This is a genomic window from Rhodococcus sp. As11 (genome assembly GCF_048957735.1).
In the GTDB taxonomy this organism is placed as follows: domain Bacteria; phylum Actinomycetota; class Actinomycetes; order Mycobacteriales; family Mycobacteriaceae; genus Rhodococcus; species Rhodococcus gordoniae.
In genome coordinates, this window is record NZ_JARDJE010000025.1 from 1 (window position 1) to 57,422 (window position 57,422).

The following is a 57,422-nucleotide window of genomic DNA, read 5'->3' on the forward strand; positions in this document are numbered from 1 at the left end:
CGAAGGGACACGAGCTGCGCAGCAGCAAGCTGTGATCCGCACCCGACAGAACTACCTCACGATCGATCCCGGGCGGGGGGGGGGGGGGGGGGCCCCCCCCGCCCCCCCCCCCCACCACAGGGGGCGGACAGGCGTCGACGGTCAGGCGCGACCGAAAGCGAGCGCCACGTTGTGCCCACCGAAACCGAACGAGTTGTTCAGCGCGAAATCGATCCGGCCGGAACGCGGTTCGCCCTTGACCACGTCGAGATCGATCCCTGGATCCTGGTTCTCGAGATTCAGCGTGGGAGGGATGACCCCGTCACGCAGCGTCAGGACCGTGAGTACTGCTTCGAGTGCACCCACCGCACCGATCGAGTGACCGAGCGCGGACTTGGGGGCGTAGATCGCGGCATGGTTGCCCACGGCCGCGTTGATGGCCTTGGCTTCGGCCACGTCGCCGATCGGGGTGGCCGTCGCGTGCGCGTTGACGTGTCCGATATCGGCCTTGGTGAGCCCGGCGGTCTCGATCGCCCGCCGCATGGCTCGTGCCGCACCCGTGCCTTCCGGATCGGGGGCGACGATGTGGTACCCGTCGGAGGTGATGCCGGCGCCGAGGATGCGACCGTGGATGGTCGCTCCGCGTGCCTTGGCATGCTCCTCGCTCTCGAGCACCATCAGCGCGCCGGCCTCGCCGAAGACGAAACCGTCGCGGTCCTTGTCGAACGGGCGCGACGCACCGCGCGGGTCGTCGTTGCGGGTGCTCAGCGCCCGCATCATCGCGAAGCCCGCGGTGGCGACCGCGTCCAGCTGACCTTCGACACCACCGGTGACGACGATGTCGGCGTCGCCGAAGGCGATCATCCGGTACGCGTTGGCGATCGCCTCGGATCCGGACGAGCACGCCGAGACCGGGGTGATGACCCCCGCGCGGGCACCGAGTTCGAGCCCGACGGTGGCCGACGGCCCGTTCGGCATGATCATCTGCACCGCGAACGGCGAGACCTTGCGGTACCCGCCCTGACGGAGCTTGTCGACGGCGTCGATGAGCGATTCGCCACCACCGAGGCCCGTACCGATGACCACACCGAGACGGTCCTTGTCGACCTCGGGGCTGCCGGCGTTCTGCCAGACGGTGCGCCCGAGGGTGAGCGCGAGGCGCTCGACGAAGCTCATCCGACGGAGCTCCACGCGGGACAGGCCCTCGTCGGGGCTGACCTTCAGAGTTCCGCCGATGCGCACCGGCAGGTCGTACTCGTCGACGAATCCGCCGTCGATGGTGCCGATCCCGCTCTCACCGGCCAGCAGTGCCTTCCAGGTGGAGTCCACGTCGCCGGCGATCGACGTCGTGGCCGCGAGGCTGGTGACGACGACGTTGCGGAGTGCCCGAGGAGAAGGGGAGGTCACAGCAGAACTCATTCGTTGTCGTTCGTGGCCTGAACGCCTGCGGCCTCGAGCTTCTGGATGTAGTTCACGGCGTCGCCGACGGTGCGGAGACCGGCGAGATCCTCGTCGGGGATCTTCACGCCGTACTTGTCCTCGGTCTGGACGGCGATCTCGACCATGGACAGCGAGTCGATGTCGAGGTCGTCGACGAAGGACTTCTCGACGGTCACCTCGGAGGGCTCGATGCCGGTGACCTCTTCGATGATCTCGGCGAGACCGGCGATGATTTCTTCCTGGGTGGCGGCCACGATGTGGCTCCCTTCTCGATCTGTCGACTATGTCGTTCGAAACCGGCCGGATGTTTCCGACCGGGGCTCCGGGGATGTCCCGGTGAGGTGCCCGTGCTGTGCGACGGCGCGCGCAGCAACCTAACCGAGTTGAAGACTTTCGGCCAGAGCGGAAATTTCCGCGGGGGTCTTGAGGGCGAGGGTGGGCGTGCCGCGCATGTCGCGCTTGGCGATGCCCACCAGCGTGCCGGCGGGGGGAAGCTCGACGATCCGGCTCACCTGCGCCTCGCGCAGGGAAGCGGTGCACAGATCCCACCGGACGGGCCGGGTGACCTGGGCTGCGAGACGTTCGAGGGCGTCGGCTCCGGAGGTGACGGGCTTGCCGTCGTAGTTCGACAGCAGCGTGTGCGTCGGGTCCGAAGGGGTGATCTTCGCCGCGGCGGCGGCCACGGCGTCCTGGGCGGGTGCCATGAATCGGGTGTGGAAGGCACCGGCGACCGGCAGTGCGCGGACGCGGGCCTTCTCGGGCGGGTTCGCAGCGAGTTCCTCGAGCGCGGTCAGGCGCCCTGCTGCGACGATCTGGCCTGCCGCGTTCATGTTGGCGGGGGTCAGATCCAGCTCGGCGAGGCGCGCGAGCACCTCGTCCTCCGCGCCGCCGAGGACGGCGGACATTCCGGTGGGTTCGATCGCGCACGCACGGGCCATCTCGGCCCCGCGGATCGCGGCCAGGGCGACGGCGTCGTCGGCGCTGATGACACCCGCGATGGCGGCTGCGGCGAGTTCGCCGACGGAGTGGCCGGCGACGATCGTGTCGGCAGGCACGAGGCCGCGACGGTCGAGATCCTCGAAGGCCAGGAGTGCGGAGGCCACCACGAGCGGCTGGGTCACCGCGGTGTCGGTGATCTCGTCTGCGGTGGCGGTGGTGCCCAGTCGCGCGAGGTCGAGTCCCGCCGTCTGCGACCACAGATCGATGCGGTCGCGCGCTCCGGACTGCTCGAGCCACGGGGCGAGCATTCCGGGTGTCTGAGACCCCTGACCGGGGGCAAGCAGCGAAATCACGATCACCAGGGAACACCGGAAGTGCGCCCCCGCGAGATGTCGGTAGCGATGAAAGCTGGCGCCTCGATTTGTAGGGTTCCCACAAATCTGCACGTCGGTGGTCGCTATCGGGTGAAAGGCCCGAGACGTTACGTGTCCGATTCGCGAATTGTGAATCGAGTGACAGGTGGTGCAGGTGATCTCAATTCGTTATGGCTTCGTGCCAGGCGGCCCACCGTCGCCGCGATCCGGAGCACGTACGCGTCGCGAGGATTTGTGGGATCGCGACCCGTTACCTCTGTGATCCGCTTCAATCGATACCGCACGGTATTTGGATGAACAAACAGCTTTCGGGCACAAGTCTCGACAGCGCCCCCACTGTCGAGGTATGCGTCCAGCGTGTCCGCGAGGGACGGTCCCGCAGCCGCCAGCGGGGCGACGACGAAGTCCTCGAGCGCGGCGATCGCACCCGGATCACCGAGCAGCGCACGCTCGGGCAGCAACTCCGCGGCATGCACCGGCCGGGGAGCGCCCGGCCAGCCCACCACGGCCTCCATCCCGGCGAGCGCTTCGACCGCGGAGACGTGCGCGGTCGTCAGCGTGGGCGTCGTCGGGCCGATCACCACCGGGTCGTCCGAGAACGCGCGCATCAACTCGGTACGGAAGGTCGCCGCATCCGCCGAACCGTGCAGATCGCCGCTGACCACCATCACCAGACGTTCGCCCTGCACCACGGCCAGAGCTGCGCGCCCGTGCTCCTGAGCGACGGTGTGCACGGTGGTGATCACCGAGACCCCTTGATCCGGCGGGGGAGTACCGACGATCACCGTCGCCGGGGCCGTGGCATCCCAGTTGAGGGTCGCGGCCCGCGACTGCATGTCGGGACCGGTGTCCCCGCGCACCACGGCGTCGACGACGAGGGCCTCGAGCCGCGTGTCCCACGCACCCCGGGACTCGGCGGCCCCCGCATATACCGCGGCCGCGGCGAAGCCGAGTTCGCGTCCGTACCGGAGGATCGCCTCGGTGAGCGCGACCAGCTGTTCCTCGTTGCGGGCGAGGGCCGGCAGCCACTGCTCGAAGAACTCCATCGCCGCGCGGACCATGTCCACCGTCTGACGCAGCGTCAGCCGCCGCGCGAGATCCTGCGGGATCATCTGGAAAGCGTCGAGACTGAACCGCAGGTCGCTGTCGGGATTGCGCACCCATTCGAGAAAATCGACCACCGACGTCTGGATGACCAGTTGCACCGTCGAACGCTGCGACGCGTCGAGGTCGGCGAAGAACGGCAACTGCTCCTGCATGACGTGCACGGCCTCGGTGGACAGTCGCCCCGAGAACTGCTTGACCCGACGGAGCAGAGCGTCGGGCAGCGGCGCCCGCTCGGGACGCGAAGGCGGCACCGGGCGCTCCCTGTGAGCACCCGGTACCTGCCCGATCCGGCGGGGTTGCGGCTCGTCGACCATGGGACGAAAGTACCCGCCGGTCGCGAGCCGGCCGTCACGCCACGACGGACGTGACGTCGAGGTGGGTCAGGCGACGCCCGGATCCGCCATCGACACCGGGGCGGCCGTCACGTCGTCGATCTTGTAGGTGCGGGCCGCCTCGACGGCCTTCTCACGGTCGACGGCACCTTCGCGGCCCAGCGCTGCGAGCACCGCGACCACCGTGGACTCCGCGTCGATGTTGAAGACGCGACGCGCGGCACCACGGGTGTCGGAGAAGCCGAAGCCGTCGGCCCCGAGCACCGTGTAGTCGCCGGGCACCCACTTGCGGATCTGGTCGGGCACCGCACGCATCCAGTCGGACACCGCGACGAACGGACCTGCCGCGTCGTTGAGCACCGACGCGACGTAGGGCACCGGAGCTTCCTCACCGGGGTTGAGCAGTGCCTGGCGGTCGCACTCGACGCCGTCGCGGCGCAGCTCGCCCCACGAGGTGACGGACCAGACGTCGGCGGACACGCCCCACTCGTCGGCGAGCATCTGCTGCGCGCGCAGCGCCTCGGGCATCATCACGCCCGAGACCAGGATCTGCGCCTTCGGGCCGGATTCCGCACCCCGCTTGTACAGGTAGATACCGCGGAGCAGACCGTCGACGTCGAGATCCTCCGGCTCGGCCGGCTGCGAGTACGGCTCGTTGTACACGGTGATGTAGTAGAAGACGTCCTCGCCGCCGAAGCCGTCGACACCCTCGGTACCGCCGTACATCCGCCGCAGACCGTCACGGAAGATGTGGGCGATCTCGTAGGAGAACGCCGGATCGTAGGTGACCGCGGCGGGGTTGGTCGACGCGAGCAGCAGCGAATGCCCGTCGGCGTGCTGCAGGCCCTCACCGGTCAGCGTCGTGCGACCGGCGGTGGCGCCGAGCACGAAACCGCGTGCCATCTGGTCGGCCGCCGCCCACAGACCGTCGCCGGTGCGCTGGAAACCGAACATCGAGTAGAAGATGTACACCGGGATCATCGGCTCGCCCTGCGTCGCGTAGGACGTACCGACCGCCGTGAACGACGCCGTCGAACCGGCCTCGTTGATGCCCTCGTGCAGGATCTGCCCGACCTCGCTCTCCTTGTAGGCGAGCATCAGGTCGGCGTCCACCGAGGTGTAGAGCTGACCGTTGCGGTTGTAGATCTTCAGCGACGGGAACCACGAGTCCATACCGAAGGTGCGGGCCTCGTCCGGGATGATCGGCACGATGCGCTTGCCGATCTCCTTGTCGCGCAACAGTTCCTTGAGCACACGCACGGTCGCCATCGTGGTGGCGACCTCCTGCTTGCCCGAACCCTTGCGGACCACGTCGTAGGTCTTCTCCGCGGGTAGCTGCAGCGGCTTCGTGTTCGTGCGGCGCTCCGGCAGGAAGCCGCCGAGGGACCGTCGCCGCTCGAGCATGTACTGGATCTCGGGTGCCTCGGAACCGGGGTGGTAGTACGGCGGCATCTTCGGATCCTTCTCGAGCTCGGCATCCGAGATCGGGATCCGCTGAAGGTCGCGGAAGTACTTGAGGTCCTCGAGGGTGAGCTTCTTCATCTGGTGGGTCGCGTTGCGGCCCTCGAAGTGCTTACCGAGCGTGTAGCCCTTGATGGTGTGCGCGAGGATCACCGTCGGCTGACCCTTGTGCTCCATGGCGGCCTTGTACGCCGCGTAGATCTTGCGGTAGTCGTGACCGCCGCGCTTGAGATTCCAGATGTCCTGGTCGGACAGATCCTTGACCAGTTCCTTCGTCCGCGGGTCGCGGCCGAAGAAGTGCTCGCGCACGAACGCGCCGTCGTTCGCCTTGTACGTCTGGTAGTCGCCGTCGGGCGTGACGTTCATGAGGTTGACCAGCGCGCCGTCCTTGTCGGCGTGCAGCAGGGCATCCCACTCGCGGCCCCACACGACCTTGATGACGTTCCAGCCGGCGCCGCGGAAGAACGACTCCAGCTCCTGGATGATCTTGCCGTTACCGCGCACCGGGCCGTCGAGTCGCTGCAGGTTGCAGTTGACGACGAAGGTCAGGTTGTCGAGACCCTCGGTGGCTGCGACGTGCGCCAGGCCGCGCGATTCCGGCTCGTCCATCTCGCCGTCGCCCAGGAACGCCCAGACGTGCTGGTCGGAGGTGTCCTTGATGCCGCGGTCGTGCAGGTAGTGGTTGAACCGTGCCTGGTAGATCGCGTTCATCGGGCCCAGGCCCATGGACACCGTGGGGAACTCCCAGAAGTTCGGGAGCAGACGCGGGTGCGGGTACGACGGCAGGCCGCCGCCGAGCGAGGCGTGGCTGTGTTCCTGACGGAAGCCGTCGAGTTGCTCGGTGCCGATGCGTCCCTCGAGGAAGGCGCGCGCGTAGATGCCGGGGGAGGCGTGGCCCTGGATGAAGACCTGGTCGCCACCGCCGGGATGATCCTTGCCGCGGAAGAAGTGGTTGAAGCCGACCTCGTACAGCGCGGCCGACGAGGCATAGGTGGAGATGTGGCCACCGACGCCGACACCCGGACGCTGCGCGCGGGTGACCATGATTGCCGCGTTCCACCGGATGTACGCGCGGTAGCGGCGCTCGACCTCCTCGTCACCGGGGAACCACGGCTCGCTCTCGGTGGGGATGGTGTTGACGTAGTCGGTGGAAGTCAGGGCGGGAAGGGAGACCTTGCGTTCGTTGGCGCGCTCGAGCATGCGCAGCAGCAGGTAGCGTGCGCGGGTGGGGCCTGCGGCCTCGAGCATTCCGTCGAACGACTCGAGCCACTCGTCGGTCTCCGCCGGATCGATGTCCGGCAGGTAGGAGGCCACACCTTCGCGGATCACCCGGACTCGATTGTCCTTGGTCGATGCCGGCTTGGCCGAGGAATCCGGTCCCGATGCGCCCGGTGCGGCGCCTTGTCGGGAATCGGATCCGTGGATCAGGTCTGTCAACGTCTGCTCCTCATCGTGGTGGGCGCGTCGGTGGAGCGCCCTCTCCGTCGGCCGGCTCTTGTGGGAGCCGACGCAATCGACATCTGAACATGATGCAACCCTCATCTTCCCCCATCCGGAACGAAGGATCACGTCGTGGTCCGGCCAACCGGACGGATCGGGCACGGTGTGAGGTGGTGCAAAAGGTCTCTTCCGAAAGATTCTCCCGCTTTTCCCAGCGATTCGGGTTGCGTTGAGGCTTCCGACGATGTTCGCTTTGACCTATTGATCGTCACGTCGGTGCGCGGAGCCCGCTTCGCGCGCCACAACCCTGAGGAGGAACCACCGTGGTCGCCGCGGCGGATGCCAAGAACTATGTTTCCAAGCTCGGTATCACTCACGACCACGTGGTGCAGGAACTCGGTTGGGACGAGGACACCGACGACGAGTTGAGGGCTGCGATCGAAGAGGTCACCGGTACCGAGCTGCTCGACGAGGACTCCGACGAGGTCGTCGACGTCGTACTGCTGTGGTGGCGCGACAGCGACGGCGACCTGGTCGACACCCTCATGGACGCGATCGGTCCCCTCGCGGACGAGGGCGTCGTGTGGGTCCTGACCCCCAAGACCGGGCGTCCCGATCACGTCGAGCCCAGCGAGATCGCCGAATCGGCCACCACGGCCGGTCTCACCCAGACCACGGCCACCAACCTCGGAGACTGGATCGGCAGCCGCCTCGTCCAGCCCAAGGCCGGCCGTCCCCGCCGCTGACCCGACTCCCAGAACGTAAGGATCCACACGCATGCCGATCGCCGTGGGCACCGAAGCCCCCGATTTCACCCTCAAGGACCAGAACAACCAGGAAGTGACGCTGTCGAGCTTCCGGGGCAGCAAGAACGTGCTCCTGGTGTTCTACCCGCTCGCCTTCACCGGCGTCTGCCAGGGCGAGCTGTGCGCCGTCCGCGACGACCTGCCCACCTTCGAGAACGACGACACCGCCATCCTTGCGGTCTCCGTCGGTCCGTCGCCCAGCCACAAGATCTGGGCGGCCGAGCAGGGCTACACCTTCCCGCTGCTGTCCGACTTCTGGCCGCACGGCGAGGTCGCGCAGGCCTACGGAGTGTTCAACGACAAGTTCGGTTTCGCGAACCGCGGCACGTTCGTCATCGACAAGGACGGCATCGTGCAGTTCGCGGAGGAGAACCAGCCCGGAGAGGCCCGTGACCAGGGAGCTTGGGCCAGAGCGCTCGCCGCGCTAAAGTCCTGATGCGAAGTCGGCGGCATCTGCCGCCGTCTTTCGGGCGTGTAGCTCAGTGGTAGAGCTCTGGTTTTACACACCAGCGGTCGGGGGTTCGAAACCCTCCGCGCCCACAATCCCATTTCGCGATCTATGTGGATCCGGCCCCGCTCAGCGGGGTCGAATCCACCCGAATCGGATGTGTTGTCAGTCGCGCGGTTCCGCCGCGGTGCGGTAGGCGACGTCCAGCAGCTCCACGAAGTGGTCGTCGAGTTCGTCGACGGACGAAACGCTCAGCCGGTGCGTCGTCACCGGTCCCTTCTTCGGGAACGCCTCGCGCAGCGTCGCGTGGTGGATGCGCCGGGGGAGATCCAGGGCCACCTCGAGACGTGAGGCGTAGACGAACGCCGCCGCGAAGGGCAGACCCCGTGACCAAGAGATCTCCGACGCGTGCACACGCTCGGTGACGTCGTCGCCGAGGCCGAGGATCATGGCGCGCACGTGCCGGAACACGTCGACGGCGGCCGGATCCTTGTCGGCCAGATAGTCGTCGACGGTCGTGTACATCGGGAGCTCCTCGGATCGGGGCAGGGTGGTCGGCTCGGTCACCGCGGCCGGCCGTATCGATCGGCGAGCTTCTCGCTCGCGGTGCGTGGCGCCGCTTCCGCCGGAGCCCCGGCAGCGTCACCACCGGCTTCCGGATTCTTCGCCTTCTTGCGCTCCCGCATCTCGGCCCACACGAAGTAGCCCAGACCGAGCGGAGCCATGATCCCGAACGCCAGCCACTGCAGGCCGTACGACAGGTACGGGCCGGAGTCGAGCTGGGGGAGGGGAATCACACCGAGGCCGCCGGCCTGGTCGGCGTCGAGTTGCAGATAGACGTCCTCGAGGTCGAGACCCGTGACGGATGCGACCTGCGGGGCGTCGATGAAGTAGACCTGCTGGTAGCCCGCGTCGAAGAAGGGGTCCTTGCCGTCGACCGTTCCCTCGGACATCCGGATGCGGGCGTCGAGCGTGACGGGGCCGGACGGCGCGGGCGGGATCTCGGGGATCTCGGTGCCGCGGACCGGCCGCACGTACCCGCGGTTGACGAGGATCGTTCCGCCGGAATCGAGTGCGAACGGAGTCAGCACCTCGTAGGCCGGCTGCGACTCGACGCTGCGCAACCGCACGAGCACATCCGACTCGGGGAGGTAGGAGCCCTGCGCGAGCACACGGCGCCACTCGTCCTCGACCGTCGGGCCGTCGCCGCCCAGCAGATCGGCGACGGGAACCGGATCCTGCGCCATCGACGCAGCGATGCGGCCGTTGCGGTCCTCGGTGCTCGTGTTCTTGCCGAGCTGCCACGGCGCGAGGACCGTGAAGCACGCGTAGGCGAAGCCGACGACGACCAGCGCCAGGACCAACCAGCTGGGGCGTAGGAGAAATGTCAATCGGCGCACAGACCCACGGTAGCCGGTGAGGAGCGTCTCACCACTGTCGCACCCGCTCGAGCAGGCCGGGAACCGCGGCTTCGATCTGCTCGCGGACCTGCTCGAACTCGTTCAGGGAGCCGTAGTACGGATCGGGCACGGAATCGTCGTCGGCGTCGGGATCGAACGATCGCAGCAACACACGGCGATCGGAGGGGACACCGAGCCGCGCCAGCGCCCGCTCGTGTGTGGTGGTCATGGCGACGACGAGGTCGGCGGACAGGTGTTCGGTCCCGAGCTTCGCGGCTCGGTGACCGGTGGGATAGCCGTGCCGCTGCAAGACCGCGTCGGTCCGCGGATCCGCCTCGGACCCGACGTGCCAGCCGTGGGTACCGGCGCTGCTGACGCGGATCCGGTCGTCGAGTCCTTCGCGGCGCAGGTGTTCGGCGAAGATCTTCTCGGCCATGGGCGACCGGCAGATGTTGCCGGTGCACACGAAGGTGACGTGGAAGCGGCTGTCAGCGTCCACCCGTGAGCACCTCCCGCAGTTCTTCGACCGAGGCGGTCGTCCGCGCCGCCGCACGGCCCTCGGTCTCGGTCCCGTAACCCCACTCGACGAAGACCGTGGGGATACCGAAGCGTCCCGCACCGTGGATGTCGTGTTCGCGGTCGCCCACCATCACCACGCCGGTCGTGCCGCCGGCCGCGGTTTCCTGCGGATCGATCCCGAGGGCGGCGAGACTGTGCGCGACGACCTCCCATTTGTGCCGCCGGGAGCCGTCGTCGCTGGCACCGCCGATGAACTCGAAGTATCCGGTCAGACCGAAATGGTCGAGGATCCGTTCGGCGAACGCCTGGGACTTCGACGTCGCGACGGCCAGTCGGCTACCGGCGCCGCGTACGGCCTCGAGCACCGATTCGATGCCGTCGAAGACCGCGTTCTCCGCCCATCCGGTGGCGGAGTAGTAGTCCTTGTACGCTGCGAGCCCCGCAGCGATCTGCTCGTCGTCGAGTCCGAGGCCCTGCAGCGTGTCGCGCATCGGAGGTCCGAGCAACCACTGCAGGTCGCCCTCGGGTGCTTCGAAGCCGGTCGTTTCGGCGGCGTGGAGGAATCCGTTGATCACCCCGGTCGCGGAATCGGTGAGCGTCCCGTCCAGATCGAACAGGACGACGGGGGCGGGGAGCACGAGCGGTCGGGTGGTGGCGAGAGCGGTCACCGGCCCATTCTCCCCGTTCGTCCGGTGTCCTGCCGCGTAGGGTCGTGCGCGTAGGAGAGAGCGGATCAGCTGGAGGTGGACGTGACGGCGGCGACGCTGCGTGAGGTGATCGACGTTCTGGAGACGGCCTACCCGCCGTCCCTGGCGGAGAGCTGGGACTCGGTGGGACTGGTCGCCGGCGACCCCGACGAGCCGGTGCGCAAGGTGCTGCTGGCGGTGGATGCCACCGGGGCCGTCGTCGACGAGGCACTCGAATGGGGTGCGCAACTGCTGCTCGTACATCATCCGTTGCTGCTGCGGGGGGTGGACACCGTGGGTGCACATACCCCCAAGGGAGCGTTGATCCACCGTCTCATCCGCGGTGGTTGTGCTCTGTTCACCGCGCACACCAACGCCGACCGGGCGAATCCCGGTGTCTCGGACGCGCTGGCCGCGGCACTGGGCCTGACCGGGCTGCGACCGCTCGAGGCCAAGCCCGAACCCGCAACCGACAAGTGGGTCGTCATGGTGCCGGCCGACGCCGCCGACACCGTGCGCGCGGGTCTGTTCGCGGCGGGTGCGGGCGCCCTGGGCAACTACCGCGAATGCTGCTGGACCACCTCGGGCACCGGTCAGTTCCGTCCGGTCGACGGCGCCGACCCGGCCATCGGTTCGGTCGGCGACCTCGAACGCGTCCCCGAGGACCGGATCGAGGTGATCGCACCGCGCCGGTCGCGGGCGGCGGTGCTCGCGGCTCTGCGCGAGGCGCACCCCTACGAGGAACCGGCCTTCGACATCCTCGAACTCGCCGACCTGCCGAGCGATCGTGGCCTGGGGCGGGTGGGAGAGCTGCCGCAGACACGCACGCTGCGCGAGTTCACCGAGGATGTCGCCGCCGCGCTGCCGGCCACCGAGTGGGGTGTCCGCGGCGCGGGCGATCCCGACCGGCCCGTGCGGACCGTGGCGGTGTGCGGCGGCTCCGGTGATTCCTTCCTCGGTCTCGCCACTGCGCGCGGTGTCGACGTCTACGTCACCGCCGACCTGCGGCATCATCCCGCCGACGAGCACCTGCGTGCGGGAGGTCCCGCGCTGGTGGACGTCGCTCACTGGGCGAGCGAGTACCCGTGGTGCGCGCAGGCCCGCGACGTTCTGGACGAGGCGTTCGCCGGCCGGGACGGCTGGCAGGCGCGGGTCAGCGAGTTGCGCACCGATCCCTGGACGACCGCGGCGGGCGCGGTACGGTAATCAGCTACGACACGTCCCGCGTGGCAGCCGACTCCCGGCCCGCCGACACACCACCGAAAGCAGGAACCACCCGAGTGAACGTCGAACCCACCGTGCAGGCCAAGCTGCTGTCCCTCGCCGCCGTGGACACAGAACTGAACCGCCTCGCGCATCGCCGTCGGACACTGCCCGAACAGCAGGAGGTGGATCGCCTGCAGACCGAGCGCAACGCGCGCAAGGATGCCGCGGTGGCCGTCGAGATCATCCTCGACGACCTCGACCGGGACATCCGGAAGCTCGAGGGGGAGATCGAGGCCGTACGTCTGCGTGCCGACCGCGACCGGTCGTTGCTCGAGGGCGGCTCGGTGGGATCGAAGCAGCTCACCGAACTGCAGCACGAACTCACCAGCCTCGAACGTCGCCAGGCGGCACTCGAGGACGACCTGCTCGACGTGATGGAGCGGCGGGAGGCGTCGAAGGCCGACCACGACCATGCCGGTGCGCAGGTGTCGCAGGTCGACGACCGGCTCGGCGACGCCGTCCGGGCCCGCGACGAGGCCATCGCCGACATCGAGGTGGCCGAGCAGCGGTGCCGCAGTGATCGTGAGGCGCTGCTCGCGGTGTTCCCGGCGGAATTGGTGACGGTCTACGAGAAGCAGCGTGAGAAGTCCGGTATCGGCGCCGCGCTGTTGCAGGGCCGCCGTTGCGGCGCGTGCCGCCTCGAGATCGACCGCGGTGAGATCGCCCGGATCGCGGCCGCACCCGCGGATCTGCTGGTCCGGTGCCCGGAGTGCGACGCGATCATGGTCCGCACCAAGGAATCCGGCCTGTGACGACGGTCGTCGTCGAAGCGGACGGTGGTTCGCGCGGGAATCCCGGACCGGCCGGCTACGGTGCCGTCGTCTTCGATGCCGACCATCGGACAGTCCTCGCCGAACGGCAGGCGAGCATCGGGCGCGCGACCAACAACGTCGCCGAGTACAAGGGTCTGATCGCCGGTCTCACCGCCGCCGCCGAACTCGGCGCCGACGAGGTGCAGGTCCGCATGGATTCGAAGCTCGTCGTCGAGCAGATGAGCGGGCGGTGGCAGGTCAAGCATCCCGACATGATCCCGTTGGCCGCGCAGGCGCGTGAGCTGGCAGGTCGGTTCCGCAGCGTCGACTTCACGTGGATCCCGCGCGCGGAGAACGCGTACGCCGACCGGTTGGCCAATGCCGCGATGGACGCGGCCGCGGAAGCACTGATGGATGTCGCATCCGACACCGTGGCACGGCCGCTGCCGCCGTCGGCGACGACCGAGAACGTCACGACCCCGCCGGTCGTGCCCGTGCCCGATCCGGCTGTTCCGGCCTCACCCGGCTGGACCGGTGCGATCGGCTCGCCGACCCGGCTGTTGTTGCTGCGCCACGGGCAGACCACGCTGTCGGTCGAGCGGCGCTATTCGGGGCGCGGCAACCCTGCGCTGACCGAACTCGGTCGCGACCAGGCGGTCGCCGCGGCCCGGCGCCTCGGTGCCCGTGGGGGCATCACCGCCGTCCTGTCGTCGCCGCTGGGGCGGGCGCGGGAGACGGCCGCCGCGGCCGCCGACGCTCTCGACCTGCCGGTGACGGTGCACGACGGGCTCATCGAGACGGATTTCGGCGACTGGGAAGGTCTCACCTTCGGCGAGGCCGCGCGTCGCGATCCCGAACTGCATCGGCGGTGGCTCGGCGACACCTCCGTGCGGCCCCCGAACGGCGAGAGTTTCGACGAGGTGGCCGAGCGGATCGCCTCCGTGCGCGACGACCTGCTCACCGACTACGCCGGCTCGACCGTGCTGGTCGTCTCCCATGTCACGCCCATCAAGACGGTCCTGCAGATGGCGCTCGACTCGGGCCCGTCGCTGCTGTACCGCCTGCATCTGGATCTCGCATCGCTCAGCATCGCCGAGTTCTATCCGGACGGCGGTTCGTCGGTGCGGCTCGTGAACGACACCTCGCACCTCTGAACCGGGAGCGGTCGCGAAACCGAAAGTGGCCGCGCAGACATGTCGGGGGGTTGTCTGCGCGGCCACTCGCTCGGATTATCTGTCGGCCGACAGCATGCGTTACACGGCCGCCGGGAAATTCTCTCCGGTGGGATGTCAGGGCGTGTGCGCATCCGGGGATCGTCCGGCGGGCCCGCGACCTGCCCCGTCAGATCAGCCGCCGCAGCGTGTTGAGGTTCCGGACGGTCGTCGTCGCCTTGTACCGCGCCGCACCCGACTGCTTCCCCACGGCACTGTCGAGCGTCGAACCCTTCTCCACCTGCCAGTAGAGGACGGCCTCGCCCTGCTCGATGCACTCCACCTTCGGATCGAGATCGCCCGACCGGGCGGCGAACTCTTCGAGCACTGCGGGATCGGACACGAACACCACGTACGAATGCCGGTCCGTACGGGTGGCGTCGAAAGGATAGGCCTCGACGACCCGCGTGAGAAACGACTGCTCGAGGACGAACGTGTAGGCCTCGTAACCGAACCGCTCGGTCAGCGCGGCCTCGATCCCGGCCTTCGCGGTGGCGGGGTCGTCGTCGGCGTCGAAGAGCACGTTGCCGGAGGCGAGCACGGTGCGGACGTTCTCGAAGCCGAGAGCGTCGAAGACCTCCTTCAGATCGGCCATCCGGATCCGGATGCCGCCGACGTTGATTCCGCGCAGCAGAGCCACGAGTCGCGTCATACGGGCACCGTAGTTGGCGGCGCCGACACACTGCGGGATAGTCTGTTCGAGCGAACGAGTCGGCCGGGCGGCCGCGGCGCGGGGAACCGGCACCGGACGGTGCCAGGCCCCGAATCGAGGAAAGTCCGGACTCCACAGAGCAGGGCGGTTGCTAACGGCAACCCGAGGTGACTCGCGGGACAGTGCCACAGAAAGCAAACCGCCTGCCGTACGGCAGGTAAGGGTGAAAGGGTGCGGTAAGAGCGCACCAGCGCCCCGGGTGACCGGGGCGGCTAGGTAAACCCCGCCCGGAGCAAGGTTGAAGGTCGCATCGCGTGCGGTGCGACTGCGCAGGTGTTCGAGGGCTGCTCGCCCGAGCCTGCGGGTGAACCGCTCGAGGTACCCGGCGACGGTGTGCCCAGATGGATGGTCGCCACCCCGTTTCGGCGGGGGACAGGATCCGGCTTACAGGCCGGCTCGTTCGCCCGGCGTCTCCCGATCCCCCCGCGTAGCCACCGGTCGGATCAGATCGGATCGATGACCAGCAGGTGCGCCCAGTACGAGGCCGCATCCGGACCCAGCCAGGGCAGCAACGCGTCGTAGAGGATGTAGGACATGGCGTGCTCCTTCGTTCGGACATCGAGCACATGCGCGTTCGGACATCGAGCACATGTGTGCGGCCCGACAGTACCGCGCCACGCCCCCCGACGGGTTGCCCGTACACGAGGACGTCGTTCGGGCACACTGAGACCATGAGCGACGACGGCTGGTACTACGACGTGCGTACGGGGAAGGTCTCCCAGGGCAAGGATCCGCACGCCCTCAACCGCATGGGGCCCTACCCGGATCGGGAGACCGCTCAGCGGGCGCTGGAGATCGCGGCAGAGCGGAACAAGGCGGCCGACGCCGCCGACGACGACTGGAAGAACGGTTGAGTTCGACGACGAGCACCCGGAACCGCAGGAGTTCCCGAGCATCGTGGTGACCACTCCCATCGTCGTCGCGCCGGCGATCGACTTCGCCGACGTGCGCGCCGAATTCGACCTCGTCGACGGCTTCCCGTCTGATGCCCTCGACGAGGCACGGCAGGCGGCCGACCGCTACGCGGACGTCCGCGAGGACCGCACCGACATGCCGCTCGTGACCATCGACCCACCCGGATCGATGGATCTCGATCAGGCGCTGCACCTCGAACGCACCGACGACGGTTTCGTGCTGCACTACGCGATCGCCGACGTGTACGCACTCGTCGAACCGGGCGGCGCTCTCGACGCCGAGACACATCGTCGCGGGCAGACCTTCTACCTGCCCGACGGCTCGGTTCCGCTGCATCCACGCGAAGTGTCCGAGGGCACGGCGAGCCTGCTGCCGGACGTCGTCCGCCCCGCGGCGCTGTGGCGGATCGAGACCGACCACGGCGGGGAGCCCGTCGCGGTGAGCGTGCGGCGCGCGCTCGTCCGGTCGGTCGCGCGCATGGACTACGCCGGAGTGCAGCGCGACGCCGACGCGGACAGGTTGCATCCGTCCGTCGAGGCGTTGCCCGACTTCGGCCGGTTGCGCGCGGCCGCGGCGCTCGCGCGCGGCGCGATCGAACTGCGTCTGCCCACGCAGGACGTCGTGCCGCACGGCGACGGCTGGAGGCTGCAGATCGAACCGCGGACCGAGGCCGACGAGTGGAACTCCGAGATCTCGCTGCTCACCGGAATGTGCGCCGCGCAGATGATGATCGACGCCGGGGTCGGTCTGCTGCGCACCCTTCCCGCCGCCGACCCCGCGGCGGTCGACGGGCTGCGTCGCACCGCTCGGTCGTTGGACGTGCCGTGGCCGCCGGAGATGGGAGTCGGGTCCTTCCTCGCCGGACTCGACGCCCACGATCCGCGCACGCTCGTGTTGATGAGCGAAGCGCCGACGCTACTGCGCGGGGCGTCCTACGCCGCCTTCGACGGTGAACTGCCCGAGACGATCCTGCACGGAGCGATCGGCGCGCCCTACGCGCATGTCACCGCGCCGTTGCGCCGGTTGTCCGACCGATACGCCACCGAGGTGTGCCTCGCGGTGTCGTCGGGCGTGCCCGTCCCGGAGGCGGTGCGCGCCGAACTGTCCGCGATGCCGAAGATCATGTCGTCGACCGATTCGCTCGCCGGCAAGGTGAACCGGGCGTGCATCGACCTGGCCGAGGCCGTCGTGCTCGCGCCGCGAGTGGGGGAGACCTTCGAGGCGACGGTGCTGAAGGAAGCCACCGACCGGCATGACGCCGAGGTGTTCGTCGCCTCCGAGACCGTCATCGGCCCGTGCGGCGGGGCACCCGAGGAGGGCAGCACCGTGCGGGTGCGGCTCACCCTCGCCGACCCGCAGGCCCGCAAGATCCGCTTCGACCATGACCGGTGAGACCACGCGGCGGCGACGTCCGGTCGCTGCCGTCCTCGCCGTCGCGGTCGCGTTGTGCGCGGCGCTCGCGGTGCTCGTGTGGTGGATCCTGCCGAACCGGCTGTTCCCCTGGGACAGTGCGTCGTTCCCCGAGATCGACACGTCGGCGTTGTCGCCGGCGCAGGTGCGGATCGTCGAACTGCTCGAGGAACAGCACGAGGCGCAACCGCCCGGCACGTTCTACTCGGAGGGCGTCCGCGAAGCGTGGTGCGCCGACTTCGTCAGCTGGATCATGCGGGAAGCCGGTGTGCCGCTGTCCAATCCGCACTCGGGTCATTGGCGGATCCCGGGCGTGTACACACTCCAGGAGTACTACGAGCAGACGGGCCGCTACGAACCGGCAGGAACGGGTTACCGGCCGGAGGTCGGCGACGTAGTGCTGTACCACAACAGGATCGGCGTCGGCCAGCGCGAGCACACGAACATCGTCGTCGCCGTCGACGGTGATTCGGCGATCACCGTCGGCGGCAACGAGATGGGCCGGATCCGCGTTCACGAACTCGACCCGGCCGGTGACGACGCCGTGATCGGCTTCGGGCGGTTGCCCGCCTGATCCGCTGTCAGCGGAAGGAGTCGGTGGCCTCGACGAGCCGGTGGACGATCCCCGGTTCGGTCGCCGCGTGTCCCGCATCGTCGACGAGGTGCAGCCGGGAGGACGGCCACGCCTCGTGCAGGTCGTGGGCACTGCGCGCCGGGCACACCACGTCGTAGCGGCCCTGCACGATCACACCCGGGATGTCGCGCAGCAGGTGCGCGTCGCGCAGGAGCGCCCCCTCGTCGAAGAAGCCGCGGTGGTGGAAGTAGTGGTTCTCGATGCGGGCGAAGGCCAACGCGAACCGGGGTTCGGCGGTTTCCGCGACCCGGTCCGGGTTCGGCAACAGCGAGCTCGTGGCGCCCTCCCAGGTGGACCACGCGATGGCCGCGTTCAGGGCGACGTCCGGATCGGTCGAGTGCAGCAGACGGTGGTAGACGTCCACGGGATGCTCGCCCGCCCCGGCCCCGGCGAGCGGGGCGCAGAAGCCCTCCCATGCCTCGGGGAACAGCCGGCCGGCGCCGCCGTTGTAGTACCAGTCGATCTCGCTGCGGCGCAGCAGGAAGATCCCACGAAGGACGAGTTCGGTGACACGCTCGGGGTACCGCTGGGCGTACGCGAGGGCGAGAGTCGATCCCCACGACCCGCCGAACACCATCCACCTGTCCACCTCGAGGAAGGCACGCAGGCGTTCGATGTCGGCGGCGAGGTGGTCGGTGGTGTTGACCGACAGATCCGCACCATCGGCAACGTGGGGCCGCGACCGGCCGCAGCCGCGCTGGTCGAACAACACGATCCTGTAGGCGGCCGGGTCGAAGAAGCGGCGGTGCAGGGGTGCGGTGCCGCCACCGGGACCGCCGTGGAGGAAGACCACGGGCTTGCCCTGCGGGTTACCGCTGACCTCCCAATACAGCTGCTGGCCGTCGCCGGCGTCGAGCATGCCCGTCGCGTGCGGCTCGATCGGCGGATACAGTTCGCGTCGCTCCACGGGTCAGAACCCGACGAGACCCGACGCGAGATCGGGAATGTCGAGGCCGCGCAGGGCCTCCTCGCGCACCTGCGGGCACTGCGCGGAGGTCGCCGCGTCGATGCGGCCCCGGTCGCCCGCGAGCACGACGAGATCGACACCGTTCGCCGCACCCCATTCACCGACGAGGATGTTGAGGCCGCCGCGACCCACCGACGGGGTGTAGGTGCGCCAGTTCGACAACTGGCCTTCGAGACGAGCACACAGGTCGGCGGTCTGCGCTTCGGTGAAGCCCCCGGCTCCGGCTTCCGAGGGTGAGCCTGCCGCGGACGGCGAACGCGTGGGCTCCGTCGACCGCGACGTCTCGACCGTGGCGTCGGTCGACGTTCCGCTGGGTGCCGGATCCTGAGCCGGTGCGCAGCCGACGAGAACACCGGCCAGTGCGGCGGTGACGGCGGGGACGAGACTGAAGCGGAGCTGCATGGACACCTCGTGGTTTCGTACGGTCGGGTCGTCGTCGAGTCTGCCACCGATCCGGAAGGTGCCCGAAAAATGCGACGGGCACCACCGAACTCGTCGATGGTGCCCGTCGTCGCAGATCCTCAGAAGGAGTGCTCGGGCCCCGGGAAGGTGCCCTGCGCCACTTCTGCTGCGTACTGCGTTGCGGCGTGGCGCAGTTCGTCGCCCACCTGCCCGAACTTCTTGACGAACTTCGCGGTCTTCCCGCTCGTGTAGCCGGCCATGTCCTGCCAGACGAGGACCTGGGCGTCGCACTCGTTGCCGGCGCCGATGCCGACGGTCGGGATGCTCAGCTTGCGGGTGACCTGCCCGGCCAGATCGGCCGGCACCATCTCCATCACGACGGAGAAGGCGCCCGCCTCCTGGACGGCGATCGCATCGGCGACGAGCTGCTCGGCGCCGTCGCCGCGTCCCTGCACCCGGAACCCGCCGAGCGTGTTCACGGACTGCGGGGTGAAGCCGATATGTGCCTGCACGGGGATGCCGGCGGCGGTGATCGCGGCGATCTGCGGAGCCATCCGCTCGCCGCCCTCGAGCTTCACCGCGTGGGCGCCGCCCTCCTTCATGAACCGCACGGCCGTCGCAAGGGCCTGTTCGGGCGAGGACTCGTAGGAACCGAACGGCAGGTCGGCGACGACGAGCGCGTGCGGAGCACCGCGCACGACGCCGCGGACGAGAGGGAGGAGCTCGTCGACGGTCACGGGCACCGTGGTGTCGTAGCCGTACACGACGTTGGCTGCCGAATCGCCCACGAGCAGGACGGGGATGCCCGCCTCCTCGAAGATGCGGGCGGAGGAGTAGTCGTAGGCCGTCAACTCTGCCCAGCGGCGGCCTTCGGCCTTCATCGCCTGCAGGTGATGGACTCGTGTCTTGCGCTTGGGGGTGTCGGCAGAGGCTGCAGCGGAAGCCGCGCCACCGTATACGGACGTCACGTTGTCGGACATCACTGTCCCTTTCTTCCTCGAGGCCCTCGGGGTCCCCGGGTCGGGTGATGACCGTCTCAGTCTGCCACTCGGGCCGGAACCCGCGAAGATCCCGGGGCGGTGCGATTCGTCACACCACTGCGCCGCCGGTGGTGAACAGCGCCGGTGGCGAGGGCGGTGCGCAGCTCTGTCCGTGGCACGATCGGATCGTGCCCCACCCTGTTCGTGCGCGTATCCGTCGTCTGTCCGTCCTGGCGCTCGTGGCCGCTGCGGCGGCGACCGCGTGCGGTGACGCCGTCGAGGAGGCACGGCAGCCCTCGGCGGTCGGAGTGGTTCCCGGACTCGAACGGTTCTACCAACAGGACCCGGAGTGGGGGTCGTGCGGGCCGTACGGCGCCGAGGGGCCGATGCTGGAGCGGCAGGGCCTGGAATGCGCGCGGCTCGAGGTTCCGCTCGACTACGCGGATCCGAGCGGTGAGGTGATCACCCTCGCGGTGTCGCGCCTGGCCGCCACGGGCGACCGGATCGGTTCCCTGCTGGTCAATCCCGGCGGACCGGGCGCCTCGGGGCTGTCGACGGCGCTCGCCGCCGACAGCACCGTCCTTGCCGACCGCTTCGACGTGATCGGCTTCGACCCTCGCGGTGTCGGGTCGTCCGAACCGGCGGTCCGCTGCCTCACCGACGCCGAGTTCGACGCCGACCGCGCCCTCGACGACGGGGACACGAGCCCCGAGGGCATCGCCGAGGCGGAGAAGCGCAATCGCGAGTACGCGCAGTTGTGCGCCGAACGCAACGGTACGGACCTGCTCGCCCACGTCGGCACTCGTGAGGTCGTGCAGGACATGGACGTGCTTCGCGGCGTTCTGGGCGACGACGCGCTGACCTATCTCGGCTACTCGTACGGAACCCGGCTCGGCACCCTCTACGCCGAGGCCTTCCCCGGTCGGGTGCGGGCCATGGTGCTCGACGGTGCGATCGACCCCGAGCAGGACCCGGTCGAGGAGATCGTTCTGCAGGCCGACGGCTTCCGGAAAGCCTTCGACGAATTCGCGGCGTACTGCGCGCAGTACGCCGGATGCCCCCTCGGAGCCGATCCCGGCCGGGCCGCCGAGCGGTTCCGGGCGCTCGTCGACCCGCTGCTCGACGCTCCCGCACCCACGACCGACCCGCGCGGACTGAGTCACCGCGACGCGATCACCGGCGTGCAGCAGGGGTTGTACTCGCCGACGCTGTGGGGGTCGTTGCGCGGCGGGCTGGAGTCGCTCGCGAGCACCGGCACCGGCGACACCCTGTTGCGGCTCGCCGATCTCTACGAAGGGCGCGGCGAGGACGGCACCTACAGCAACATCACCGACGCTTTCAACGCGATCCGGTGCGTGGACGACCCACCGGTGACCGACCGGGCGCTCGCGGGCGAACTCGACACGCGGTTCCGCGCGGCCGCACCCTTCCTCGACGACGGCCGCGGCACCGGATCGGCGGCCCTCGACGTCTGTGCCTTCTGGCCGGTGCCGGCCACCGGGGAACCGCACACTCCCGACGTTCGCGATCTGCCGCCCGTGCTCGTGGTCTCGACGACCGGGGATCCCGCGACCCCCTACGACGCGGGGGTCGAACTCGCCGCCCGGCTCGGTGGTGTCCTGGTGACCTTCGAGGGAACGCAGCACACCGTCGCCCTGGACGGCAACGAGTGCGTGGACACCGCTGTGACCAGCTATCTGGTGGATCTCGAGGTGCCCGCGCGGGATCCTCGCTGTTGACCGGAGGGGCGTGTGAGCGACACGCCATCCGGATGCGCCTGCCGATGTAACACGGAATTAACGGATTGTGCCTAGTCTCGCGGGTATGGATCGCCAGAAGGAGTTCGTGCTCCGCACCCTCGAAGAGCGCGACATTCGGTTCGTGCGTCTGTGGTTCACCGACGTCGTCGGCACTCTCAAGTCGGTGGCGATCGCGCCTGCCGAACTCGAAGGGGCCTTCGAGGAGGGCATCGGCTTCGACGGCTCGGCCGTCGAGGGCTTCTCCCGCATCTCCGAAGCCGACATGGTTGCGCGTCCCGACGCCACCACCTTCCAGGTGCTGCCCTGGAGCGACGACCGGGGCCACCAGTACTCGGCCCGGATGTTCTGCGACATCACCATGCCCGGCGGCACCCCGAGCTGGGCCGATCCCCGCCACGTGCTGAGGCGTCAGCTCAACAAGGCTTCCGATCTCGGGTTCAGCTGCTACGTGCACCCCGAGATCGAGTTCTTCCTCGTCGAGGACGGCCCCGAGGGCAGTGCACCCGTGCCGGCCGACATCGGCGGCTACTTCGACCAGTCGGTGCACCGTTCCGCCCCGCACTTCCGGCGCCATGCCATCGACGCGCTCGAATCCATGGGTATCTCGGTGGAGTTCAGCCACCACGAAACCGCACCGGGCCAGCAGGAGATCGACCTGCGCTACGCCGATGCGCTGTCCATGGCCGACAACGTCATGACCTTCCGCTACGTGGTCAAGGAGATCGCGATGCAGGAGGGCGTGCGGGCCACCTTCATGCCCAAGCCCTTCCGCGACCACGCCGGTTCGGCGATGCACACCCACATGTCGCTGTTCGAAGGTGAGACCAACGCCTTCCACGACCCGGACGACCCGCTGCAGCTCTCGGCGACCGGCAAGGCGTTCATCGCCGGCATCCTCGAACACTCCAACGAGATCAGCGCCGTCACCAACCAGTGGGTCAACTCGTACAAGCGTCTCGTGCACGGAGGAGAGGCACCGACGGCCGCCTGCTGGGGTCCGTCCAACCGCTCCGCGCTCGTGCGTGTCCCGATGTACACCCCGAACAAGGCGTCGTCGCGGCGCGTCGAGATCCGCACCCCCGACTCGGCGTGCAATCCCTACCTCACCTTCGCGGTGTTGCTCGCGGCCGGTCTGCGCGGCATCGAGAAGGGTTACGAGCTCGCACCCGAGGCCGAGGACGACGTGTGGTCGCTGACCTCCGCCGAGCGTCGCGCCATGGGCTACCGCGAACTGCCCACCGATCTCGACATCGCGCTGCGCGAGATGGAGAAGTCCGAACTCGTCGCCGAGACCCTCGGTGAGCACGTCTTCGACTACTTCCTGCGCAACAAGTGGCGGGAGTGGGAGAACTACCGCAGCCAGGTCACCCCGTTCGAACTCGAGCAGTACCTGGGGTTGTAAGCGACGATGGAAAAGTGGTGAGACCGCCCAGCGCGCGTTCGGTAGTTCCCGGCCCCGGTCGGCTCGGCCTCGTCGAGCCGACCGCCCCTGCCGAACTCGCTCGACTCGGATGGAACGACGCCGACAGCGTCGAACTGCTGTGGTCGCTGTCCCGTGCCCCGAACGCGGATCTGGCGTTGCGCACTCTCGTGCGACTGGCCGACGCGCTCGGTGACGACTGGACGGACCTCGACTCGGCGCTCCGCTCGGACACAGGCCTGCGCGGCCGGCTGTTCGGGCTGTTCGGTGCGTCGTCGGCGCTCGGCGACCACGTCGTCGCCAATCCGGATCGCTGGACGATGCTCGCGGGCAGCGCGGCGCTGCCCGACAAGCACACCTTCACGGCGCGGATGCTCGACAGCGTCGACGCCGAGCCCGAGCCCGACGGGCGGCCCGGCCGGTTGATCCACCGGGCCGGACTCGTCGGCCCACACGCGGTCGCGGCGCTGCGGACCACCTACCGCGACCAGCTCATGCTGATCGCCGCCGCCGATCTCGCCGCGGTGGTCGAGAACGAACCGGTGGTGCCCTATCTCGAGGTCGGTGCGCTGCTCGCCGACCTCGCCGATGCGGCGCTGACCGCGGCGCTCGCGGTGGCCGTGTCCACGGTGATCCCGGACGGCCCGTGCCCGATCGACCTCGCCGTCATCGCGATGGGCAAGTGCGGTGCGCGCGAACTGAACTACGTCAGCGACGTCGACGTCGTGTTCGTCGCCGAACCCGCCGATGCCCGGGCGAGCCGGATCGCCGGCGAGATGATGCGCATCGGCACGTCGGCGTTCTTCGAGGTCGATGGCGCGCTGCGCCCGGAGGGCAAGCGCGGCGAACTCGTCCGCACCCTCGAATCCCATGTCGCGTACTACAACCGGTGGGCCAAGACCTGGGAGTTCCAGGCGCTGCTCAAGGCGCGACCGATGACCGGGGATCTCGACCTCGGCCGCCGGTACATCGACGCCATGAGCCCGATGGTGTGGACCGCCTCCGAACGCGAGGACTTCGTCCCCGATGTGCAGGCGATGCGGCGCCGGGTCGAGGAGATGGTCCCGTCCGAACTGCGCGAGCGCGAACTCAAGCTCGGACGCGGCAGCCTCCGCGACGTCGAATTCGCCGTGCAGTTGCTGCAACTCGTGCACGGCCGCGTCGACGAGTCGCTCCGCGTCCCCAACACCGTCGAAGCGCTGTGCGCGCTCGCCGACGGCGGCTATGTAGGCCGCGACGATGCGGCGAACATGCGGGCGTCCTACGAATTCCTCCGCCTGCTCGAACACCGGTTGCAGTTGCAGAGGCTCAAGCGGACCCATACCCTGCCTCCCCCGGAGGACCGCGAGGCGCTGCGCTGGCTCGCCCGTGCCGCCCACATGCGACCGGACGGACGCAAGGACGCGCTCGGCGTTCTCGAATCGGAGATCAAGCGCAACTCGTCGCGGATCCGCAAACTGCACGCGCGCCTGTTCTACCGGCCGCTGCTCGACTCGGTGAGCAAGCTCGACAAGGAAGCCCTGCGCCTGTCGCCCGACGCGGCGGTCCGTCAGCTCGCGGCGCTCGGCTACAACGCCCCGCAACACGCGATGGAACACCTGGCTGCGCTGTCCGGCGGGGCCTCACGCAAGGCGCGAATCCAGGCGCTGCTGCTCCCGCAACTACTCGAATATCTCGGGGAGACAACCGATCCCGATGCCGGCCTGCTCGCCTATCGACGGCTGTCCGATGCGCTCTACGACACCGTCTGGTTCCTGCGGGTGCTGCGCGACGAACCGGCGGTGGCCGAACGCCTCATGACGGTTCTCGGCTCGTCGGCCTATGTCGCCGACCTGCTGGTGAAATCTCCCGACGTCATCCGCCTGTACGCCGACGCCTCGACCGGGCCGCGGCTGCTCGAGGCGAACCCGCCCGAGGTGGCGCGCGCCCTCGTCGCCTCGTCGTCGCGCTACTCCGATCCCGCACGCGCGATCGCCGCCGCGCGCTCACTCCGCCGTGCCGAACTCGCGCGGGTCGCGAGCGCCGACATCCTCGGGATGCTCGACGTGCCGCAGGTGTGCAAGGCGTTGTCCGCGGTGTGGGCGGGCGTGCTCGAAGCCGCGCTCGATGCGGTGATCCGTGCCTCGGAACAGTCTCGCGGACCGGCCCCGGCCCGCATCGCCGTGATCGGGATGGGACGGCTCGGTGGCGGCGAACTCGGCTACGGATCCGATGCGGACGTGTTGTTCGTGTGTGATCCGCTGCCGGACGCCGACGAGACCGATGCGGTCAAGTGGGCCACGAGCATCGCCGAACAGGTGCGGCGACTGCTGGGTGCGCCGAGCACCGATCCGCCTCTCGAGGTGGATCTGGATCTGCGTCCGGAAGGTCGCAGTGGTCCGATCGTGAGGACGTTCGCGTCCTACCGCGCGTACTACACGCAGTGGGCCGAGGTGTGGGAGGTCCAGGCTCTGCTGCGCGCGCATGCCGTCGCAGGGGATCGCGAACTCGGCACACGCTTCCTGCACATGATCGACGACGTGCGGTATCCCGAGGGCGGGGTCTCCCACGAGGCCGTCCGCGAGATCCGGCGGATCAAGGCCCGCGTCGACTCCGAGCGGCTGCCGCGCGGCGCCGATCCGGCGACCCACACCAAACTCGGCAGGGGTGGGCTCGCCGACATCGAGTGGACCGTGCAGTTGCTGCAGCTCCAGCACGCATACGGCATCCCGGCATTGCACACGACCTCGACGCTCGACGCGCTCGACGCCATCGGAGCCGCCGAACTGCTCAGCGCCACCGACGTCGAACTTCTCCGGACGGCGTGGATCACCGCGACGGATGCGCGCAACTGCCTCGTGCTCGTGCGCGGTAAACCGACCGACCAACTCCCCGGTCCCGGACGGTTGCTGGAAGCGGTTGCCCGCGTGACGGGTTGGCGTGGTGAGGACGCGTCGGAGTTCCTCGACTACTACCTGCGCGTGACGCGGCGTGCGCGGGCGGTCGTCGAGCGGGTCTTCTGGGATTAGTCGGCCGTCAATCGCAGACGATGACGAGTGCGAGTCCTCGCCAGACCTCGACCTCGGTCTTGTCCCATGTCCCGTCTTCGTGATTCCAGTCGTATTCGACCTCGACGTCGTAGCCGCGGTCGCGTTGCTCGGTCACCCGGCAGTTCTGCATGGTGCTGCCGGAACGGTTGAGGATGATGTAGGGGACTCCGGCGTCGGAGAGCACTGTCCGGGCCTGTTCCTGTGACATCCCGACGACGGAGACGTCGGTCTGTGCCGCTGCGGTGCCGGCGAGTGCGACGGACAGGGGGACAGGGGACAGGAGTGCGGCGGCACAGGCCGCCGAGATGAGAGATCTACGCATGGTGGGGCCTCCCGGGGAGACGAGTCGTTCGAGTACGGACCTCGTCGCATCTGCTCCCCCCGAGAGCGGAATGTGACACATATCACCACAATCGCACTCCCACGGTACACCTCTGTGTAGTAATTCTGTCCAGTCCGTTTTCTCGGTACCCCTTTCCCCGCACGCGGCGGAGCCACCCGCCGAGGACGGCGGGTGGCTCCGGAGTGGTGCATCAAACGCGGTCGTGGACCGCCGAGGCCATCACTTCTTCAGGTCGAAGCGATCCAGGTCCATCACCTTCGTCCAGGCCGCGACGAAGTCACGCGCGAACTTCGGGCCTGCATCGTCGGCCGCGTAGACCTCGGCCAGCGCCCGCAACTGCGAGTTGGCCCCGAAGACGAGGTCGACGGCGGTCGCGGTGTACTCGACCTCGTCCGATCCCCGAGCGCGACCTTCGTAGACGCCCTCACTGTTCTGGGAGACCTTCCACTCGGTTCCCATGTCGAGCAGATTGACGAAGAAATCGTTCGTCAGGGTCTGCGGACGGTCGGTGAAGACCCCGTGCGTGCTGCCCCCGTGGTTCGCGCCGAGAACACGCATACCGCCGACGAGCACCGTCATCTCGGGAGCCGTCAACGTCAGCAGGTTCGCCCGTTCGAGGAACAGTTTCTCGGGTGGGAGCTTCTCGCCGCCGCGCAGGTAGTTGCGGAAGCCGTCGTGCTTCGGTTCGAGCACCGCGAACGATTCGACGTCCGTCCACTCCTGCGTGGCATCCGTGCGGCCGGGTGTGAACGGCACCGTGATCTCGTGCCCGGCATCCTTGGCGGCCTTCTCCACCGCGGCGCTCCCGGCGAGGACGATCAGGTCCGCCAGCGAGATCTTCTTGTTCCCGCCCGAGCTGTTGAACTGCTCCTGGATGCCTTCGAGGATCTGCAGAACCTGTGCGAGTTGCTCGGGTTCGTTGGCCTCCCAGTTCTTCTGCGGCTCGAGCCGCACCCGCGCGCCGTTCGCCCCACCGCGCTTGTCGGTTCCGCGGAAGCTCGCAGCCGACGCCCACGCGGCCGCGACGAGCTGCGGGACGGTTGCTCCCGACTCGAGGATCGTGCTCTTGAGCGACGCGATGTCGCTCTCGTCGATCAGCTCGTGGTCGACCTCCGGTACCGGGTCCTGCCAGAGCTGGGGTTCCGGGATCCACGGGCCGCGGTACCGCGAGATCGGACCCATGTCGCGGTGCAGGAGCTTGAACCACGCCTTGGCGAATTCGCGCTCGAGCTCCTCGGGGTGATCGAGCCAGCGGCGGGTGATCTCGCCGTAGATCGGGTCGTAACGAAGAGCGAGGTCGCTCGTGAGCATCGCGGGTGCGTGCTTCTTCGACGGGTCGTGCGCGTCGGGCACCGTACCGGCGCCGCCGCCGTCCTTCGGCGTCCACTGCCACGCCCCGGCGGGGCTCTTGGTCTTCTCCCACTCGAAGGCGTAGAGGGTCTCGAGGAAGGTGTTGTCCCATTTCGTCGGAGTCGGCGTCCACGTGACCTCGAGGCCACTGGTGATCGTGTCGCCGCCTACGCCGGTGCCGAACGAGTTCTTCCAGCCGAGTCCCTGCTGTTCGAGCGGCGCGGCTTCGGGTTCGGGACCGAGATTGTCGGCCGGTGCCGCACCGTGGGTCTTACCGACGGTGTGGCCGCCGACGATCAGCGCCGCCGTCTCGACGTCGTTCATCGCCATCCGGGCGAACGTCTCGCGGATGTCGCGTCCGGATGCGAGGATCTCCGGATTACCGTTGGGTCCTTCGGGGTTGACGTAGATCAGACCCATCTGCACCGCGCCGAGCGGACCCTGGAGCTCGCGCTCGCCCGCATATCGCTCGTCGCCGAGCCAGGTGTCCTCGGGGCCCCAGAAGACCTCGTCAGGCTCCCAGATGTCCTCGCGGCCGAACGCGAAGCCCATGGTCGTGAAACCCATCGACTCGTAGGCACAGTTGCCGGCGAAGATGATGAGGTCGGCCCACGAGAGTTTGCGGCCGTACTTCTGTTTGATCGGCCACAGCAGACGACGCGCCTTGTCGGTGCTGACGTTGTCGGGCCAGCTGTTGAGCGGGGCGAACCGCTGCGCACCCTTGCCGCCGCCGCCCCGGCCGTCGGCGATGCGGTAGGTGCCGGCCGAATGCCAGCCCGTCCGGATGAGCAGACCGCCGTAGTGACCGAAGTCGGCCGGCCACCAGTCCTGCGAGTTCGTCATGAGGTCGAAGAGATCCTGACGGAGCGCTTCGACGTCGAGTGTCTCGACCTCCTTCGAATAGTCGAAGTCGGGTTCCATCGGATTGGACAACGGTGAATGCTGGTGCAGCACCGTCAGATCCAGTTGTTCCGGCCACCAGTCCTGGTTGGTCCTCGGCCGGTGCGGTGACGGCTCGGGGGCGGGGACTGCCGGGTTTTCGCTTTCGGACACTGCGGTTTCCTTCCGGATCAGTGGATCGGACCGATTTCGGGCTGTGGTCGTAGGTCGTCTGTCGAACAGTCGCGGCACAGGCCCCAGAAGACGACGTCCGCCTCGTCGACGTCGAAACCTGCGTCGTCCACCGGCGTCAGGCAACGCGAGTCGCCGAGGGTGTGGCCGACATCCGAGATCGCGGCGCAGGACCGGCAGACGAGGTGGTGATGGCGGTCGCCGACACGCACTTCGTACCGCGCGTGAAAGCCTGCGGGCCGGATTCGCCGGAGCAGTCCACGTGCCGAGAGCGCGTGGAGGATGTCGTACACGGTGTGCCGGCCGATGCCGGGAACGACGGCGCCGACCGCATCGAAGATGCGATCGGCATCGGCGTGCGGGTGCTCGTGCGCCGCATCGAGCACCGCCAGACGCTGCCGGGTCACGCGAAGACCCGCTGCACGTAACCGCTCGGAGAAATCCTGCGTCGAGGGCACGTGCCCACTATGGACCACTTTTCTGGAATCGGTCGCGATTCGGTCGGATCCGATGACTAACGAACGCATCTCGCGCGCCGAACCGGGGTTCGCTACCGCTGCAGCCGGGGCGAGCCCCGGTTCGGCGCGCGAGGATGCCGGTGCGGAAAAGACGAGAGGCCGCCCGTCCCGAACAGGGGACGAGCGGCCTCTCGAAGAGTGCCTACCGGATTCGACTCAGCAGTCGAAGTACAGCTGGAACTCGTAGGGGTGCGGACGCAGGTTGACCGGAGCGATCTCCTGCTCGCGCTTGAGCGAGATCCAGGTCTCGATGAGGTCGGTGGTGAAGACGCCGCCCTCGGTGAGGTACTCGTGGTCGCGCTCGAGATTGTCGATGACGGCCGACAGGCTCGTCGGAGCCTGCGGGATGTTCTTGGCCTCCTCCGGCGGGAGCTCGTAGAGGTCCTTGTCGACCGGGGCGAGCGGCTCGATCTTGTTCTTGATGCCGTCGAGGCCGGCCATCATCTGCGCCGCGAAGTTCAGGTAGGGGTTACCCGAGGAGTCGGGAGCGCGGAACTCGAGGCGCTTGGCCTTCGGGTTGTTGCCCGTGATCGGGATACGCACGGCAGCCGAACGGTTGCGCTGGCTGTACACGAGGTTGATCGGAGCCTCGTAGCCCGGCACCAGACGGTGGTACGAGTTGATCGTCGGGTTCGTGAAGGCGAGCAGCGACGGCGCGTGGTGCAGGATGCCACCGATGTACCAGCGGGCCACATCGGACAGGCCTGCGTAGCCGGCCTCGTCGTGGAACAGCGGCTTGCCGTCCTTCCACAGCGACTGGTGCACGTGCATGCCCGAACCGTTGTCGCCGAACAGCGGCTTCGGCATGAAGGTGACGGTCTTGCCGGCCTGCCACGCGGTGTTCTTGACGATGTACTTGAACAGCTGCAGGTCGTCGGCCGCGGCGAGCAGGGTGTTGAACTTGTAGTTGATCTCGGCCTGGCCGCCGGTGCCCACCTCGTGATGGCCGCGCTCGAGTTCGAAGCCGGCATCGGCGAGGTTGGTGGCGATCTGATCACGCAGGTCGACGTAGTGGTCGTACGGGGCGACGGGGAAGTAGCCGCCCTTCGCCCGGACCTTGTAGCCGCGGTTGGGGGTGCCGTCGGCGTTGTACTCGACGCCGGTGTTCCAGGAACCGGAGACCGCGTCGATCTCGTAGAAGGCGCCGTTGATCTTCGAGTCGTAGGCGATCGAGTCGAAGATGTAGAACTCGGCCTCGGCGCCGAAGAAAGCAGTATCGGCGATGCCGGTGCTGATCAGGTATTCCTCGGCCTTGCGCGCGACGTTGCGGGGGTCGCGGCTGTAGGACTCGCGGGTGAAGGGGTCGTGGACGAAGAAGCTGATGTTGAGCGTCTTGGCTGCGCGGAAGGGATCCAGACGCGCGGTCGTCACATCGGGGAGCAGCAGCATGTCGGACTCATGGATCGACTGGAACCCACGGACCGAGGAACCGTCGAATGCCAGACCGTCCTCGAGCACGTCCTCGTTGAAGGCCTTGGCCGGGATGGAGAAGTGCTGCTCGATGCCGGGCAGGTCGGTGAAGCGGACGTCGACGTATTCGACGTTCTCTTCCGCGATGAACTTGAATACCTCTTCGGCCGTGGTGAACGCCACGCTTGTGCTCCTTCAGTCGGTGCGCGCCATGGGTGCTGGGCGCCTGCGTCGGATCAGACGTTATGGATCTGGTGTTGCCCGTCCATCAAGCCTATGTTTCGTGGGTGTTACACATGTCTTCGTCCTGCAGTGAGGTCGAAAAGGTGGTATAAGTCACCACTGCCAACACGGGTCGACGCTGGTCCGCCCAGGAGAGCTTATCCTGGTGTCATGGCACGCATGACGGGCAGTTGGCTTTCCGGGCCTGCTGCGGCGCTTCCCCAAGGTCTCCGGCAGGAGCAGGACTATCCCGGGCAGCTGCTCGGCCTCCCCGAGCACGGCCCCGGTTCCATGGTGCCCACGAGCCGCAGGGTCCTTGCCCTCGTGATCGACTGGTTCATGGCCATGGCGATCGCCGCCGGTCTGGTCGGGGGCAACCCCCTCGAGAGTCCGCTGCTGTCGTCGTACACCCTGATCATCTGGTTCGTGGTGGGCGTGGGGTGCGTGAGCCTGTTCTCGTTCACGCCGGGGCAGTTCGTCGCCGGCCTCCAGGTGGCGCGGGTGGACGCTCCCGTGCGAGTGGGCATCGTGCGAGCGCTCGCACGCCAGGTCCTGCTGGTGTTCATCGCTCCGGCGCTCGTCACGGACGTCGACGGTCGCGGCCTCCAGGACCGCGCCACCGGCACCGCGGTCGTTCGTTCGCGCTGACCGCGCGGTCGTTCGTTGGCGCTGACCGCGCGGTCGTTCGTTGGCGCTGGCCCGCCGCCCCTTCTCCGTATACACCGAAGGCCGCCTCTCGTCCCGGGACGAGAGGCGGCCTTCGGTGTATACGGAAGGTCAGCGGCGACGCATGGTGCGCTGCACGCTGCGCATCTTCGCGCCGGCCGGAAGCGGGCCCTTGGGCATGGCCGGACCGGACTTCTTCGAGCTCAGCGCCGACAGACGACCTTCGATGGTGTCCATCCGCTTGGTGTCGATGTTGCGGGGCAGCTTGTTCAGACGCTTCTGCAACTGGGAGAGCGGGACCTGGCCCTCGTCGTTGCCGACGACGAACTCGTAGATCGGGGTGTCGCCCACCAGTCGGGCGACCCGCTTCTTCTCCTGGGCCAGCAGACCCTTCACGCGACCGGGGTTGCCCTCACCGACGAGGATCACTCCCGGGCGTCCGATCACGCGGTGCACGGCGTCGAGCTGGGTGGTGCCCGCGACCGCCTGGGTCACGCGCCACGCGCCCTGCAGGTTGTCGAGCGCCCACGCGGCCGCACCGGCCTGACCGTCGGCTTTCGAGTACACGCTCTTCTGCACGCGGCGCCCGAAGATGATGAAGGCCGACAGGACGCCGACGAGGATGCCGACCGGCAGCAGGAACCACTGGATGCCGAAGAGCAGACCGACGACGAAGAACACCACGATCGAACCGACGAGGGCACCGATCATCCACGGCAGGAGTGCCTTGTCCTCTTTGCGCTGGATCTGGAACGCCTGCCACAGCTGGGTTCGACGCTCCTTCGACGCCTGCTTGCGTGCGGCCTTCGCCGCGGCCTTCGCTTCCTTGTCGGTCTTGCTGCCCTTCGCCATGTATTCAAGGATACGGCCCCGGTGGTGGCACCTTTACCACCACCGGGGCCGTTACGAACCTGCGCGACGTCAGTTGCCGAAGCGCGCGAGAACCGCGCCGGCTTCCTGGGACGCTGTGCCCTCTTCGGCGAGATGCGCCTGGTCGGCGGGGAGTTCGCGTCCGTGATGAGCCATCGCCTGCGCGTACAGGCGACCTGCGCGGTACGACGAACGCACCAGCGGTCCGGCCATCACACCGGCGAACCCGATCTCGCGGGCGGTCTCGGAGTGGTCGACGAACTCCTGCGGCTTGACCCAGCGCTCGACCGGATGGTGCAGCGGGGAGGGCCGCAGGTACTGGGTGATCGTGATGATGTCGCAGCCGGCGTCGTGCAGGTCGTGCAGCGCTTCGGTGACCTCCTCGGGGGTCTCGCCCATGCCGAGGATGAGGTTGGACTTGGTGACCAGACCGAAGTCGCGGGCCTGCCGGATCACGTCGAGCGACCGCTCGTAGCGGAAGGCCGGACGGATGCGCTTGAAGATCCGCGGCACGGTCTCGACGTTGTGCGCGAGCACCTCGGGACGCGACTCGAAGACCTCTCGCAGCAGGTCGGGCTTGCCGTTGAAGTCGGGGATCAGGTTCTCGACGCCGGTGCCCGGATTGAGCGCGTGGATCTGCTTCACCGTCTCGGCGTAGAGCCACGCACCGCCGTCGGGCAGATCGTCGCGGGCGACGCCGGTGATCGTGGAGTAACGCAGACCCATGGACCGGACCGACTCGGCGACACGGCGCGGCTCGTCGCGGTCGAGCGCGGCCGGCTTGCCGGTGTCGATCTGGCAGAAGTCGCAGCGCCGGGTGCACTGCTCGCCACCGATGAGGAAGGTCGCCTCGCGGTCTTCCCAGCACTCGTAGATATTGGGGCAACCGGCTTCCTCGCACACGGTGTGCAGACCTTCGCGGCGCACCAGGCCTTTGAGGTCGGTGTACTCCGGGCCCATCTTCGCCCGGGTCTTGATCCAGTTGGGTTTGCGTTCGATCGGCGTCTGTGCGTTTCGGGTCTCGATCCGCAGCAGCTTGCGTCCTTCTGGGGCCACAGTCACGTCCTCGATCGTACGCCGCCGGTCCTGCCCGGATCCGGCGGGTGCGACCGCCCTCAGAACCGGCGCGTCGTGAATTCCGGGGTGGTGGTGGGAATTCCGGACGCACCGACGGCCTGCTCGAAGGTGACCCGGTCGATGTCGCAGTCGGTCACGGGGATTCGGCCGTCGAGCGCTGCGATGACGGCTTCGGTGACGGCGGGGATCACCTCGTCGACGGTGACCTCCCGGCCGAGTTCGCCGGTGAGCGACGCGACCCCGGCGTCGCGGATACCGCACGGGACGATCGAGTCGAACGCGTCGAGAGTCGAGTTGCAGTTGAGTGAGAACCCGTGCATCGCGACCCCGCGTTGCACCCGGATGCCGATCGCGGCGATCTTGCGTTCGGGGAGCCAGTGCCCGTCGCGCAGTTCGGCGGGAAGCCACACGCCGGACCGTCCGTCCACACGGCCGCACGTCAGGCCCATGTCGGTGCACACACGGATCAGGCCCTGCTCGATGCGGCGCACGTAACCGACCACGTCGACGGGTTCGGCGAGCTTGACGATGGGATAGCCGACGAGCTGGCCCGGACCGTGCCAGGTGATCTTGCCGCCGCGGTCGACGTCGATGACGGGGGTGCCGTCGGTGGGCCGGTCGCCGTCCTCGGTCCGGCGCCCGGCGGTGTAGACGGGTGGGTGTTCGAGCAGCAGCAGGGTGTCGGCGCCGATGCCGTCGGCGCGCTCGTTCGCGAGTTCGCGCTGCTTCTCCCAGGCCTCGAGATAGCCGATGGTTCCGAGCCGCGCGACAGCGACGGGAGCCGAGTCGGAGCGGGCGGAAGACGAGGGATCGCTCATGTTCCTGAACTCTACGCCGCGCGGTACGGCGTGAGCACCCGCGGTGCGGGGACGCCGCGGGGGCACCACCTGGTCGGTGATGCCCCCGCGGATGTCGTCCGGATCGTCGTCCGGATCCCGGACCTACAGTCCCAGTTCGGACTCGAAGGCGCCCTCCTCGAGACGATGCTTGATCGTCTTGAGGAAGCGACCTGCGTCGGCACCGTCGATCAGGCGGTGATCGTAGGTGAGCGGCAGGTAGCACATGGACCGCACACCGATCGACTCGTTGCCGGTCTCGTCGTTCACCACGACGGGACGCTTGACGATCGCGCCGGTACCGAGCATCGCGGCCTGCGGCGGCACGAGGATCGGGGTGTCGAACAACGCGCCCTGGCTACCGATGTTGGTGATGGTGAAGGTGCCACCGGCCAGCTCGTCGGGCTTGAGACCACCCTTGCGGGCACGCTCGGCGATGTCGGCGATCGCGCGGGCGAGCTCGGCCAGCGACAGGTCGCCGGCGTTGTGGATCACCGGGGAGAGCAGACCCTGCTCGGTGTCCACGGCGATACCGAGGTGCTCGGCCGCGTGGTAGGTGATCTCCTTCTTGCTGTCGTCGAAGGAGGCGTTGATGTTCGGGTGCGCCCGCAGCGCCTCGACGACGGCCTTCGCGAAGAACGGCAGGAAGGTGAGGTTGACGCCCTCGCGCTCGGAGAACGTCTTCTTCGCCTGTGCGCGCAGCTGAGCGATCTTGGTGACGTCGACCTCGAAGGTCTGGGTGAGCTGCGCGGAGGTCTGCAGCGACTCGAGGGTCTTCTTCGCCGTGATCTGGCGGATGCGGTTGACCTTCTGGGTCGTGCCGCGCAGCTTGGCGAGCTCGGGACGGACACCCGGAGCCGGACCGGCGGGAGCAGCGGTCTTCTTCTGCTCGGCGCCGGCGGCCGTGCCACCCTCGGCGGCGGCGAGGACGTCCTGCTTGCGGATGCGGCCACCCACACCGGTGCCCTTCACCGCGGACAGGTCCACACCGTGCTGCGAGGCGAGCTTGCGGACCAGCGGGGTGACGTACGGCGTCGCACCGCTCGGGGTGGACTCCTCCTGCGGCGCGGGTTTCGGAGTCGAAGCCGCGGTACCGACGGGCTTCGGCGCGGGTGCCGGGGTGGCCTGCTCGACCTTCGGCGCCTGCTGCTGGGCGGCGGGCTTCGGAGCTTCCTGCTTCGGGGCCTCCTGCTTCGGCGCAGGCTTCTCCTCGGCGGGAGCGGATTGCTGGGCCGGAGCGGACTGCTGAGCGGGAGCTTCGGAACCGATGACGGCGAGCTGTCCGCCGACCTCGACCGTGTCGTCCTCCTGCGCGGTGATCTCGGTGAGGATGCCGGCGACGGGAGAGGGGATCTCGGTGTCGACCTTGTCGGTGGAGACCTCGAGGAGCGGCTCGTCGACGGCGACCTCGTCGCCGACGGCCTTGAGCCAGCGGGTGACGGTGCCTTCGGTGACCGACTCGCCCAGTGCCGGCATGGTGACGGGGGTGCCGTCGCCGCTGCCACCCGAGGAAGCGGGCTGCGCAGGCTCGGACGGAGCCGGAGCGGCCTCCTCCGACGGCGCTGTGGTCGGCTCGACGGCCGGTGCCGGCTCGGCGGGAGCAGACTGCTGGGCCGGAGCGGACTGCTGAGCGGGAGCTTCGGAACCGATGACGGCGAGCTGTCCGCCGACCTCGACCGTGTCGTCCTCCTGCGCGGTGATCTCGGTGAGGATGCCGGCGACGGGAGAGGGGATCTCGGTGTCGACCTTGTCGGTGGAGACCTCGAGGAGCGGCTCGTCGACGGCGACCTCGTCGCCGACGGCCTTGAGCCAGCGGGTGACGGTGCCTTCGGTGACCGACTCGCCCAGTGCCGGCATGGTGACGGGGGTGCCGTCGCCGCTGCCACCCGAGGAAGCGGGCTGCGCGGGAGCGGATTCGGCGGCGGGTTCCTCCGAGGGAGCCTGCTCGGCCGGTGCCTCTTCGGCGGCGGGTGCGGAGCCGTCGCCGGCTTCCTCCCCGGCGTCACCGATCACGGCCAGTTCGCCACCGATCTCGACCGTGTCGTCCTCCTGGGCGACGATCTTGACCAGCACGCCGGCGGCAGGCGACGGGATCTCGGTGTCGACCTTGTCCGTGGAGACTTCGAGCAGGGGCTCGTCGACTTCGACCGTGTCTCCTTCCTGCTTGAGCCATCGCGTGACAGTTCCCTCGGTGACGCTCTCACCAAGCGCTGGCATCTGGACGGAGAAGGCCATGTCTGTTGACTCCTCGACGGTTGTGTTCGTGTGTGTTGAGTTGTACCGACTCGTGGTCGCCGACCATTGTGTGGTCGTTGACCATTGTGCGCGGGGCAGGGACCCCGTGCCTGCTGGTTCACGTGTTCGGTCGGGCCGATACCGGCGGGGCATGGCCACACCCATCCTTGCACCTATCTTTCGGTGACGTTCGGGGAGGGGCGGGTCACTTCACACCGGGGGTTCGGCTGTTGCCGATCACACCGGTCCTCTCCCTTGCCTCGGGTGAGACCTCCGGAAGAGGACCGGTGTGGGCGATCATCCGTTGGCGGCGACGTCCTCGATCACGGCGAGCATCGTGCGCACGGGCACACCGGTGCCACCCTTACCGACGTAACCGAACGGTCCACCGGTGTTGAACGCCGGGCCCGCGACGTCGATGTGGGCCCACTGCACACCCTCGGGGACGAACTCCTTCAGGAAGATGCCGGCCGTGAGCATGCCTCCCCACCGGTGAGGGGAGACGTTCGCGAGGTCGGCCACACGGGACTCGAGATCGCCGCGCAGTTCCTTCGGGAAGGGCATCGGCCAGCCGTTCTCCCCGACCTCCTGGGACAGCGCGGCCACGCGGTCGCGGAACTCGTCGTGACCCATGACGCCCGGGGTCCGGGTGCCGAGGGCGACCATCTGGGCGCCGGTGAGGGTCGCGGTGTCGACGAGGTAGTCGGGATCGTCCTCGCACGCGCGCACGATGGCGTCGGCGAGGATCAGGCGACCCTCGGCATCGGTATTGATGACCTCGACGGTGGTTCCGCCGTACTGGGTCAGCACGTCGCCCGGCCGCTGCGCCGTGGACGACGGCATGTTCTCGGCCATCGGCACGGTGGCGGTGACATCGGCGGCGACACCGAGCTTCGCGGCGAGCACGACGGTTGCGATCACCGCGGCGGCACCGGCCATGTCGGAGGTCATCGCCTCCATACCGGCGGCGGGCTTGATGGAGATGCCGCCGGTGTCGAAGGTGATGCCCTTGCCCACGAGGGCGACCTTCGGAGCCTTGCGCTTCTTCGACGAGTAGGACAGGCGCACGAGACGCGGGGGACGCGACGATCCCTTGCCGACGCCGACGATGCCGCCGAAGCCCTTCTTCTCGAGTGCCTTCTCGTCGAGGACCTCGACCTTCAGCCCGGCGGCCTCGCCGAGGGCCTTCGCCCGCTCGGCGAACTCGGCCGGGAACAGATGGCTGGGCGGGGTGTTCACGAAGTTCCGGGCCGTCGCGACGGCCTCGGCGATCGCGGTGGCGCGGGTGAGGGCGGACTTGGCGTCGCGGTCGCGGGTCGACGGCACCAGCAGCTCCACCCGCGCGACCGGCCGGGCATCCTCCTTCGGCGCGGACTTCTCCGACCGGAACTCGGTGTAGGTGTAGGCGCCGAGCGCGAACCCTTCCGCCGCGGCACCGAGGTCGACGGCGGACAGCGTGGTCGCGACCGTCTCCACACCTGTCAGTACGCGTGCTGCGGTACCGGCGGAACGGCGGACCTGCTCGGCGTCGATCTTGTCGGCATCCCCGAGACCGACGGCGAGGACGCTCGCCACGGGCAGCGACGCGGGTGCCGGCACCCGCGTGAGTTCTTCGCTGCGGCCCGTCGCGCCCACGGCGACCAGGTTGTCGAGCAGTTCACCGAGAACCGCCTCGTCGACCGGTGCGTCACCCGCGAGGATCTCGGGGGTGCCGTCGGCGGAGGTCAGTCCGATCACGAGTACATCGGCTCGCTCGGATACCGAACCGGCGAGAACGAGTTCGGGAAGATCGGGAGTGGGTGCACTCACAGGGCATCTCCTTGGAGCTGATCGGGAACGAGCGAGTCGTTCGCGTGTGGCGTCGTTCGGTGCGAGGGGATCGCCTCGATGTCATCGACCCTAATGACACCGACGCCGGACGTCGCTGTCGGACACGATGGCGGTGGGATAGCGTCGTACGCCATGAGTGACGAGGAACTGAAGCAGGGGCCCATCCACGCCGTGCACGTCGAACTCGGCGCGACATTCGCTCCGTTCGGCGGCTGGGAGATGCCCGTCTCCTACGCGGGGACGGTCGCCGAGCACACGGCCGTGCGCGAGACGGTGGGCCTGTTCGACGTCAGCCACCTGGGCAAAGCGCTCGTCGCCGGGCCGGGCGCCGCGGAGTTCCTGAACACGACCCTCACCAACGACCTCTCCAGGATCGCTCCCGGCAAGGCGCAGTACACGCTGTGCTGCACCGAGAGCGGCGGTGTGGTCGACGACCTGATCGTCTACTACGTCTCCGACGACGAACTCTTCCTCGTTCCCAACGCGGCCAATACGGCCACGGTCGTCGAGATGCTGTCCGCGGCGGTGCCCGCGGGCGTCACTGTGACGAACCAGCATCGGGACCACGCGGTGTTCGCCGTCCAGGGGCCGAGGTCCGCCGACGTCCTCGAAGCGCTGGGACTGCCCACCGACATCGCCTACATGGGGTTCGCCGACGCCGGATACGAGGGTGCTCCGGTGCGGGTGTGCCGCAGCGGATACACCGGTGAGCGCGGTTTCGAGGTGCTGCCTCGCTGGGACGACGCCGAGCGCGTCTTCCGTGCCCTGCTCGAGGCCGTCCGTGCCCAGGGCGGGCAGGCCGCGGGTCTCGGTGCCCGCGACACCCTGCGCACCGAGATGGGCTATGCGCTGCACGGACACGAACTGTCCGTGGACATCTCCCCGCTCCAGGCGCGGGTCGGCTGGGCCGTGGGCTGGAAGAAGCCGCAGTTCTGGGGCCGCGACGCCCTGCTCGGCGAGAAGGAGGCAGGCCCGGCACGGACACTGTGGGGCCTGCGGGCGCTCGACCGCGGTGTCCTGCGTCAGGATCTGACGGTGCTGCGCGACGGTGCCGAGGTCGGCCGGACCACCTCGGGAACCTTCTCGCCGACCCTCAAGATCGGCATCGCCCTCGCACTCCTCGACACCGCCGCCGGACTCGCACCCGGCGACGAAGTGAGCGTGGACGTGCGCGGACGGTCGCTGCGCGCCGAAGTGGTGGCTCCGCCGTTCGTCGAGGACCACACCAGATAGGGCTTCTGCAGGCGGTTGTACCATTGTCCTCCATGACAGGTGTCCTCGAATTCGCCCGCGTCCAGCATCCTTCACCGAGCTCTGCGGAGCGGCGCCAGGAGGTTCTGTCGAATCCCGGTTTCGGGCAGTACTTCACCGATCACATGGTGTCGATCACCTACACCGACGGGATCGGTTGGCACGACGCGAAAGTCGAGCCGTATGCCCCGATCTCCCTGGACCCGGCCGCGATGGTCCTGCACTACGGGCAGGCGATCTTCGAGGGTCTCAAGGCCTACCGGCAGGCCGACGGCAGCATCGCGTCGTTCCGCGTGACCGCCAATGCCGCGCGCATGAACCGGTCCGCGGAGCGGCTCGCGATGCCGTACCTGCCGCCGGAGCTGTTCGTGCAGGCGATCACCGAGCTGGTGGAGGTCGACAACGAGTGGGTTCCGGCCGCGGGCGGCGAGGATTCCCTCTACTTGCGTCCCTTCGCCTTCGCGACCGAGCCGGCTCTCGGTGTGCGGCCCGCGAAGGAGTACACGTTCCTCGTCATCGCGTCCCCGGCGGGTGCCTATTTTCCGCGTGGCGTGAAGCCGGTCAACGTGTGGCTCTCCCGTGAGTACGTGCGTGCCTCACCGGGCGGCACCGGCGCCGCGAAGTTCGCCGGCAACTATGCGGCGTCGCTCGTCGCGCAGGCGCACGCGGCCGAACAGGGCTGCGACCAGGTGGTCTGGCTCGATGCCATCGAGCGCAAGTACGTCGAGGAGATGGGCGGCATGAACCTGTACTTCGTGTACGGGTCCGGCGCCGACGCGCGCCTGGTCACCCCGGAGCTGTCCGGCTCGCTGCTCCCCGGCATCACCCGCGACTCGTTGCTCACCCTCGCCAAGGACTCCGGTCTCGCGGTGGAGGAGCGGCGCATCAGCACCGACGAGTGGCGCGAGAAGGCCGCGAGCGGTGAGATCACCGAGGTGTTCGCGTGCGGTACCGCGGCGGTCATCACGCCGGTCGGCAGCGTCAAGGACAAGGACGGCGAGTTCACCATCGCCGACGGCGAGCCCGGCCCGATCACGATGGCCCTGCGCGACACCCTGACGGGCATCCAGCGCGGCACCTTCGCCGACACTCACGGATGGATGACGACACTGCGCAAGTGACGTAGCCACCATCGCAAGGGTGCTGCCGGACTCCGGCAGCACCCTTGCGTCGTTTCCGGAGGGAATGCGATCTACAGCAGGCTCGCCGCCGCCACCGCCACGGCGGCGACCGTGCCCTCGGAGACCGCGCCGAGCACGTCCCCGTTCATGCCCCCGAAGCGCGCGACGCAGTGCCGGGCGAAGACCACCGCCGCGACCAGCACCACCATCACCACGAGCGGCCCGGCCCAGACCGGACCGGGCAGGCACACGACCGACAGCACCACGGCCGACAACGGCCACAGTGCGACCGGCACGACACCCTGGGTGCCCGACACGAGCGCGCCGAAGCCGCTGCCGGGCGCGGCGGGCACCCCGCGCCGGCATGCCACGACCACCGCGACACGTCCGGTGAAGACCGCGAAGGCGACCGCCCACCACGCGTGCGTGTCGGCGAGCGCACCGAACGAAGCGGCCTGCAGACCGAGGACGACGACGAGTGCCACGACGCCGAACGGACCGGCGCCGCCGCTGTGCATCACCTCGCGCGCCCGCTCGGGCGGGCCGTAACAACCGAGGCCGTCGGCGGTGTCGCTCAGGCCGTCGACGTGCATCCCGCGGGTACCGACCGCGAGCGCACCGACGCACAACAGGCCCGTCACCAGGGGTGGCGCACCGACGGCCGAGCCGAGCCCGCACACGGTCGCGGCCGCGGCAGCGAGAAGGGCACCGGCGATCGGCGCCGCAGAAATGGCGCGTCCGGCGACCGTCCGATCGATCTCGGCGGGACCCCGTGCGGGCAGGACCGTCAACCACGACAGGGCCAGCGCGACCCCGGCCGGCCAGGCGCGGACCATCAGTCGGTGGCCGCCGGGATGATCTCGTCACGGGTGCTCACGCCCGCTTCGGAGAAGGTCGCCATCTGCGAGAGAATTGCGACCGCACCCTGCAGAACCGGAAGTGCCGTCACGGCACCCGACCCTTCACCGAGACGCATACCGAGATCGACGATCGGTTCGAGGCGGAGGTGTCGCAGCGCGATGTCGTGCGCGGGCTCGGCCGACCGGTGACCGGACACCCACCAGCGTGCCGCGCCGGGTGCGAGTTCCTCGGCGACCATCGCGGCGGCGGTGACGACGACGCCGTCGAGGATCACCGGCGTCCGGCGGACCGCGGCCTGCGCGAGGAATCCCGCCATCGCGGCGAAGTCCGCGCCCCCGGCGACGCGGAGCAACGCGACGGGATTGCGTACGTGCGGCCGGGCGCGCCACATGGCGTCGCGGATCGCGGTGACCTTGCGCATCCACCCCGCGTCGTCGACGCCGGTGCCGCGGCCGACCGCGGCCACGGGTTCGGTGGAGGTGAGAGTGGCGATGAGAACGGTTGCGGGAGTGGTGTTCCCGATCCCCATATCACCCGCGACGAGCAGATCGGCGCCCTCGTCGACCTCGCGGTCGGCGAGCGTGCGGCCGGCTTCGATCGCGCGGACGGTCTCGTCGTGGGTCAGCGCGTCCTCGCGGTCGATGCTGCCGCTCGAGCGCCGGATCTTGAACGCGGACACCTCGGGGGAGGTGTCGCTCTCGACCGCCATGTCGACGACCCGCACGCCTGCCCCGGCGGCTGCGGCGAGCACGTTCACGGCGGCGCCACCCCCGGACAGGTTCGCGACCATCTGCGCGGTGACCTCCGGTGGATAGGCCGAGACCCCGTGGCGCGCGACACCGTGGTCGCCGGCGAAGACCACGACCCGCGGTCGGCGGAAGGGGTGAGGCGGGACCTCGCCCTGACAGGCCGCGACCCAGCACCCGAGATCCTCGAGTCGTCCGAGAGACCCGGCGGGTTTCGTCAGATCCCGCTGACGCTCCTCGGCGGCGACGCGTGCTTCGAGATCGGGCAGGTCGACGCGCGGGAACTCGACGTCGGCGGGGGAATCGGAACCGCTGGTCACAGGTCACCTCTCGGACGGATATTCACGCCAGAACGCTATCAATCGACCCTCACCGGCAGGAATTCGACGATATGCGTCATTGCTGCCACTTCCGGGTGGCCTTCGTTGCGGAGACGACTCGGCCGCGGCACCGCATGTCGCAGGACATGCAGGCCGCGGCCGAGATCCGGTGGCTACCGCCGGGCGCGTGCGGAGCGCCTCACAACCGAACGGTGCACCGCGTCAGACGGCGTCGCCCGGACCGACCCGGGGGAGCGGCGCACGCAGTTTCTTGATCTGGGAGGCACGTACGAAGGCGTACCAGCCGAGCCCGAAGCCGCCGTCCGTCGAATCCGGGAAGCGCTCGCGCACCTTCTTGTTGACCATGCGCCCGAGGTAGATCCCCTCGATGACCATCAGCAGCATCATCACGAACATCGCGAGGGTGACGTACTGCTGCACCACCGGGCCGAGGAACATCGACATGATCAGCACGAGCGCGAGCGGCATGAACAGCCCGACGAGATTGCGCCGGCTGTCGACGAGATCGCGCACGTAGGCGCGCACCGGGCCGCGGTCGCGGGGGAGCAGGAACTTCTCCTCGCCCGCAAGCATCCGGTTGCGGCGCTCGGAGGCATCGGCGCGGCGCTGCGCTGCGGCCGCCTTGCGCTCGTCCTTGCTCTGCGACTTGCGCGCGGCCTTACGCCGCTCGCGTGCTTCCTTCGCGGTCAGGGGAGCGGGAGCGACGGGACCGCGACGGCGGCCCTCGGCGTCGCGCCGTTTGGGCGTCGGGCGCCCTTTGCCGGCGGTCGCTTTCGCGGCCGCGGAGTCGTCGGGAGTCGCGGCCGGGGAGTCCTCGGTCGCAGGAACCTGGTGATCGGCGGAGTCGTCGGAACCACCGCGGCGTAGCAACTTCACACCACCAGGCTATGGGATAGTGGAGAGAAGCGGAAAATCCGCGTGCCATACCACGCTCGGCGCAACTCGTCCACGAGGAATAGATTCCGGCGCGGTACCGTTGAACCATCGGGTTTCGACACGAACGACAGGGAGCGCCCATGACTGTGCAGCAAGAGACCGATACTCACGGCGTCATCCTGACCGAGGCCGCCGCTGCGAAGGCGAAGGCACTGCTCGATCAGGAGGGCCGCGACGACCTCGCTCTGCGTATCGCCGTGCAGCCCGGAGGCTGTGCCGGTCTGCGGTACCAGCTGTTCTTCGACGATCGCACGCTGGACGGAGACCTCACCAAGGAATTCGCCGGTGTGACGCTCGCCGTCGACCGGATGAGTGCGCCGTACGTCGAGGGTGCGTCGATCGACTTCGTCGACACCATCGAGAAGCAGGGCTTCACCATCGACAACCCGAACGCCACGGGGTCGTGCGCCTGCGGCGACTCGTTCAACTGAGGACGCACTTCGGAACCCCGGCGCTTCACGGCGCCGGGGTTCCGTCGTGTCCGCGGTAGTACCGTGGGACCGCTACGGCTCTCCGTGTGAGCAGCCACACCACCCGACATCCGCGGAAAGGCTCAGCCACGTGACCATCGCCGTGACCGGTTCCATCGCCACCGACCACCTCATGCGTTTCCCCGGCCGGTTCGCCGAGCAGCTGCTCGCCGACCAGCTCGCGCACATCTCCCTGAGCTTCCTCGTCGACGACCTCGTCGTCCGGCGCGGCGGAGTGGGAGGCAACATCGCGTTCGCGATGGGCGTCCTCGGCGGAACGCCGGTGCTCGTCGGCGCCGTCGGTGCCGACTTCACCGAGTACCGCACGTGGCTCGAGAACCACGGAGTCGACTGCTCGTCCGTGCGGGTCTCGCACACCGCTCACACCGCGCGCTTCGTGTGCACCACCGACCTGGATATGGCGCAGATCGCCTCGTTCTATCCCGGCGCCATGTCCGAGGCCCGTGAGATCTCGATCGCGGACGTGGTGGAGAAGCACGGCGTCGACCTGGTGCTCGTCGGTGCCAACGATCCCGACGCGATGATCCGGCACACCGAGGAGTGCCGCCGGCTCGGGATTCCGTTCGTCGCCGACCCGTCCCAGCAGCTCGCCCGCCTGAACGGCCAGGAGACCGAACAGCTCATCGACGGCGCCGAGTACCTGTTCACCAACGAGTACGAGTGGGGACTGCTGCTGCAGAAGACCGGGCTCACCGAGGACGAGGTGCAGGCGAAAGTGGGGATGCGCATCACCACCCTCGGCGGCGACGGTGCGAAGATCGTCGACCGCGACGGCAACACGGTGCAGGTCGGTGTGGTGCCCGAACGCGCCAAGGTCGACCCCACCGGTGTCGGCGACGCCTTCCGCGCCGGCTTCCTGCTCGGCCACCGCTCCGGCCTGAGCATCGAACGCGCCGCGCAGCTCGGCTCGCTGGTCGCGGTACACGTCCTCGAGACCACCGGCACCCAGGAATGGACCTTCGACCGCACCGACGCTCTCAAGCGTCTCACCGACGCCTACGGCACCGCCGCCGCCGACGAGATCGGTGCGGTTCTCGGCGCCTGACAGCGGACCGGAACGACGAACGGCCGCGAGCCCCGGTGAGGGAGCTCGCGGCCGTGTCTCGTCGTGACCGTCAGATCTCGACCGGGTAGGCCGGTTCCTGGATCTGCGGCACGATGCGCTTCTCCACGAAGATCCCGTGCCAGACCATGAAACACAGCACCGTCCAGAGGCGTCGACTGTGATCGATCGGGCCGGTCCGGTGCTCGTCGAGCATCTTCGCGACGGCAGCCTTGTCGAGCAGATGGTCGGTCTGCGACTCGGCGATCACCTCGTGCGCCCAGTCGAACAGCTCCGTGCCGGCGAGCCAGTGCCGCAGGGGCACCGGGAAGCCCAGCTTCGCGCGGTGCAGCACATGCGGCGGGACGATGCCCTCCAATGCCTGCCTCAACGCGTACTTCGTCGTCTGTTTCGTAATCTTCTGTTCCAACGGCACCTGCGAGGCCACCCGGAACACCTCGGAGTCCAGGAACGGCACACGCAGCTCGAGCGAGTTGGCCATCGTCATCTTGTCGGCCTTGACGAGGATGTCGCCGCGCAGCCAGGTGAACAGATCGAGATGCTGCATCCGGGCCACCGGATCCCAGCCGCTCGACTGCGCGTAGATCGGCGCCGTGACGTCCTGGTGGGTCCACTCGGGACGGAACTCGCGCAGCACCGCCCGCAGCTGCGCGTCGTTGAAGCTGCGGGCGTTGCCGTAGTAGCGCTCCTCGAGCGTCATCGAGCCGCGGTGCAGCAGGCTCTTGCCGCGGGTGCCCTCCGGAATCCGCTCCGACAGCTGCCCGGCAGCCCGGCGCAGCGCGGGCGGGAGGAACTCGAACGGCCGCAGCGACAGCGGCTCGCGGTAGATGGTGTAGCCGCCGAACAGCTCGTCGGCGCCCTCACCGGACAACACGACCTTGACGTGCTTGCGGGCTTCGCGGGCGATGAACCACAGCGGGACGAGCGCGGGGTCGGCCACCGGGTCGTCGAGATACCAGATGATCTCCGGGATCGCCGCGGCGAACTCACTGGGGGAGACGACCCGCACCACGTGCCGGGCGCCGATCGCGGCGGCCGATTCGGCCGCGACGTCGACCTCGGAGTAGCCCTCCCGCTCGAAACCCGCGGTGAAGGTGATGAGTTTCGGGTTGTGGCGCATCGCCAGCGCGGCGATGGCCGTGGAGTCGATGCCGCCCGAGAGGAACGACCCGACGGTGACGTCGGCGCGCATGTGCTTGGCGACCGAGTCCTCGAGGGCCTCGGCGATCTCACGGTAGCGATCCTGCTCTCGGCCGGCGGCGAACGGCCGGACCGGGAAGGTCGGGTGGAAGTACCGCGTGATCTCCGGTTCGGCGCCGGGTGTGAGGCGCGCGTAGCAGCCCGACTCCAGGCGGCGGATCCGCCGGTGCAGCGTCTCGGGCTCGGGAACGTACTGCAGCACCGTGTAGTGCTCGATCGCCCGGGGATCGAGCTCGGTATCGATGCCGATCACGTCGGCGAGTTCGAGCAGGCTCTTCTTCTCGCTGCCGAAGGCGGTGCCGCCGGTGCCGGTCGCGAGGAACAGCGGCTTGATGCCGAACGGATCGCGGGCGACGAACAACTCGCGGGTGTGCGTGTCCCAGATCGCGAAGGCGAACATGCCCCGCAGGCGCTGGACCGCGCGAACACCCCAGTGGTGGTAGGCCGCGACGATCGTCTCGCTGTCGCCTTCGGTCGCGAAGGCGGTACCGAACGTCTCGGTGAGCTCCTTGCGCAGTTCGAGATAGTTGTAGATCTCACCGTTGAAGGTCAGCGCGTAGCGGTCCGGCTGCTCCGGCGGGCCCCAGCGCAGCGGCTGGTGCGAGTGCGCGATGTCGATGATCGACAGGCGGTTGAATCCGAAGACGAGGTCGGCGTCGTGCCAGGTGCCGTGCTCGTCCGGGCCGCGATGGCGCAGACAGTGCATCGCGGCGTCCACCTTCGCGACGGCCTCGTCGCTGGTGCCCTCAGTGGTCAGAAACCCGAGCAATCCGCACACGCGTGGGTTACCTCATTCCGGTCGGGGTGTCGCGATGAACCCCGGTGGGTGCCCAGCGCGAGACACCTCACCGCGCATGACACCGGGAACTACCACTCGGGGTCCGGCGTTGGTTCTATCGAAGTATGCCGCAGACGGCCGATGCCGGGCAGCCGCGCCCGGTTGCCACCGACGACCGGCCGGCCCACAAGAGAAAACCGACGTCACGAGCCGGGTCTTGCGGTCGAAACGCCCACCCCGACACTTTCTTCGTGCCCCGGCGATGGATAGCGCCCGGGTTTGGTCTACGCTGCGTAGTAATTGGGCCGGCCCTCCGGGTGTGCCCTAGTGGAATTGCGGCGATCAGGAAGGCGTGAACGTGGCGCAAGGTCGGATCCTTCGGCGGTTCGGGCTCGCAGCATCACTCGGCATTGCAGCCTTGGTGCTGACCGGGTGCTCGAGCGAAGAAATCCTTCGTTTCGGCTGGCCGGAGGGCATCACTCCTCAGGCCGAGCGTATGCGTGAACTGTGGACGTGGTCGGTTGTCGCCGCCCTCGTCATGGGAATTCTCGTGTGGGCACTCACCTTCTGGGTGATCATCGCCTACCGGCGTCGGAAGGACGACCCGGAGTTCCCGCGTCAGACGGCATACAACGTGCCTCTGGAACTGGCTTACACCGCGGCGCCGTTCGTCGCCGTGTGTGTGCTCTTCTACTTCACGGTCGTGGTCCAGAACTACGTCCTGGAGAAGGAGGACAACCCGAACGTCGTCGTCGACGTGACGGCGTTCCAGTGGAACTGGAAGTTCGGTTACCGGACGATCGATCTGCAGGACGGCACGGCCCCCTACAACGGCATCGACGAGGTCGCCGAGGAGGCGGTCGCACAGGAGCCGTTCGACCCGTCCACCGCGCACGGTGAATCGGGTGGGGAGCACGAGGCTCCGGGCCCGATCCACGGCAAGCCCACTGAGGATCTGTCCTACCTGCACTACGACAAGATCGAGACGATCGGCACCAGCGAAGAGATTCCGGTGCTCGTTCTTCCCACCGGCAAGCGCATCGAGTTCCAGCTGGCGTCCTCCGACGTCATCCATTCCTTCTGGGTGCCGGAGTTCCTGTTCAAGCGTGACGTGAACCCGAACCCGATCGAGAACAACTCCGATCCGGTCTTCCAGATCTCCGAGATCGATCGTGAGGGCTCGTTCGTCGGCCGCTGCGCCGAGATGTGCGGCACCTACCACGCGATGATGAACTTCGAGGTCCGCGCGGTCAGCCCGGAGGACTTCGCCCGGTACATCGAGCTCCGCAAGCCGGTCGAGGACGGCGGCGAAGGCCTGTCGAACGCTCGTGCGCTCGAAGCCATCGGCCAGAGCCCGATCGCTACCTCGACGACTCCGTTCAAGACCGACCGCACGGACCGGTCGGCGACCGTCGCCGCAGGCGAGTGACGGCCACCTCCACCGACAAGGACAAGTGCTGATATGAAGATCGAAGCCAAGCTCTTCGAGGTCGTGACGGTGTTCTTCGTGCTCGTCGCCATCGTGTACGGCACGTTCACCGGGCTGTCGGACAAGGGCATCGAATGGGCCGGCCTGACGGCCATCGTCCTCTCCGCCGGACTGACCCTGATCGTCGGAACCTACTTCCGTTTCGTCGCACGTCGTCTCGACACCCGTCCCGAGGACTACGAGGACGCGGAGATCAGCGACGGTGCGGGCGACCTCGGTTTCTTCAGTGCGGGTAGCTACTGGCCGATCCTGCTCGCCGGTGCGGCAGCTTTCGCCGCCATCGCGCTGGCCTTCTACCAGCCGTGGATGATCGTCCTCGCAGTCGCACTGATCATCGCCGCAGCCGCCGGGCTGGTGTTCGAGTACCACATCGGACCCGAGAAGCACTGAGCCGACTCTCTCGACGCACACGGGCGCCGCACCTTCGGGTGCGGCGCCCGTGGCGTTTCCGGGAGCTGTCACATTTCCGGGTCCTGGCGGCCGGGTGGGCCCGACGGCGGTCAGCGGGTGGCGAGGATGACACTCGCGGTCGCCGCGACGGTCCGATCCGGGTCGGTGGTCAGGACCACGAGAGCGTCGCGGGCAGCCGAGCCCGGGATCTCCGCGAGTGCCTGCGTCAGGCGCAGGCGTACCCGAGCGTCGTCCGCCCCGTCGAGCCCCTGCTGCACGGAACGCACGATCTCCGCGGAGAGGGCCGGCCGATCCGCGAGCCGGCCCAGCACTTCGGCGGCCTCGACGTCCGACCGGCCCTCCACGATCATGTCCACGAGGACGGGGACGGTCGCGTCCACACCCCGCGCCCCGAGAGTCAGAGCCACCATGGCGCGGGCCTTCGCATCATCGTCGCCGAGAGCCTCTTCGAGCAGCGTCGTGGACTCGGGCACACGGAGCTCCGCCAGGGCTGCGATCGCCCGGCGCCGCACCGGTGCCTCGTCCGACCGCAGCCCCGTCGCCAATCCGGGAAGTGCAGCCTCCACCGCGTCCGCGGCTCGGGCGAGCGACCAGCGCAACGCCCCCGCGACGAACGGGTCCTCCTCCGACAGGACCGCTTCGACCAGCGAGGCGACGGGCAATGTCGCGTCCTGGCTCTGGGACAGGATCGCTTGCTGCCGGCGGGATCCGGAGTCGGATTCGAACGCGCGGAGCAAGGCGACGAGACGCAGGACGTCGTCCCACCCTGTAGGGGAGGCCGAGTCGACATCGTCGAGACGGGCGAGCAACTCTGTCTCGGCGGCAATCCGCTCCCGCGTGTGCCGGATCAGCTCCTGCATCAACTCGGCGGGAGCGAAGTCCGGTTCCCGCAACGCGCGTCCGACCTCGTTCAGCGACAGACCGAGGCTTCGGAGACTCTCCACGTGGAACAGCGTCCGGAGGTCGTCCTCGGTGTACTCGCGGTAACCGCCCGACGTGCGGCCCGTCGGAGTCACGAGGCCCAGGCGGTCGTAGTGGCGCAGCATGCGGCTGCTGACGCCGGACCTTCGCGAGACCTCACCGATCAGCATCGTGTCACTCCCGGATCCCGTCCGCGCCGAGCGCGGCGACCCGCTTCGCGGTCTTCAGCGAGAGGACGAACGCGCTGTCGGGATCCACACGGATCCGCTCGGTGGCCTCGGCGTGGGCGCGGACACGAGGATCGGGACTGCCCATCGCCGTGGCCAGCACCGGCACGGCAGCCTCGTCGAGCGCCGCGAGAGCGCGGCCGAGGCTGAGCTGCAGGTCGTGGTCGCCTCGGCCCAGTTGGGCGCCGAGAGCGGCAGCGAGGCCGCTTTCCGCCCCTGGCGGGACGAGTGCGACTGCTGCCCGCCATGCGCCGCGAGCCACCTCGTCGTGCTCGTCCTGGACCATGCGCGCCACTGCCGGCCACGCAACCGGGTCGCCGATCTTCGACAAGGTGTGCAGGGCCTGGCTGCGCGCCTGCGTGGTGTCCGACCGGAGTTCGGCGAGTAGTCGCGGCACGGTCACCTCGACGGGCAGGCGGCACAGTGCCCAGGTCAGCATGTCGCGGACGAAGAAGTCCGGCTCCACCGCACACCGCTCGACGAGCGCCGTCACGGTACGAGGATCGGCCGCGGTGCCCAGCTCGAGTGCTGCGCGCAGTCGTACGGTGGCGTCCTCGGCGGCCAGGGCGCCGGCCGGGACGCGAACGAACGGGTCGTGATGTGTGCTCATGGAAGGCACCTCCTTCGCCGACCCATTCGAGCGCTTGTCACAGTGTCAAGGTCAAGACGTACGTCCCGGACGATATCCGGCGGGGGAGGGGAGAACCGCCTCCGCCTCCGAATGTTCCGGAACGACGAGCGGGGCCCCGGACCGTGAAGGTCCGGGGCCCCGTCGGGTTACGAGCCGCTGGTGCGGATCAGTGCGACTTGTCGGGCAGCTGGGCTGCGCCGTCGCCGTTTCCGTGCACGCGCTCCTGGTACTCGCGGAGCGTGTTCCGGAGCTCGAGCTCTGCCTCGTGGTGGGCGGCCTCGAGCGCGGCCGCTTCGTCGGCCGGGTCGGGGCTCCACCAGCTGCCGGCACCGGGCTTGCCGGCACTGCCGAGGCGGTTCATACGCTTCGGGATCGCGGCACCCTGGTACTCGAGCGGGACCGGGTGGCCGTGCTCGTCCACCGGGCCGAGCGGCTGGTGGATCTCGATGTACTCGCCGGTCGGCAGTCGACGGACGATGCCCGTCTCGATGCCGTGCTCGAGCACCTGGCGGTCGCTGCGCTGCAGACCCAGGCAGAACCGGTACGCGATGTAGTAGGCGAGCGGCGGGAGCAGGACGAGACCGATACGGCCCATCCAGGTCGTCGCGTTGATCGAGATGTCGAACTTGTACGCGATGATGTCGTTGACGCACATGATCGTGGCGACGGCGTAGAACGCCAGGGCCATGAACCCGAGCCCGGTACGGACCGGCACGTCGCGCGGACGCTGCAGCAGGTTGTGGTGCGCGTCGTCCTTCGTGAACTTCTTCTCGATCCACGGGTAGACCGTGAGAACGACGAACACGAGGCCCATGATCAACGCGATCCAGAACGGCTGCGGGATCGTGTACCGGTTGAACAGGTACAGCTCCCAGGCCGGCCAGATACGCGCCATGCCGTCCGTCCACATCATGTAGATGTCGGGCTGGGACCCGGCGGAGACCTGCGACGGGTTGTACGGGCCGATGTTCCAGACCGGGTTGATCTGCAGCAGGCCGGACATCAGGGCGAGGACCGCGAAGGTCATCGCGAAGAACGCACCCGACTTGACGGCGAAGACCGGGAGGATACGAACACCCACGACGTTCTGCTCCGTGCGGCCGGGGCCGGGGAACTGCGTGTGCTTCTGGTACCAGACCAGCGCGAGGTGCGCGGCGATCAGGGCCAGGATGATGCCCGGGACGAGCAGCACGTGCAGCACGTAGAAGCGCGGGATGATCAGCTCACCCGGGAAGTCGCCACCGAAGATCGCCCAGTGCATCCACGAGCCGATGATCGGGATCGACAGCGTGATGCCGGAGAACGCGGCGCGGAGGCCGGTACCGGAGAGCAGGTCGTCGGGAAGCGAGTAGCCGAAGAAGCCCTCGAACATCGCCAGGATGAGCAGCAGGGAGCCGATCACCCAGTTGGCTTCGCGCGGGCGCCGGAATGCACCGGTGAAGAACACGCGGAGCAGGTGGACGACGATCGACGCGGCGAACATCAGGGCTGCCCAGTGGTGGATCTGTCGCACGAACAGACCACCGCGGACCTCGAAGGAGAGGTTCAGGGTCGTCTCGTAGGCACGGGACATACCCACACCGCGCAGCGGCGTGTAGACACCGTCGTAGACGACGTGCGCCATCGACGGATCGAAGAACAGGGTCAGGAAGACACCGGAGATCAACAGGATGATGAAGCTGTAGAGCGCGATCTCACCCAGGAGGAAGGACCAGTGGGTGGGGAACACCTTGTTGATCTGGCGGCGGATGCCGGCGGACAGATGGTAGCGAGAATCGAGATTCTCGCCGATCTGTGCGGCGCGGGACGGGGTTGCAGTACTCACGGGCGACGCTCCCAGAATGCCGGACCGAGTGCCTCGATGAAGTCGCCGTTGGCGACCAGGAAGCCCTCTTCGTTCACTGTAATCGGAAGCTGCGGCAGTGCGCGAGCAGCGGGACCGAAAATCGGCTTGCCGTACTCCAGTGCATCGAACTGCGACTGATGGCACGGGCACAGGATGCGGTGCGTCTGCTGCTCGTAGAGCGAGGTCGGGCAGCCGAGGTGCGTGCAGATCTTCGAGTACGCGAAGTAGTCGCCGTAGTTGAAGCTCTCCTGGCCCTTGCGCTTGACGACACGCTCGGTGTCCTCGGTGCGCAGACGGATGAGCATGACGGCGTTGCGGATGCCGCGCAGGCTCTGCAGCAGGGCGTGATCGTCTCCTCGATCGGACTCGCGGAACGGGAAGACCGTCTCCATGCCGCCGGCGTCGAGGTCCTCCGGGCGCACGAGGACGATGTCCTGGGGACGGCCGGTGTCACGACGCAGGTAGATCGTCTCGCCGGGGTAGCGCGGGGTCCAGCCAGACACCCACAGCGACGACTCGTCGCCCTCGGCCCACGGGTTCTTGATCAGGCCGCCGAGCGGCATGATCAGGCCCAGGCCGAGCGCGCCGCCACCGAAGATGGCAGTGCGCTTGATCAGCTTGCGACGCGGCAGGGTCGACGTGTCGAGCGAATCGGAGAGCTCGGCGACGATCGTCTTGCGATCGACCTCGGAGGATCCGCCGTCGTGCCGATCCTGGATCGACACCTCTTCGGGGATGAACTTCTTGGTGAACTGCACCGCGCCGACACCGATACCGAGGATCGACAGACCGAGGGTCAGGCCGAGCATCGGGGTGTAGAGGCTGTACCAGCCGTAGTTCTTTTCGCCGATGCCCTGGTACTCCCACGGCCAGAACAGGTAGATCGCGATGAACGCGAGACCCGAGATGCCTGCGAGAGCGAACCAGAAGGCGACGTTGCGCTCGGCCCGCTTCTCGGCGCGGGTGCCCTCGACGGGCCACCGGTCCTTGCGGAACGCGACGTCGACGCCGTCGAGGTTGGTGCCGAGCGTGACGAGGTCGTCCCGGCTCATCCGGTCGAGATCGTCGACCGTGTGCTTGTTCGGCGTTTCGCCGCCACTCATGATCTTGCTCCGATCCACAGCGCAGCGCCGACGACGGCGACGATGCCGACGACCCACATGGTCGGCCCTTCGGCACCGGGGCCGAAGCCGCCGAGCCCGTAGCCACCCGGGTCCCTCGTCTCACTGGCGGACTTGATGTACGCGATGATGTCCTGCTTCTCCTCGACCGTCAGCTGACGGTCGGAGAACTTCGGCATGTTCTGGGGGCCGGTGAGCATCGCGGTGTAGATCTGCTGCTCGCTGGCCGGATCCAGGTTCGGTGCGAACTTGCCGGACGACAGCGCGCCGCCGCGTCCGGTGAAGTTGTGGCACGACGCGCAGTTCTGGCGGAAGAGCTCCGAACCGCGTCCGATGTCGTTGCCGCGCAGCGACGACTGGGCGATCTCGCCGTTCTCGTCGCGGATGACCGTCGGGCCTCCACCGTTGGCCTGGATGTACGCGCCGAGCGCGTCGGTCTGCGCGGCGTCGAACTTCGGGTCCTTGCGCAGGGCCTGGGCCTCGTTGCGCATCATCGGCATGCGGCCCGAGGACACCTGGAAGTAGACGGCGGCCTCGCCGACACCGATGAGGGTGGGACCGCGGTCCTGGACACCCTGGAGGTTGACGCCGTGGCAGGTCACGCAGGAGGTCTCGTAGAGCTGCTGACCCTCGCGGATCAGAGCGCTCCGGTCGTCCTGCGCCGTGGCCACCTGCGGGGCAGGCGTCAGCGCGGAGGCGATGAAGCCTGCGCTGAGGAGACCGAGCGCGAGGACCAACGCTCCGGTGACGCGCCGGCGCATCTTGCGCTGGCGGCGGGACTTCGCAGCATCGGCTGCAGAGGATCGACCGGGCATGTCACCCTCGGAGGCGAGAGGTGGGGATGAACTCATCTGTATCCCTTTTTTTATGTCGGGACGGACTGGACGTCAGGGGGCTGCCTGGGCGTTCAGCTGGCTAACGGATGAAATAAATCGTGGCAAACAGCGCGATCCAAACGATGTCGACGAAGTGCCAGTAATACGAAACGACGATGGCTGCAGTGGCCTGTGCAGGCGTGAACTTGCTGACCTTCGTGCGGAACAACAGGAACACGAATGCGATCAGGCCGCCGATGACGTGCAGGCCGTGGAAGCCGGTGGTCATGTAGAACACCGAGCCGTACACGCTGCCCGGGATGGTCGTGCCGTCCTTCACCAGGGTGATGTACTCGTAGCCCTGGCCGAGCACGAAGAAGGTGCCCATGGCGAGGGTGACGATGTACCACCGTCGCAGGCCGAAGACATCGCCGCGCTCGGCGGCGAAGACGCCCAGCTGGCAGGTGAAGGAGGAAGCGATCAGCACCGCGGTGATCGGTACCGCCAACCACAGGTTCAAGTGGGTGGGCGGGGGCGGCCACATGCCCTCCGGGGCCTGTGCCCGGGCCACGAAGTACATGGCGAAGAGCCCTGCGAAAAACATGAGCTCACTGGACAACCACACGATGGTGCCGACGCTGACCAGGTTGGGCCGGTTCAACGAGTGCACGCGCTGTGTGATTGCAGATCCTGAAGTCCCTACTGCGCTCGTCACGCTGGCTAGTATGACCCGTCGTAGTACGTCTTGGGCAATCGGGGCCGAAATCGGCGCGTCAGTGCAGGTCTCGAACCTGAATTTCACCAGGTGGGCGCGCGGTGACAGGCACTCCGGAGGGTGCCGCACGGAGCAATTCCGAGGGTCGGGAAGGTCACGTGGGATCGTGAGTGCATGAGTACCGGAAAGGGTCTTCGGGGATGGCTGCGCTCCCTGGTGGGGCGGAGCGCCGAGCCGCTCGACGCGAACCGCGCCGACCTTGTCGTGGTCGTCTCGTCCTTCGACGACGCCGAAGCCTGTTCCACGGCGCTGGATCGCGGGGCCGGGACTAGCCCGTCGTGGCGGTCCGAGGACGAGGCCGTCCTCCGGCATCACCTGGCGTTGCCCGCGGACGCGGTGGACCGGGCCGCGGAGCTGGCCGGCCAGGACGGCTACGTCGTGGCCGGGACCGGCGACGGGGACGTCCCGCCCACGGCCGTGGACGGTGCTTCCGTGATTCTGCAGCGCGTCCAGATCCTCGACGCCCTGCACTGTGCGCAGGAGAAGTCGCGCATGGCCTCGCTCGCCCAACGGCTCGGCGGAACGGCCCTGGGGTGGGACGCCCTGCAACCGCAGGACTCCGCTGGCTAAGCTGACCGGTCGGAAGAGGGCACGCCGGTGCCCGGTGAGGAGCGAGATGCGGCGAGGGCAGGTGCGATGAACGCGACGCGAGACGCGGACGAGGTGACCCGGAACTGGCCCTCCGTGCTGGGAGCGCTCACCGCCGGACGGAACCTGTCGGCCGACGAGGCGCGATGGGCGATGAGCGAGATCTTCTCCGACAACGCCACGCCCGCCCAGATCGCAGCATTCGGTGTCGCGCTGAAGATGAAGGGCGAGACCCCCGACGAGGTGCGGGCACTCGCCGACACGATGCTCGACTACGCCCGGCTCGTTCCGGTCGACAGCGACGTCGTCGACATCGTGGGCACCGGTGGTGACCGCGCGAACACCGTCAACATCTCGACGATGGCCTCGCTCGTCGTGGCCGCGGCGGGCATCCGGGTCGTCAAGCACGGCAACCGTGCCGCCTCCTCCAAGAGCGGAGGCGCCGACGTGCTCGAGGCTCTCGGCGTGCACATCGACCTGGGGCCCGACGAGGTGGCCCATTCGGTCGCCGAGGCCGGGATCGGATTCTGCTTCGCGCCGGTCTACCACCCGGCGCTGCGTTTCGCGGCCGCACCGCGCAAGCAGATCGGCATCCCGACGGTCTTCAACGTCCTCGGCCCGCTCACCAATCCGGCCCGCCCGAGCGCCGGCCTGATCGGATGCGCGTTCGAACCGCTCGTCCCGACCGTCGCCGGTGTGCTCGCGCAGCGCGGCAATTCGGCGCTCGTCGTCCGAGGCGACGACGGTCTCGACGAACTGACCACCTCCACGACCTCGCGCGTGCACGTCGTCCACGGCGGCGAGGTCCGGGTCGTGACGCTCGATCCGCGCGATCTCGGTATCGACCGGGTTCCGCTCGAGGCGCTCCGCGGAGGCGACGCCACGGAGAACGCGGCGATTGCGCGGGCGGTGCTGGCGGGGGAGGCAGGGCCGGTGCGCGATGCCGTGCTCCTCAACGCCGCCGGGGCGATCGCAGCCTTCCGGGGCGTCGAC

At 68.4% G+C, this 57,422-nt stretch carries 52 protein-coding genes, 1 tRNA gene and 1 other RNA gene (1 of these 54 running past the window's edge); 22 read left to right on the plus strand and 32 right to left on the minus strand.

Annotated elements, in window-relative coordinates; translation table 11 throughout:
- Positions 1–141: 141 nt before the first annotated feature.
- From PV766_RS21480 to aceE, 5 genes are all read right to left on the minus strand, one after another.
- The gene (locus PV766_RS21480) at positions 142–1,398 is read right to left on the minus strand and encodes a KasA/KasB family beta-ketoacyl-ACP synthase (RefSeq protein ID WP_165369212.1); all 1,257 of its coding nucleotides are present in this window, start codon (positions 1,396–1,398) and stop codon (positions 142–144) included.
- Complete coding sequence (gene acpM / locus PV766_RS21485) at positions 1,395–1,673, minus strand: meromycolate extension acyl carrier protein AcpM (RefSeq protein ID WP_016691373.1); 279 nt, start codon at positions 1,671–1,673, stop codon at positions 1,395–1,397. Before acpM ends, PV766_RS21480 begins: the two co-directional genes overlap by 4 nt.
- 120 nt (positions 1,674–1,793) lie before the next feature.
- Complete coding sequence (locus PV766_RS21490; protein ID WP_084421766.1) at positions 1,794–2,711, minus strand: ACP S-malonyltransferase; 918 nt, start codon at positions 2,709–2,711, stop codon at positions 1,794–1,796.
- Between the two features lie 128 nt (positions 2,712–2,839).
- Positions 2,840–4,153: a PucR family transcriptional regulator gene (locus tag PV766_RS21495; RefSeq protein ID WP_242496665.1), complete on the minus strand. Its 1,314-nt coding sequence runs from the start codon at positions 4,151–4,153 to the stop codon at positions 2,840–2,842.
- Positions 4,154–4,219: 66 nt separating this feature from the next.
- Positions 4,220–7,069, minus strand: coding sequence for a pyruvate dehydrogenase (acetyl-transferring), homodimeric type (gene aceE, locus PV766_RS21500; RefSeq protein WP_064064127.1), 2,850 nt, complete (start codon positions 7,067–7,069; stop codon positions 4,220–4,222).
- 326 nt (positions 7,070–7,395) lie between these two features.
- Between aceE and PV766_RS21505 the strand changes: the two genes are divergently transcribed.
- From PV766_RS21505 to PV766_RS21515, 3 genes are all read left to right on the plus strand, one after another.
- Complete coding sequence (locus PV766_RS21505) at positions 7,396–7,818, plus strand: DUF3052 domain-containing protein (RefSeq protein WP_016933310.1); 423 nt, start codon at positions 7,396–7,398, stop codon at positions 7,816–7,818.
- A 31-nt stretch (positions 7,819–7,849) separates the two neighbouring features.
- Positions 7,850–8,314 carry a peroxiredoxin gene (locus tag PV766_RS21510; RefSeq protein WP_064064128.1) on the plus strand — a complete coding sequence of 155 codons (465 nt, stop codon included), beginning with the start codon at positions 7,850–7,852 and terminating at the stop codon, positions 8,312–8,314.
- 32 nt (positions 8,315–8,346) lie between these two features.
- Positions 8,347–8,418, plus strand: a tRNA-Val gene (locus PV766_RS21515).
- A 73-nt stretch (positions 8,419–8,491) separates the two neighbouring features.
- On the opposite strand, the gene PV766_RS21520 is transcribed toward PV766_RS21515, so the two are convergent.
- Genes PV766_RS21520 through PV766_RS21535 form a run of 4 tightly spaced genes read right to left on the minus strand, consistent with a single transcriptional unit; the run spans position 8,492 to position 10,913 of the window.
- Positions 8,492–8,851: a DUF5655 domain-containing protein gene (locus tag PV766_RS21520; protein ID WP_026003102.1), complete on the minus strand. Its 360-nt coding sequence runs from the start codon at positions 8,849–8,851 to the stop codon at positions 8,492–8,494.
- Positions 8,852–8,889: 38 nt separating this feature from the next.
- Positions 8,890–9,726 carry an SURF1 family protein gene (locus PV766_RS21525; protein WP_421097848.1) on the minus strand — a complete coding sequence of 279 codons (837 nt, stop codon included), beginning with the start codon at positions 9,724–9,726 and terminating at the stop codon, positions 8,890–8,892.
- 28 nt (positions 9,727–9,754) lie between these two features.
- Positions 9,755–10,225, minus strand: a complete 471-nt coding sequence (locus PV766_RS21530; RefSeq protein WP_064064130.1) for a low molecular weight protein-tyrosine-phosphatase — start codon at positions 10,223–10,225, stop codon at positions 9,755–9,757.
- A complete protein-coding gene (locus PV766_RS21535; RefSeq protein ID WP_064064131.1) occupies positions 10,215–10,913 on the minus strand; it encodes an HAD hydrolase-like protein in 699 nt (232 codons plus the stop codon). The genes PV766_RS21530 and PV766_RS21535 overlap by 11 nt, the downstream gene beginning before the upstream one ends.
- Positions 10,914–10,988: 75 nt before the next feature.
- Between PV766_RS21535 and PV766_RS21540 the strand changes: the two genes are divergently transcribed.
- From PV766_RS21540 to PV766_RS21550, 3 genes are all read left to right on the plus strand, one after another.
- Positions 10,989–12,137, plus strand: a complete 1,149-nt coding sequence (locus PV766_RS21540; RefSeq protein ID WP_421097849.1) for a Nif3-like dinuclear metal center hexameric protein — start codon at positions 10,989–10,991, stop codon at positions 12,135–12,137.
- Positions 12,138–12,211: 74 nt separating this feature from the next.
- Positions 12,212–12,949: a zinc ribbon domain-containing protein gene (locus PV766_RS21545; protein ID WP_421097850.1), complete on the plus strand. Its 738-nt coding sequence runs from the start codon at positions 12,212–12,214 to the stop codon at positions 12,947–12,949.
- On the plus strand, positions 12,946–14,103 hold the full coding sequence (locus tag PV766_RS21550) for a bifunctional RNase H/acid phosphatase (protein ID WP_421097851.1): 1,158 nt from the start codon (positions 12,946–12,948) through the stop codon (positions 14,101–14,103). The genes PV766_RS21545 and PV766_RS21550 overlap by 4 nt, the downstream gene beginning before the upstream one ends.
- A gap of 187 nt (positions 14,104–14,290) precedes the next feature.
- Here the strand turns inward: PV766_RS21550 and PV766_RS21555 are convergent, their stop codons facing one another.
- The gene (locus PV766_RS21555; RefSeq protein ID WP_064064133.1) at positions 14,291–14,812 is read right to left on the minus strand and encodes a DUF1697 domain-containing protein; all 522 of its coding nucleotides are present in this window, start codon (positions 14,810–14,812) and stop codon (positions 14,291–14,293) included.
- Between the two features lie 55 nt (positions 14,813–14,867).
- On the opposite strand from PV766_RS21555, the gene rnpB reads away from it, so the two are divergent.
- From rnpB to PV766_RS21575, 4 genes are all read left to right on the plus strand, one after another.
- Positions 14,868–15,275, plus strand: an RNA gene (gene rnpB, locus PV766_RS21560) — RNase P RNA component class A.
- Between the two features lie 268 nt (positions 15,276–15,543).
- The gene (locus PV766_RS21565; protein WP_006554424.1) at positions 15,544–15,726 is read left to right on the plus strand and encodes a hypothetical protein; all 183 of its coding nucleotides are present in this window, start codon (positions 15,544–15,546) and stop codon (positions 15,724–15,726) included.
- Between the two features lie 43 nt (positions 15,727–15,769).
- On the plus strand, positions 15,770–17,179 hold the full coding sequence (locus PV766_RS21570) for an RNB domain-containing ribonuclease (RefSeq protein ID WP_421097852.1): 1,410 nt from the start codon (positions 15,770–15,772) through the stop codon (positions 17,177–17,179).
- Positions 17,169–17,771, plus strand: a complete 603-nt coding sequence (locus PV766_RS21575; protein WP_016932683.1) for a CHAP domain-containing protein — start codon at positions 17,169–17,171, stop codon at positions 17,769–17,771. Before PV766_RS21570 ends, PV766_RS21575 begins: the two co-directional genes overlap by 11 nt.
- A 7-nt stretch (positions 17,772–17,778) precedes the next feature.
- Here the strand turns inward: PV766_RS21575 and pip are convergent, their stop codons facing one another.
- From pip to panB, 3 genes are all read right to left on the minus strand, one after another.
- Positions 17,779–18,690 (minus strand): prolyl aminopeptidase, encoded by a 912-nt coding sequence (gene pip / locus PV766_RS21580; protein WP_421097864.1) that lies wholly within the window; start codon positions 18,688–18,690, stop codon positions 17,779–17,781.
- A gap of 51 nt (positions 18,691–18,741) precedes the next feature.
- A complete protein-coding gene (locus PV766_RS21585; RefSeq protein WP_037222351.1) occupies positions 18,742–19,200 on the minus strand; it encodes a hypothetical protein in 459 nt (152 codons plus the stop codon).
- Between the two features lie 119 nt (positions 19,201–19,319).
- On the minus strand, positions 19,320–20,180 hold the full coding sequence (gene panB / locus PV766_RS21590; RefSeq protein WP_064064135.1) for a 3-methyl-2-oxobutanoate hydroxymethyltransferase: 861 nt from the start codon (positions 20,178–20,180) through the stop codon (positions 19,320–19,322).
- 188 nt (positions 20,181–20,368) lie between these two features.
- Between panB and PV766_RS21595 the strand changes: the two genes are divergently transcribed.
- The 3 genes from PV766_RS21595 to PV766_RS21605 all read left to right on the plus strand — a co-directional run bounded on the left by PV766_RS21595 (position 20,369) and on the right by PV766_RS21605 (position 26,368).
- The gene (locus PV766_RS21595; protein ID WP_421097853.1) at positions 20,369–21,919 is read left to right on the plus strand and encodes an alpha/beta hydrolase; all 1,551 of its coding nucleotides are present in this window, start codon (positions 20,369–20,371) and stop codon (positions 21,917–21,919) included.
- A gap of 85 nt (positions 21,920–22,004) precedes the next feature.
- A complete protein-coding gene (glnA, locus tag PV766_RS21600; RefSeq protein ID WP_006554416.1) occupies positions 22,005–23,342 on the plus strand; it encodes a type I glutamate--ammonia ligase in 1,338 nt (445 codons plus the stop codon).
- A 14-nt stretch (positions 23,343–23,356) separates the two neighbouring features.
- On the plus strand, positions 23,357–26,368 hold the full coding sequence (locus PV766_RS21605; RefSeq protein WP_421097854.1) for a bifunctional [glutamine synthetase] adenylyltransferase/[glutamine synthetase]-adenylyl-L-tyrosine phosphorylase: 3,012 nt from the start codon (positions 23,357–23,359) through the stop codon (positions 26,366–26,368).
- 7 nt (positions 26,369–26,375) lie between these two features.
- Here PV766_RS21605 and PV766_RS21610 read toward each other — a convergent pair whose 3' ends face one another.
- The 4 genes from PV766_RS21610 to glnA (PV766_RS21625) all read right to left on the minus strand — a co-directional run bounded on the left by PV766_RS21610 (position 26,376) and on the right by glnA (PV766_RS21625) (position 31,264).
- Positions 26,376–26,711 carry a hypothetical protein gene (locus PV766_RS21610; RefSeq protein WP_064064138.1) on the minus strand — a complete coding sequence of 112 codons (336 nt, stop codon included), beginning with the start codon at positions 26,709–26,711 and terminating at the stop codon, positions 26,376–26,378.
- Positions 26,712–26,951: 240 nt separating this feature from the next.
- Positions 26,952–29,135, minus strand: a complete 2,184-nt coding sequence (gene katG, locus PV766_RS21615) for a catalase/peroxidase HPI (protein WP_421097855.1) — start codon at positions 29,133–29,135, stop codon at positions 26,952–26,954.
- A gap of 17 nt (positions 29,136–29,152) precedes the next feature.
- Complete coding sequence (locus PV766_RS21620; protein WP_172506052.1) at positions 29,153–29,611, minus strand: Fur family transcriptional regulator; 459 nt, start codon at positions 29,609–29,611, stop codon at positions 29,153–29,155.
- 216 nt (positions 29,612–29,827) lie between these two features.
- On the minus strand, positions 29,828–31,264 hold the full coding sequence (glnA, locus tag PV766_RS21625) for a type I glutamate--ammonia ligase (RefSeq protein ID WP_064064139.1): 1,437 nt from the start codon (positions 31,262–31,264) through the stop codon (positions 29,828–29,830).
- Positions 31,265–31,474: 210 nt separating this feature from the next.
- On the opposite strand from glnA (PV766_RS21625), the gene PV766_RS21630 reads away from it, so the two are divergent.
- Entirely contained in the window at positions 31,475–31,951 is a 477-nt protein-coding gene (locus PV766_RS21630; protein ID WP_064064140.1) for an RDD family protein, read from the plus strand.
- Positions 31,952–32,080: 129 nt separating this feature from the next.
- Here PV766_RS21630 and PV766_RS21635 read toward each other — a convergent pair whose 3' ends face one another.
- From PV766_RS21635 to PV766_RS21655, 5 genes are all read right to left on the minus strand, one after another.
- Positions 32,081–32,821 carry a DUF4191 domain-containing protein gene (locus PV766_RS21635; protein WP_064064141.1) on the minus strand — a complete coding sequence of 247 codons (741 nt, stop codon included), beginning with the start codon at positions 32,819–32,821 and terminating at the stop codon, positions 32,081–32,083.
- 69 nt (positions 32,822–32,890) lie between these two features.
- Positions 32,891–33,901: a lipoyl synthase gene (gene lipA / locus PV766_RS21640; RefSeq protein ID WP_026003343.1), complete on the minus strand. Its 1,011-nt coding sequence runs from the start codon at positions 33,899–33,901 to the stop codon at positions 32,891–32,893.
- A gap of 53 nt (positions 33,902–33,954) precedes the next feature.
- Positions 33,955–34,734 carry a lipoyl(octanoyl) transferase LipB gene (lipB, locus tag PV766_RS21645; RefSeq protein ID WP_064064142.1) on the minus strand — a complete coding sequence of 260 codons (780 nt, stop codon included), beginning with the start codon at positions 34,732–34,734 and terminating at the stop codon, positions 33,955–33,957.
- 123 nt (positions 34,735–34,857) lie between these two features.
- Positions 34,858–36,987, minus strand: a complete 2,130-nt coding sequence (gene sucB, locus PV766_RS21650) for a 2-oxoglutarate dehydrogenase, E2 component, dihydrolipoamide succinyltransferase (protein WP_421097856.1) — start codon at positions 36,985–36,987, stop codon at positions 34,858–34,860.
- Between the two features lie 297 nt (positions 36,988–37,284).
- Positions 37,285–38,796 (minus strand): leucyl aminopeptidase, encoded by a 1,512-nt coding sequence (locus PV766_RS21655; protein ID WP_064064143.1) that lies wholly within the window; start codon positions 38,794–38,796, stop codon positions 37,285–37,287.
- Between the two features lie 153 nt (positions 38,797–38,949).
- Between PV766_RS21655 and gcvT the strand changes: the two genes are divergently transcribed.
- Positions 38,950–40,050 carry a glycine cleavage system aminomethyltransferase GcvT gene (gene gcvT, locus PV766_RS21660; RefSeq protein ID WP_064064144.1) on the plus strand — a complete coding sequence of 367 codons (1,101 nt, stop codon included), beginning with the start codon at positions 38,950–38,952 and terminating at the stop codon, positions 40,048–40,050.
- 32 nt (positions 40,051–40,082) lie between these two features.
- Positions 40,083–41,189: a branched-chain amino acid aminotransferase gene (locus PV766_RS21665; protein ID WP_016934737.1), complete on the plus strand. Its 1,107-nt coding sequence runs from the start codon at positions 40,083–40,085 to the stop codon at positions 41,187–41,189.
- Positions 41,190–41,260: 71 nt separating this feature from the next.
- Here PV766_RS21665 and PV766_RS21670 read toward each other — a convergent pair whose 3' ends face one another.
- From PV766_RS21670 to PV766_RS21680, 3 genes are all read right to left on the minus strand, one after another.
- Complete coding sequence (locus PV766_RS21670; RefSeq protein ID WP_064064145.1) at positions 41,261–42,025, minus strand: adenosylcobinamide-GDP ribazoletransferase; 765 nt, start codon at positions 42,023–42,025, stop codon at positions 41,261–41,263.
- Positions 42,025–43,116 (minus strand): nicotinate-nucleotide--dimethylbenzimidazole phosphoribosyltransferase, encoded by a 1,092-nt coding sequence (gene cobT / locus PV766_RS21675; RefSeq protein WP_064064146.1) that lies wholly within the window; start codon positions 43,114–43,116, stop codon positions 42,025–42,027. The genes PV766_RS21670 and cobT overlap by 1 nt, the downstream gene beginning before the upstream one ends.
- A gap of 222 nt (positions 43,117–43,338) precedes the next feature.
- The gene (locus PV766_RS21680) at positions 43,339–44,013 is read right to left on the minus strand and encodes a DUF3043 domain-containing protein (protein WP_421097857.1); all 675 of its coding nucleotides are present in this window, start codon (positions 44,011–44,013) and stop codon (positions 43,339–43,341) included.
- A gap of 140 nt (positions 44,014–44,153) precedes the next feature.
- Here PV766_RS21680 and PV766_RS21685 point away from each other — a divergent pair, with 140 nt between their 5' ends.
- Positions 44,154–44,504: a HesB/IscA family protein gene (locus PV766_RS21685; RefSeq protein WP_006554400.1), complete on the plus strand. Its 351-nt coding sequence runs from the start codon at positions 44,154–44,156 to the stop codon at positions 44,502–44,504.
- Between the two features lie 130 nt (positions 44,505–44,634).
- Positions 44,635–45,609, plus strand: coding sequence for a carbohydrate kinase family protein (locus PV766_RS21690; RefSeq protein WP_421097858.1), 975 nt, complete (start codon positions 44,635–44,637; stop codon positions 45,607–45,609).
- 70 nt (positions 45,610–45,679) lie between these two features.
- Here PV766_RS21690 and asnB read toward each other — a convergent pair whose 3' ends face one another.
- Positions 45,680–47,605: an asparagine synthase (glutamine-hydrolyzing) gene (gene asnB / locus PV766_RS21695; RefSeq protein WP_421097859.1), complete on the minus strand. Its 1,926-nt coding sequence runs from the start codon at positions 47,603–47,605 to the stop codon at positions 45,680–45,682.
- 352 nt (positions 47,606–47,957) lie between these two features.
- Between asnB and PV766_RS21700 the strand changes: the two genes are divergently transcribed.
- Positions 47,958–49,034, plus strand: coding sequence for a cytochrome c oxidase subunit II (locus tag PV766_RS21700; protein ID WP_084421760.1), 1,077 nt, complete (start codon positions 47,958–47,960; stop codon positions 49,032–49,034).
- A gap of 33 nt (positions 49,035–49,067) precedes the next feature.
- A complete protein-coding gene (locus PV766_RS21705) occupies positions 49,068–49,484 on the plus strand; it encodes a cytochrome c oxidase subunit 4 (RefSeq protein ID WP_106199393.1) in 417 nt (138 codons plus the stop codon).
- Between the two features lie 110 nt (positions 49,485–49,594).
- Here PV766_RS21705 and PV766_RS21710 read toward each other — a convergent pair whose 3' ends face one another.
- The 6 genes from PV766_RS21710 to PV766_RS21735 all read right to left on the minus strand — a co-directional run bounded on the left by PV766_RS21710 (position 49,595) and on the right by PV766_RS21735 (position 55,781).
- Complete coding sequence (locus tag PV766_RS21710; protein WP_421097860.1) at positions 49,595–50,596, minus strand: MerR family transcriptional regulator; 1,002 nt, start codon at positions 50,594–50,596, stop codon at positions 49,595–49,597.
- Between the two features lie 4 nt (positions 50,597–50,600).
- A complete protein-coding gene (locus PV766_RS21715) occupies positions 50,601–51,263 on the minus strand; it encodes a HEAT repeat domain-containing protein (protein ID WP_421097861.1) in 663 nt (220 codons plus the stop codon).
- A gap of 187 nt (positions 51,264–51,450) precedes the next feature.
- Entirely contained in the window at positions 51,451–53,109 is a 1,659-nt protein-coding gene (locus tag PV766_RS21720) for a cytochrome b (RefSeq protein WP_064064155.1), read from the minus strand.
- Positions 53,106–54,233 (minus strand): ubiquinol-cytochrome c reductase iron-sulfur subunit, encoded by a 1,128-nt coding sequence (locus tag PV766_RS21725; protein WP_064064176.1) that lies wholly within the window; start codon positions 54,231–54,233, stop codon positions 53,106–53,108. Before PV766_RS21725 ends, PV766_RS21720 begins: the two co-directional genes overlap by 4 nt.
- The gene (locus PV766_RS21730; RefSeq protein WP_085996974.1) at positions 54,230–55,066 is read right to left on the minus strand and encodes a c-type cytochrome; all 837 of its coding nucleotides are present in this window, start codon (positions 55,064–55,066) and stop codon (positions 54,230–54,232) included. The genes PV766_RS21725 and PV766_RS21730 overlap by 4 nt, the downstream gene beginning before the upstream one ends.
- A gap of 100 nt (positions 55,067–55,166) precedes the next feature.
- Positions 55,167–55,781: a cytochrome c oxidase subunit 3 gene (locus PV766_RS21735; RefSeq protein WP_026003317.1), complete on the minus strand. Its 615-nt coding sequence runs from the start codon at positions 55,779–55,781 to the stop codon at positions 55,167–55,169.
- 174 nt (positions 55,782–55,955) lie between these two features.
- Between PV766_RS21735 and PV766_RS21740 the strand changes: the two genes are divergently transcribed.
- Both PV766_RS21740 and trpD read left to right on the plus strand, forming a co-directional pair.
- Entirely contained in the window at positions 55,956–56,411 is a 456-nt protein-coding gene (locus PV766_RS21740; RefSeq protein WP_026003318.1) for a hypothetical protein, read from the plus strand.
- Between the two features lie 66 nt (positions 56,412–56,477).
- Positions 56,478–57,422 carry the 5' portion of an anthranilate phosphoribosyltransferase gene (gene trpD / locus PV766_RS21745; RefSeq protein ID WP_421097862.1) on the plus strand. Its footprint extends 135 nt past the window's final position, so only the first 945 of its 1,080 coding nucleotides appear in the window; it begins with the start codon at positions 56,478–56,480; its stop codon lies off the right edge, out of view.

Excerpts from the sequence above, each read along its gene's own strand:
- PV766_RS21480 (WP_165369212.1), bottom strand. The coding sequence starts at position 1,398 with ATGAGTTCTGCTGTGACCTCCCCTTCTCCTCGGGCACTCCGCAACGTC.
- PV766_RS21495 (WP_242496665.1), bottom strand. The coding sequence starts at position 4,153 with ATGGTCGACGAGCCGCAACCCCGCCGGATCGGGCAGGTACCGGGTGCT.
- PV766_RS21510 (WP_064064128.1), top strand. The coding sequence starts at position 7,850 with ATGCCGATCGCCGTGGGCACCGAAGCCCCCGATTTCACCCTCAAGGAC.
- PV766_RS21520 (WP_026003102.1), bottom strand. The coding sequence starts at position 8,851 with ATGTACACGACCGTCGACGACTATCTGGCCGACAAGGATCCGGCCGCC.
- PV766_RS21555 (WP_064064133.1), bottom strand. The coding sequence starts at position 14,812 with ATGACGCGACTCGTGGCTCTGCTGCGCGGAATCAACGTCGGCGGCATC.
- PV766_RS21565 (WP_006554424.1), top strand. The coding sequence starts at position 15,544 with ATGAGCGACGACGGCTGGTACTACGACGTGCGTACGGGGAAGGTCTCC.
- PV766_RS21575 (WP_016932683.1), top strand. The coding sequence starts at position 17,169 with ATGACCGGTGAGACCACGCGGCGGCGACGTCCGGTCGCTGCCGTCCTC.
- pip (WP_421097864.1), bottom strand. The coding sequence starts at position 18,690 with ATGCTCGACGCCGGCGACGGCCAGCAGCTGTATTGGGAGGTCAGCGGT.
- PV766_RS21585 (WP_037222351.1), bottom strand. The coding sequence starts at position 19,200 with ATGCAGCTCCGCTTCAGTCTCGTCCCCGCCGTCACCGCCGCACTGGCC.
- panB (WP_064064135.1), bottom strand. The coding sequence starts at position 20,180 with ATGTCCGACAACGTGACGTCCGTATACGGTGGCGCGGCTTCCGCTGCA.
- glnA (WP_006554416.1), top strand. The coding sequence starts at position 22,005 with ATGGATCGCCAGAAGGAGTTCGTGCTCCGCACCCTCGAAGAGCGCGAC.
- PV766_RS21610 (WP_064064138.1), bottom strand. The coding sequence starts at position 26,711 with ATGCGTAGATCTCTCATCTCGGCGGCCTGTGCCGCCGCACTCCTGTCC.
- PV766_RS21630 (WP_064064140.1), top strand. The coding sequence starts at position 31,475 with ATGGCACGCATGACGGGCAGTTGGCTTTCCGGGCCTGCTGCGGCGCTT.
- PV766_RS21635 (WP_064064141.1), bottom strand. The coding sequence starts at position 32,821 with ATGGCGAAGGGCAGCAAGACCGACAAGGAAGCGAAGGCCGCGGCGAAG.
- lipB (WP_064064142.1), bottom strand. The coding sequence starts at position 34,734 with ATGAGCGATCCCTCGTCTTCCGCCCGCTCCGACTCGGCTCCCGTCGCT.
- sucB (WP_421097856.1), bottom strand. The coding sequence starts at position 36,987 with ATGGCCTTCTCCGTCCAGATGCCAGCGCTTGGTGAGAGCGTCACCGAG.
- gcvT (WP_064064144.1), top strand. The coding sequence starts at position 38,950 with ATGAGTGACGAGGAACTGAAGCAGGGGCCCATCCACGCCGTGCACGTC.
- PV766_RS21665 (WP_016934737.1), top strand. The coding sequence starts at position 40,083 with ATGACAGGTGTCCTCGAATTCGCCCGCGTCCAGCATCCTTCACCGAGC.
- PV766_RS21670 (WP_064064145.1), bottom strand. The coding sequence starts at position 42,025 with ATGGTCCGCGCCTGGCCGGCCGGGGTCGCGCTGGCCCTGTCGTGGTTG.
- PV766_RS21685 (WP_006554400.1), top strand. The coding sequence starts at position 44,154 with ATGACTGTGCAGCAAGAGACCGATACTCACGGCGTCATCCTGACCGAG.
- PV766_RS21705 (WP_106199393.1), top strand. The coding sequence starts at position 49,068 with ATGAAGATCGAAGCCAAGCTCTTCGAGGTCGTGACGGTGTTCTTCGTG.
- PV766_RS21710 (WP_421097860.1), bottom strand. The coding sequence starts at position 50,596 with ATGCTGATCGGTGAGGTCTCGCGAAGGTCCGGCGTCAGCAGCCGCATG.
- PV766_RS21715 (WP_421097861.1), bottom strand. The coding sequence starts at position 51,263 with ATGAGCACACATCACGACCCGTTCGTTCGCGTCCCGGCCGGCGCCCTG.
- PV766_RS21725 (WP_064064176.1), bottom strand. The coding sequence starts at position 54,233 with ATGAGTGGCGGCGAAACGCCGAACAAGCACACGGTCGACGATCTCGAC.
- PV766_RS21730 (WP_085996974.1), bottom strand. The coding sequence starts at position 55,066 with ATGCCCGGTCGATCCTCTGCAGCCGATGCTGCGAAGTCCCGCCGCCAG.
- PV766_RS21740 (WP_026003318.1), top strand. The coding sequence starts at position 55,956 with ATGAGTACCGGAAAGGGTCTTCGGGGATGGCTGCGCTCCCTGGTGGGG.